Source organism: Rheinheimera sp. EpRS3 (assembly GCF_001513785.1).
Lineage (GTDB): Bacteria > Pseudomonadota > Gammaproteobacteria > Enterobacterales > Alteromonadaceae > Alishewanella.
The window spans coordinates 57,672-114,995 of sequence record NZ_LNQS01000011.1; the positions used below are offsets into that span (position 1 = coordinate 57,672).

General features: G+C 50.4%; 59 protein-coding genes (2 of these 59 running past the window's edge). 26 read left to right on the top strand and 33 right to left on the bottom strand.

The window, feature by feature from the left end; translation table 11 throughout:
* Together ompR and AR688_RS18195 are read right to left on the bottom strand one after the other, a co-directional pair.
* Positions 1-417: the 5' portion of an osmolarity response regulator transcription factor OmpR gene (gene ompR / locus AR688_RS18190; RefSeq protein ID WP_068237440.1), read on the bottom strand. 309 nt of this gene lie to the left of the window's left edge; only the first 417 of its 726 coding nucleotides appear in the window; the start codon lies at positions 415-417; its stop codon lies off the left edge, out of view.
* Between the two features lie 93 nt (positions 418-510).
* On the bottom strand, positions 511-717 hold the full coding sequence (locus tag AR688_RS18195; RefSeq protein ID WP_068237443.1) for a hypothetical protein: 207 nt from the start codon (positions 715-717) through the stop codon (positions 511-513).
* Positions 718-974: 257 nt separating this feature from the next.
* Between AR688_RS18195 and greB the strand changes: the two genes are divergently transcribed.
* Positions 975-1,445: a transcription elongation factor GreB gene (greB, locus tag AR688_RS18200; protein WP_068237767.1), complete on the top strand. Its 471-nt coding sequence runs from the start codon at positions 975-977 to the stop codon at positions 1,443-1,445.
* 123 nt (positions 1,446-1,568) lie between these two features.
* Positions 1,569-3,887, top strand: coding sequence for a Tex family protein (locus AR688_RS18205; RefSeq protein WP_068237448.1), 2,319 nt, complete (start codon positions 1,569-1,571; stop codon positions 3,885-3,887).
* A 33-nt stretch (positions 3,888-3,920) separates the two neighbouring features.
* On the opposite strand, the gene AR688_RS18210 is transcribed toward AR688_RS18205, so the two are convergent.
* The 3 genes from AR688_RS18210 to bioH all read right to left on the bottom strand — a co-directional run bounded on the left by AR688_RS18210 (position 3,921) and on the right by bioH (position 5,990).
* Positions 3,921-4,802: a putative metalloprotease CJM1_0395 family protein gene (locus tag AR688_RS18210; protein WP_068237451.1), complete on the bottom strand. Its 882-nt coding sequence runs from the start codon at positions 4,800-4,802 to the stop codon at positions 3,921-3,923.
* 5 nt (positions 4,803-4,807) lie between these two features.
* On the bottom strand, positions 4,808-5,113 hold the full coding sequence (locus tag AR688_RS18215) for an excinuclease ATPase subunit (RefSeq protein WP_068237453.1): 306 nt from the start codon (positions 5,111-5,113) through the stop codon (positions 4,808-4,810).
* Positions 5,114-5,213: 100 nt separating this feature from the next.
* Positions 5,214-5,990, bottom strand: a complete 777-nt coding sequence (gene bioH / locus AR688_RS18220; protein ID WP_231732168.1) for a pimeloyl-ACP methyl ester esterase BioH — start codon at positions 5,988-5,990, stop codon at positions 5,214-5,216.
* Positions 5,991-6,036: 46 nt separating this feature from the next.
* Here bioH and AR688_RS18225 point away from each other — a divergent pair, with 46 nt between their 5' ends.
* The gene (locus tag AR688_RS18225; RefSeq protein WP_231732170.1) at positions 6,037-6,750 is read left to right on the top strand and encodes a ComF family protein; all 714 of its coding nucleotides are present in this window, start codon (positions 6,037-6,039) and stop codon (positions 6,748-6,750) included.
* Here the strand turns inward: AR688_RS18225 and AR688_RS18230 are convergent.
* Positions 6,747-9,287, bottom strand: coding sequence for a M14 family zinc carboxypeptidase (locus tag AR688_RS18230; RefSeq protein WP_068237460.1), 2,541 nt, complete (start codon positions 9,285-9,287; stop codon positions 6,747-6,749). The two genes, AR688_RS18225 and AR688_RS18230, sit on opposite strands and share 4 nt — an antisense overlap.
* Positions 9,288-9,412: 125 nt before the next feature.
* Here AR688_RS18230 and nfuA point away from each other — a divergent pair, with 125 nt between their 5' ends.
* Together nfuA and AR688_RS18240 are read left to right on the top strand one after the other, a co-directional pair.
* On the top strand, positions 9,413-9,991 hold the full coding sequence (gene nfuA / locus AR688_RS18235; protein WP_068237464.1) for a Fe-S biogenesis protein NfuA: 579 nt from the start codon (positions 9,413-9,415) through the stop codon (positions 9,989-9,991).
* Positions 9,992-10,080: 89 nt separating this feature from the next.
* A complete protein-coding gene (locus AR688_RS18240) occupies positions 10,081-11,094 on the top strand; it encodes a polysaccharide deacetylase family protein (protein ID WP_068237465.1) in 1,014 nt (337 codons plus the stop codon).
* On the opposite strand, the gene AR688_RS18245 is transcribed toward AR688_RS18240, so the two are convergent.
* Genes AR688_RS18245 through AR688_RS18265 form a run of 5 tightly spaced genes read right to left on the bottom strand, consistent with a single transcriptional unit; the run spans position 11,087 to position 14,878 of the window.
* Entirely contained in the window at positions 11,087-11,728 is a 642-nt protein-coding gene (locus AR688_RS18245; protein WP_068237466.1) for an SCO family protein, read from the bottom strand. The two genes, AR688_RS18240 and AR688_RS18245, sit on opposite strands and share 8 nt — an antisense overlap.
* On the bottom strand, positions 11,718-12,629 hold the full coding sequence (gene cyoE, locus AR688_RS18250; RefSeq protein ID WP_068237469.1) for a heme o synthase: 912 nt from the start codon (positions 12,627-12,629) through the stop codon (positions 11,718-11,720). Before cyoE ends, AR688_RS18245 begins: the two co-directional genes overlap by 11 nt.
* Entirely contained in the window at positions 12,626-13,627 is a 1,002-nt protein-coding gene (locus tag AR688_RS18255) for a COX15/CtaA family protein (protein WP_068237480.1), read from the bottom strand. Before AR688_RS18255 ends, cyoE begins: the two co-directional genes overlap by 4 nt.
* A 14-nt stretch (positions 13,628-13,641) precedes the next feature.
* Positions 13,642-14,154 (bottom strand): hypothetical protein, encoded by a 513-nt coding sequence (locus AR688_RS18260; protein ID WP_068237483.1) that lies wholly within the window; start codon positions 14,152-14,154, stop codon positions 13,642-13,644.
* Positions 14,147-14,878: an SURF1 family protein gene (locus tag AR688_RS18265; protein WP_068237485.1), complete on the bottom strand. Its 732-nt coding sequence runs from the start codon at positions 14,876-14,878 to the stop codon at positions 14,147-14,149. The genes AR688_RS18260 and AR688_RS18265 overlap by 8 nt, the downstream gene beginning before the upstream one ends.
* 26 nt (positions 14,879-14,904) lie before the next feature.
* Between AR688_RS18265 and AR688_RS18270 the strand changes: the two genes are divergently transcribed.
* Positions 14,905-15,114: a DUF2909 domain-containing protein gene (locus AR688_RS18270; RefSeq protein ID WP_068237491.1), complete on the top strand. Its 210-nt coding sequence runs from the start codon at positions 14,905-14,907 to the stop codon at positions 15,112-15,114.
* Positions 15,115-15,116: 2 nt separating this feature from the next.
* Here AR688_RS18270 and AR688_RS18275 read toward each other — a convergent pair whose 3' ends face one another.
* The 5 genes from AR688_RS18275 to lexA all read right to left on the bottom strand — a co-directional run bounded on the left by AR688_RS18275 (position 15,117) and on the right by lexA (position 20,221).
* On the bottom strand, positions 15,117-15,995 hold the full coding sequence (locus AR688_RS18275; protein ID WP_068237493.1) for a cytochrome c oxidase subunit 3: 879 nt from the start codon (positions 15,993-15,995) through the stop codon (positions 15,117-15,119).
* A 1-nt stretch (position 15,996) separates the two neighbouring features.
* Positions 15,997-16,557: a cytochrome c oxidase assembly protein gene (locus tag AR688_RS18280; protein WP_068237494.1), complete on the bottom strand. Its 561-nt coding sequence runs from the start codon at positions 16,555-16,557 to the stop codon at positions 15,997-15,999.
* 9 nt (positions 16,558-16,566) lie between these two features.
* Entirely contained in the window at positions 16,567-18,150 is a 1,584-nt protein-coding gene (ctaD, locus tag AR688_RS18285; RefSeq protein ID WP_068237495.1) for a cytochrome c oxidase subunit I, read from the bottom strand.
* Positions 18,151-18,153: 3 nt separating this feature from the next.
* Positions 18,154-19,296 (bottom strand): cytochrome c oxidase subunit II, encoded by a 1,143-nt coding sequence (gene coxB / locus AR688_RS18290; protein ID WP_331458839.1) that lies wholly within the window; start codon positions 19,294-19,296, stop codon positions 18,154-18,156.
* 307 nt (positions 19,297-19,603) lie between these two features.
* Complete coding sequence (gene lexA / locus AR688_RS18295) at positions 19,604-20,221, bottom strand: transcriptional repressor LexA (protein WP_068237497.1); 618 nt, start codon at positions 20,219-20,221, stop codon at positions 19,604-19,606.
* Between the two features lie 135 nt (positions 20,222-20,356).
* Here lexA and plsB point away from each other — a divergent pair, with 135 nt between their 5' ends.
* Positions 20,357-22,798: a glycerol-3-phosphate 1-O-acyltransferase PlsB gene (plsB, locus tag AR688_RS18300; protein ID WP_068237501.1), complete on the top strand. Its 2,442-nt coding sequence runs from the start codon at positions 20,357-20,359 to the stop codon at positions 22,796-22,798.
* On the opposite strand, the gene tesB is transcribed toward plsB, so the two are convergent.
* Positions 22,795-23,664: an acyl-CoA thioesterase II gene (gene tesB, locus AR688_RS18305; protein WP_068237502.1), complete on the bottom strand. Its 870-nt coding sequence runs from the start codon at positions 23,662-23,664 to the stop codon at positions 22,795-22,797. The genes plsB and tesB overlap by 4 nt on opposite strands.
* Positions 23,665-23,734: 70 nt before the next feature.
* Here tesB and AR688_RS18310 point away from each other — a divergent pair, with 70 nt between their 5' ends.
* Together AR688_RS18310 and AR688_RS18315 are read left to right on the top strand one after the other, a co-directional pair.
* Positions 23,735-24,193, top strand: a complete 459-nt coding sequence (locus AR688_RS18310) for an EVE domain-containing protein (RefSeq protein ID WP_068237503.1) — start codon at positions 23,735-23,737, stop codon at positions 24,191-24,193.
* 54 nt (positions 24,194-24,247) lie between these two features.
* Positions 24,248-24,478, top strand: coding sequence for a hypothetical protein (locus AR688_RS18315; protein WP_068237514.1), 231 nt, complete (start codon positions 24,248-24,250; stop codon positions 24,476-24,478).
* An 8-nt stretch (positions 24,479-24,486) separates the two neighbouring features.
* On the opposite strand, the gene AR688_RS18320 is transcribed toward AR688_RS18315, so the two are convergent.
* Entirely contained in the window at positions 24,487-24,984 is a 498-nt protein-coding gene (locus AR688_RS18320; RefSeq protein ID WP_068237517.1) for a hypothetical protein, read from the bottom strand.
* A 53-nt stretch (positions 24,985-25,037) separates the two neighbouring features.
* Positions 25,038-26,783 carry a DUF885 domain-containing protein gene (locus tag AR688_RS18325; RefSeq protein ID WP_068237519.1) on the bottom strand — a complete coding sequence of 582 codons (1,746 nt, stop codon included), beginning with the start codon at positions 26,781-26,783 and terminating at the stop codon, positions 25,038-25,040.
* A gap of 286 nt (positions 26,784-27,069) precedes the next feature.
* On the opposite strand from AR688_RS18325, the gene AR688_RS18330 reads away from it, so the two are divergent.
* From AR688_RS18330 to hemB, 11 genes are all read left to right on the top strand, one after another.
* Entirely contained in the window at positions 27,070-28,104 is a 1,035-nt protein-coding gene (locus tag AR688_RS18330) for a GGDEF domain-containing protein (protein ID WP_068237520.1), read from the top strand.
* A gap of 83 nt (positions 28,105-28,187) precedes the next feature.
* Positions 28,188-28,943, top strand: a complete 756-nt coding sequence (gene ubiE, locus AR688_RS18335) for a bifunctional demethylmenaquinone methyltransferase/2-methoxy-6-polyprenyl-1,4-benzoquinol methylase UbiE (protein ID WP_068237521.1) — start codon at positions 28,188-28,190, stop codon at positions 28,941-28,943.
* A complete protein-coding gene (locus AR688_RS18340; RefSeq protein WP_068237524.1) occupies positions 28,943-29,551 on the top strand; it encodes a ubiquinone biosynthesis accessory factor UbiJ in 609 nt (202 codons plus the stop codon). Before ubiE ends, AR688_RS18340 begins: the two co-directional genes overlap by 1 nt.
* A complete protein-coding gene (gene ubiB, locus AR688_RS18345) occupies positions 29,551-31,179 on the top strand; it encodes a ubiquinone biosynthesis regulatory protein kinase UbiB (RefSeq protein WP_068237527.1) in 1,629 nt (542 codons plus the stop codon). The genes AR688_RS18340 and ubiB overlap by 1 nt, the downstream gene beginning before the upstream one ends.
* 72 nt (positions 31,180-31,251) lie before the next feature.
* Entirely contained in the window at positions 31,252-31,509 is a 258-nt protein-coding gene (gene tatA, locus AR688_RS18350; protein ID WP_068237530.1) for a twin-arginine translocase TatA/TatE family subunit, read from the top strand.
* Complete coding sequence (gene tatB / locus AR688_RS18355) at positions 31,510-31,830, top strand: Sec-independent protein translocase protein TatB (RefSeq protein ID WP_068237533.1); 321 nt, start codon at positions 31,510-31,512, stop codon at positions 31,828-31,830. It abuts the gene before it with no gap.
* Entirely contained in the window at positions 31,820-32,575 is a 756-nt protein-coding gene (gene tatC / locus AR688_RS18360; protein ID WP_068237536.1) for a twin-arginine translocase subunit TatC, read from the top strand. The genes tatB and tatC overlap by 11 nt, the downstream gene beginning before the upstream one ends.
* 2 nt (positions 32,576-32,577) lie before the next feature.
* The gene (locus tag AR688_RS18365; protein ID WP_068237538.1) at positions 32,578-33,075 is read left to right on the top strand and encodes a hypothetical protein; all 498 of its coding nucleotides are present in this window, start codon (positions 32,578-32,580) and stop codon (positions 33,073-33,075) included.
* Position 33,076: 1 nt separating this feature from the next.
* Complete coding sequence (locus tag AR688_RS18370; protein ID WP_068237540.1) at positions 33,077-33,883, top strand: TatD family hydrolase; 807 nt, start codon at positions 33,077-33,079, stop codon at positions 33,881-33,883.
* On the top strand, positions 33,876-34,604 hold the full coding sequence (locus tag AR688_RS18375) for a GGDEF domain-containing protein (RefSeq protein ID WP_068237543.1): 729 nt from the start codon (positions 33,876-33,878) through the stop codon (positions 34,602-34,604). The genes AR688_RS18370 and AR688_RS18375 overlap by 8 nt, the downstream gene beginning before the upstream one ends.
* Positions 34,594-35,598, top strand: a complete 1,005-nt coding sequence (gene hemB / locus AR688_RS18380) for a porphobilinogen synthase (protein ID WP_068237547.1) — start codon at positions 34,594-34,596, stop codon at positions 35,596-35,598. The genes AR688_RS18375 and hemB overlap by 11 nt, the downstream gene beginning before the upstream one ends.
* On the opposite strand, the gene AR688_RS20290 is transcribed toward hemB, so the two are convergent.
* The 6 genes from AR688_RS20290 to chaB form a co-directional block, all read right to left on the bottom strand.
* Positions 35,595-38,078, bottom strand: a complete 2,484-nt coding sequence (locus AR688_RS20290; protein ID WP_156420353.1) for an endonuclease/exonuclease/phosphatase family protein — start codon at positions 38,076-38,078, stop codon at positions 35,595-35,597. The genes hemB and AR688_RS20290 overlap by 4 nt on opposite strands.
* Before the next feature lie 45 nt (positions 38,079-38,123).
* Positions 38,124-39,407, bottom strand: coding sequence for a glycosyltransferase (locus tag AR688_RS18390; RefSeq protein ID WP_068237550.1), 1,284 nt, complete (start codon positions 39,405-39,407; stop codon positions 38,124-38,126).
* Positions 39,408-39,410: 3 nt separating this feature from the next.
* Entirely contained in the window at positions 39,411-41,660 is a 2,250-nt protein-coding gene (locus tag AR688_RS18395; RefSeq protein WP_068237553.1) for a hypothetical protein, read from the bottom strand.
* Positions 41,660-42,433, bottom strand: coding sequence for a TVP38/TMEM64 family protein (locus AR688_RS18400; protein ID WP_231732172.1), 774 nt, complete (start codon positions 42,431-42,433; stop codon positions 41,660-41,662). Before AR688_RS18400 ends, AR688_RS18395 begins: the two co-directional genes overlap by 1 nt.
* A gap of 97 nt (positions 42,434-42,530) precedes the next feature.
* Complete coding sequence (pip, locus tag AR688_RS18405; protein ID WP_068237557.1) at positions 42,531-43,445, bottom strand: prolyl aminopeptidase; 915 nt, start codon at positions 43,443-43,445, stop codon at positions 42,531-42,533.
* Between the two features lie 21 nt (positions 43,446-43,466).
* Entirely contained in the window at positions 43,467-43,694 is a 228-nt protein-coding gene (gene chaB, locus AR688_RS18410; protein WP_068237558.1) for a putative cation transport regulator ChaB, read from the bottom strand.
* 146 nt (positions 43,695-43,840) lie between these two features.
* On the opposite strand from chaB, the gene AR688_RS18415 reads away from it, so the two are divergent.
* Positions 43,841-44,437, top strand: a complete 597-nt coding sequence (locus AR688_RS18415; RefSeq protein ID WP_197412286.1) for a superoxide dismutase family protein — start codon at positions 43,841-43,843, stop codon at positions 44,435-44,437.
* A 145-nt stretch (positions 44,438-44,582) separates the two neighbouring features.
* Here the strand turns inward: AR688_RS18415 and gppA are convergent, their stop codons facing one another.
* Entirely contained in the window at positions 44,583-46,124 is a 1,542-nt protein-coding gene (gene gppA / locus AR688_RS18420) for a guanosine-5'-triphosphate,3'-diphosphate diphosphatase (protein ID WP_068237561.1), read from the bottom strand.
* Positions 46,090-47,376, bottom strand: coding sequence for an ATP-dependent RNA helicase RhlB (gene rhlB / locus AR688_RS18425; RefSeq protein ID WP_068237562.1), 1,287 nt, complete (start codon positions 47,374-47,376; stop codon positions 46,090-46,092). Before rhlB ends, gppA begins: the two co-directional genes overlap by 35 nt.
* Positions 47,377-47,478: 102 nt before the next feature.
* On the opposite strand from rhlB, the gene trxA reads away from it, so the two are divergent.
* From trxA to AR688_RS18440, 3 genes are all read left to right on the top strand, one after another.
* The gene (gene trxA, locus AR688_RS18430; protein ID WP_068237566.1) at positions 47,479-47,805 is read left to right on the top strand and encodes a thioredoxin TrxA; all 327 of its coding nucleotides are present in this window, start codon (positions 47,479-47,481) and stop codon (positions 47,803-47,805) included.
* A gap of 195 nt (positions 47,806-48,000) precedes the next feature.
* Complete coding sequence (gene rho / locus AR688_RS18435; RefSeq protein WP_068237568.1) at positions 48,001-49,266, top strand: transcription termination factor Rho; 1,266 nt, start codon at positions 48,001-48,003, stop codon at positions 49,264-49,266.
* A 93-nt stretch (positions 49,267-49,359) separates the two neighbouring features.
* On the top strand, positions 49,360-50,655 hold the full coding sequence (locus tag AR688_RS18440; protein ID WP_068237574.1) for an NAD(P)/FAD-dependent oxidoreductase: 1,296 nt from the start codon (positions 49,360-49,362) through the stop codon (positions 50,653-50,655).
* Here the strand turns inward: AR688_RS18440 and AR688_RS18445 are convergent.
* The 6 genes from AR688_RS18445 to AR688_RS18470 all read right to left on the bottom strand — a co-directional run bounded on the left by AR688_RS18445 (position 50,605) and on the right by AR688_RS18470 (position 56,481).
* Positions 50,605-51,486, bottom strand: a complete 882-nt coding sequence (locus AR688_RS18445) for a hypothetical protein (protein ID WP_068237577.1) — start codon at positions 51,484-51,486, stop codon at positions 50,605-50,607. The two genes, AR688_RS18440 and AR688_RS18445, sit on opposite strands and share 51 nt — an antisense overlap.
* Positions 51,487-51,555: 69 nt before the next feature.
* Complete coding sequence (gene deoA, locus AR688_RS18450) at positions 51,556-52,866, bottom strand: thymidine phosphorylase (protein ID WP_068237583.1); 1,311 nt, start codon at positions 52,864-52,866, stop codon at positions 51,556-51,558.
* Positions 52,867-52,869: 3 nt separating this feature from the next.
* Complete coding sequence (locus AR688_RS18455) at positions 52,870-53,295, bottom strand: cytidine deaminase (protein WP_068237587.1); 426 nt, start codon at positions 53,293-53,295, stop codon at positions 52,870-52,872.
* A gap of 55 nt (positions 53,296-53,350) precedes the next feature.
* Positions 53,351-54,514 (bottom strand): MFS transporter, encoded by a 1,164-nt coding sequence (locus AR688_RS18460; protein WP_068237590.1) that lies wholly within the window; start codon positions 54,512-54,514, stop codon positions 53,351-53,353.
* 51 nt (positions 54,515-54,565) lie between these two features.
* Positions 54,566-55,348, bottom strand: coding sequence for an amidohydrolase (locus tag AR688_RS18465; RefSeq protein WP_068237593.1), 783 nt, complete (start codon positions 55,346-55,348; stop codon positions 54,566-54,568).
* Entirely contained in the window at positions 55,336-56,481 is a 1,146-nt protein-coding gene (locus AR688_RS18470) for a methionine aminotransferase (RefSeq protein ID WP_068237596.1), read from the bottom strand. Before AR688_RS18470 ends, AR688_RS18465 begins: the two co-directional genes overlap by 13 nt.
* A 105-nt stretch (positions 56,482-56,586) precedes the next feature.
* On the opposite strand from AR688_RS18470, the gene AR688_RS18475 reads away from it, so the two are divergent.
* Together AR688_RS18475 and mtnC are read left to right on the top strand one after the other, a co-directional pair.
* Positions 56,587-57,219: a methylthioribulose 1-phosphate dehydratase gene (locus AR688_RS18475; protein ID WP_068237599.1), complete on the top strand. Its 633-nt coding sequence runs from the start codon at positions 56,587-56,589 to the stop codon at positions 57,217-57,219.
* A 3-nt stretch (positions 57,220-57,222) separates the two neighbouring features.
* Positions 57,223-57,324 carry the 5' portion of an acireductone synthase gene (gene mtnC, locus AR688_RS18480; protein ID WP_068237604.1) on the top strand. Its footprint extends 582 nt past the window's final position, so 102 of the gene's 684 nt are visible here — the first part of the coding sequence; the start codon lies at positions 57,223-57,225; its stop codon lies beyond the right edge, outside the window.

Here is a 57,324-nt window from a genome sequence, read left to right on the forward strand (position 1 = left end):
CATGCCCTCAGCCTGGCTAGGGGCACCCGGCAGCTCTTTACTTTTGCGCCGCATTACTGCTCGGATACGCGCCAACAGCTCGCGCGGGTTAAATGGCTTGGGTAAGTAGTCATCAGCGCCCATCTCCAGGCCAATGATGCGGTCTACTTCATCGCCTTTTGCCGTTAGCATAATGATCGGAATTTCATTTTCCTGCTGGCGCAGGCGGCGGCAGATAGACAAGCCATCTTCACCCGGTAGCATGAGATCCAGCACCACCAAATGAAAGTTTTCGCGTTCCATCAGGCGTTGCATCTGCTCGTAATTTGCCACGCTGCGCACTATATATCCCTGCTCAACCAGATAACGTTCAAGCAAGGCACGCAAACGCATGTCATCATCAACTACCAGAATTTTTGGGGTTTCTGAACTGGCCATAGTGAAGCCTCCACAATATTTGCTTCACTATAAACGAAAAAACCGCCATGGCGAAAAACCTTGGCGGTTCTTTATGTTACAAAGTTTGTCAGCTTATTTTTGCTCACTCACCGGTACCCGCTTCATCGGCGGGTTAACCCATACTACATGGCCTGCATGAGCATTGGTGCGGGTTAAATTGTCTGCTTGTTCTGCTAAATCCGGATCTATCACATAAGTATATTTGGCTGGCGCTGTTGAGCAACCTGCCAGGGCTATAACCATTAATGATACTGCCACGCTTAATAATTTTGTTTTCATGCGCTGTTACCTCTTTTTTGACCAGTGAAGTAACTATAGCCAAGGCCGCCCCCGCTAGCTAGCATATTTTTGTTACATCTAAATGACAGTGAAGAAATATTTTCAATTATTAATTAAGCTAATGTTTTTAAACAAAATAAAATAAAAACCCAAGCTCAGAACACTGAGAGGCTGTCAAAATTATGGCGGCAAATAGCCCACATACAATAAAAACTGCTACCATTCCCGGCCTGCTTTTACCGAACGACACCAACACAATGCGAACCGACTTAATTACCCGTGAAGGCTTTGAAGCCTTACAACATGAGCTGAACTATTTATGGCGGGAAAAACGCCCCGAGGTAACAGCCAAAGTAGCCTGGGCAGCCAGCCTGGGCGATCGCAGTGAGAACGCCGATTACCAGTACAATAAAAAGCTGCTGCGCGAAACGGATCGGCGCATTCGTTTTTTACGCAAACGGCTGGAAGTGCTGCGTGTGGTAGATTACTCGCCGCAGCAAGACGGCAAGGTATTTTTTGGCGCCTGGGTTGAGATTGAAAACGAACAGGGTGAGCAGCTGAGCTTTCGTATTGTCGGGCCGGATGAAATATACGGCCGCAAAGATTACATTTCTATCGACTCACCGATGGCGCGGGCACTGCTGAAAAAAACCGTAGACGATGAAGTATTGGTACCTACGCCTACAGGCAATAAACTGTGGTTTATTAACCAAATCCGCTACAACTGAGCGCGGCGTAACAGCGCCGGATTGGATTTTTTGCCCCACAAAGTGGACAATCGGCATATTACAGTGTCTTTAGTTTGATATTTTTCACCTTATCGGTGCTTTTTAATTAGGAATTTTTTGTTTATGTCTATGATTGTTAAACAAATTGCAGCAGAAATTGCCGCCCGCCCAGAGCAAGTTTCCGCGACTATCGCGCTATTGGAAGAAGGCGCCACCGTACCTTTTATTGCCCGTTACCGCAAAGAAGTGACCGGCGGCCTGGATGATACCCAGCTACGGCATCTGGAACAGCGTTTAACTTACTTGCGCGAGCTGGAAGAACGCCGTCAGGTGATCTTAAAAACCATAGACGAACAAGGCAAATTAACCGCTGAGTTAAAACAAGACATACTGGCAGCCGACAATAAAACCCGGCTGGAAGATTTATATCTGCCGTATAAAGCCAAACGCCGTACCAAAGGCCAGATTGCGATTGAAGCCGGCATTGCCCCGCTGGCCGACGCCTTAATGGCGAACCCCGGCCTGAACCCGGAAACGGAAGCCGCAGCCTATATTAACGCCGATGCCGGTTTTGCCGATGTAAAAGCCGTGCTTGATGGTGCCAAGTATATTCTGATGGAGCGCTTTGCTGAAGATGCGAACCTGCTGGCCCGCTTGCGCCAACACCTGGCACAACATGCGGTACTAAAAAGCACCTTGGTTGCCGGTAAAGAGCAGGAAGGGGCTAAATTCCGCGATTACTTTGCGCATACTGAAAGCTGGAAAACCACACCGTCGCACCGCGCGCTGGCCATGTTCCGCGGCCGTAACGAAGGTGTGCTGCAACTGCAGTTAGTGCCCGATGCCAATGAGGAAACTGCCCACAGCCTGTGCGAACAAATGGTGGCCAGCCACTTTAATATTAAAGACGAAGGCCGCGCAGCAGATGCGTTTTTACGCACAGCAGTACAGTGGACCTGGAAAGTAAAACTGCAGCTGCATTTAGAAAATGATCTGCTAAGCGAACTGCGCGAAAAAGCCGAAGAAGAAGCCATTAAAGTGTTTGCCCGCAACCTGAAAGACCTGCTAATGGCAGCACCGGCCGGTATGCGCAATACACTGGCGCTGGACCCGGGCCTGCGTACCGGCGTTAAAGTAACTGCCATTGATGAAACCGGCAAATTGCTCAGCCAAACCACTATATTTCCGCATGCGCCACAAAATATGTGGGATAAATCGGTGCGTACTCTGGTAGCACTGTGTCAGCAACATAAGATAGAACTGATTGCCATTGGCAACGGCACTGCATCGCGTGAAACCGACAAATTGGCCGCCGATGTATTAAAAGCTCTGCCGGCACAAAAACTGCAAAAAATCATGGTGTCAGAAGCAGGCGCGTCAATATATTCCGCCTCTGAACTGGCCGCGCTGGAGTTTCCGGATCTGGATGTATCGCTGCGTGGCGCAGTGTCTATCGGCCGCCGTTTGCAAGACCCATTGGCCGAATTGGTAAAAATTGAACCCAAAGCCATTGGTGTCGGCCAGTATCAGCACGACGTAAACCAGAGCCTGCTGACTAAATCTCTCGATGGCGTAGTAGAAGACTGCGTAAACGCGGTCGGCGTTGATTTAAACACGGCTTCAGTACCTCTGCTGGCCCGTGTGGCAGGGTTAAATAAAACCCTGGCACAAAATATTGTGTTCTACCGCGACAGCAACGGCCGCTTTAACGAGCGTAAAGAGTTGCTAAAAGTACCACGGTTGGGGCCAAAAGCTTATGAACAGGCGGCAGGCTTTTTACGGATTAATAACGGCAAAAACCCGCTGGATGCGTCATCTGTGCACCCGGAAGCCTATCCGCTGGTAGAGAAAATTATCAGTGCCCATCAAAAATCGGTTGATCAGATCATCGGTAACAGTAGCTTCTTAAAAAGCATTGATGCCAAAGCCTTTGCCGACGAGCATTTTGGTGTGCCAACCATTAGCGATATTTTAAAAGAGCTGGACAAACCCGGCCGTGATCCACGGCCGGAATTTAAAACTGCCAGCTTTAAAGACGGTGTTGAAACATTAAAAGATCTGCTGCCCGGTATGCTGCTGGAAGGCGTAGTGACTAACGTTACTAACTTTGGCGCCTTTGTTGATATTGGTGTGCACCAGGATGGCTTGGTGCATATATCGTCGCTGACCGATAAATTTGTCAGTGATCCGCATCAGGTGGTAAAAGCCGGTGACGTGGTAAAAGTAAAAGTGCTGGAAGTAGATATTGAACGCAAACGCATTGCGCTTACCATGCGGATGGACGAACAACCGGCGCCCAGAAATGCGGATAAAGCAGCCGATAAAACCGGCGCACGCCCACAACACAATAAAGCCGCCACGCCACGCCAGGCTAAACCAGCAGACAATAACGCAGTAATGGGTAATGCTTTTGCTGAAGCCTTTGCCAAGCTGAAGAAGTAATTAAACGACCGGGTATGGCGGGTGCTATACCCGCTAAACCTGTTGCAGCGATTGCTTAATTTGTGGCTCTGTCGCCATTTGATAAAACCCGGCGATAACACTGCGACGCAGTTGCATTTGAGCTGAGCTGGCCAGCGTATCGCGTTGCGGATACACCACGGCACTGCCGCCGTTGTTATCTGACACACTGTAGCTGATATCGGTTTGTGCGACCTGTTCGGCAAAGCCGTTACTGGCTGCTGTTTGTTCTGTGTCGCTATTTTGCCCTGTGGCTGAATTTTGCTTAACAAGTTCGGCCTGTGCCTGAATTTGCCGCTGGGCCGCTTCTGCGGCAATGCGTCTGTCTGCTGCCGAAGGCTCTGCCGGAGCTAATGCAGCAGCGCGTACCTGCTGCATTTTTTGTACTGTCGCTTGCGGGTCGCCGGGTATTGGCGAAATGTCTATTTGCACTTCACCGCCCACAGCATACTGCTTGCCATCAGGGCCTAGCTCGTAAGAGTAGCTTGGCGCACCAGCGTAACGGCCGCCAACTGCTGCATGCGCCTGCTCGTGGGTTTTTACTTCCTGATCCCGGGCTTTAAGCTCCTGAACTTCTTGTTGTTCCTGCTGCTCGGCTTGTTGTTTTGGCGCCTGCTCGCCTTTCTCGTCTTGCTGGTTATCCGACTTTTCGCCACGGTCATCTATGGCCTGCTGTGTTTCTGTTTCTTTACCGCTGGCATCGTACAGGTTAACTTGCGCCCCGCCATTGTTGCCAGACCGGGCTTTTTCATCAGTAGCAACCGGTTTTTCAGTACCGGGTTTTGCCGTTTCTTTTACCGGTTCAAATAAATCCCGCCGTACAGCATCACGCCGCGCCATCTCCGTTGGCGGATTGGCGGTGTTAATACTGACATTAGGATAATTCGAAACCAGCATTTTGCTCAGACCCGGATATCTATCACCGTACCCAACACCTCATCGGCGGTTTGGATACTTTTTACATTGGCCTGGGCGTTACGCTCTTCCTGCCCCAACTGCACTAAGCTGCTGGTTAATGAGCCTGGTTGTTCTGCCGTTTGCAACTGGCGCGGCTGCTCTGCAGCCTGTGTTGGTGTAACGGCTTGCTCGGTTTCATTTAGCCGGTTGGCACGGGTTTGGCGATTAATATCAATTGTCGCATCCGTGACACCAGCACTGGCTCGCTGAAAACCCTGCACACCAGAATACAACGCGGATTGAATGTCCATGGTACAACTCCTGCAACATTATCTGACAGTGGTTAATTATTAACCAAAACGGACTAAAAAGAAAGCCAACACAAAAAGGGTTTAGCTGCAAACACCCGGCTCAGTTAAACGCCGGGCTTAGCCATTGCCTGAGCCAATGCATAAATTCGTCCTGATGCGAAATAAACGGCGCATGTGATGCGTGCGCGGCTATGCTGAACCGCCCTTGTGGCTGCAACTGCTGCAGTAAATCAGTTACTTTTACCGGTACTAATGAATCGAGCCGGCCAAAAAAGCCACTGACAGGCTGGGTTAATGCAGCAAACTCAGTGCGTAAATCAGCTTTGAGCAACTGCAAGGCGCCCTCTACTGCATTAGCATCGGCCATTGGGTAAGCCATTATGGCTTGTTTCAGTACTTTAATGTCAGCGCGGGCAGTGCTGCTGCCCATCGCCTGAATGGCTAAAAAGCGCTCGATGGTCAGCGGCAGGTTTTCACTTAACGAACGGGCGAACTGCTGCATAATCGTCTCTGCCATACCGGGCCAGTTGTGTTGTGCCAGAAAACAAGGCGATGCAGCAATTAACCCCAACTGATTTACTTTGTGCGGATAACGGTGTGCCAGTGCAATCGCTAACAGGCCACCTAACGACCAACCGCAAACATAGCTTTGCGCTGGGATCTGTGCAGCCAGTATATCCACTACGGCATCAAGCTGATAAGGCTGTGGATATTCACGGCATAAGCCAAAGCCGGGCAAATCCGGGGTCAGCAACTGCACCATGTCTTCCGGTTGGTCTTCCGGTTGGCGTTCCAGTTGCTGCGCCACACTTTGCCAGACGCCCTGATTTACCCCCCAACCATGTAACAACACCAATACCGGTTTGTCTGAAGTCATTTTCTCTGCCATAGTTACAAAATTGTAAATTTAAATGGAATTTAATTTGCTAAGCCAGCTTTTATCTCAGTTTGGCCACTTGTGGCACCTGTTACTGCCCTCGCCTTGCCTGTGGTGTAGTTTACCGGTGCATAGTTCGGGCTGCCAGCTTTGCCGCTGCTGCCAGGAAGCATTGCCGCAACTGCCGTATCAGCTTTGCCATTTTAATTTGCTGTGGCTGCCGCAGGTAGCAAGAGGCCTGAAAAAACCAAGGTTTGACGCCCTGTTGAGTGTTGGTTACTACCGCCAGCCCTATCAGCACTGGCTGCAACGCTGGAAGTTTCAGCAGGATTATGGCGCCGGAGAGCTGCTGCAACAGCAGTTTGCTACTGTACTGACACAATACAAAGCACAATGCCATCAACTACCCGAAGCGATTTTTTATGTGCCTATGCACCGGGCCAGGCAACGCAAACGCGGTTTTAACCAGGCAGAGTTACTGGCACAAACAGCAGCAAAAGTGCTGGATATACCGCTGTTGCCGCTGTTACAGCGCACTGGCAGGCAGCAGGCGCAGGTTGGGTTAAGCCGCAAGCAGCGCCAGGCCAACTTACGCCATGCTTTTACCCTGCCGCCACAATCCGCTGTGCCGACACATCTGGCGCTGGTAGATGACGTTATTACCACAGGCGCCACGGCCAATGAACTATGTCGTCTGTTACGCCGCCATGGAGCTAAGCACATCAGCCTGTGGACAGTAGCGGTAACACTGGCTGATTAATCAACCACCGCACTGAAGCTGCGGCCCAGATAAAGAGCATTCACTAACAGGCGGCTTGATCCATAAAAATACCCGCGAAATACCGGGTTATCTGTCATGGCAATAACACGGCCTTTGCCAACATTGTGCGCCAATAACACCGCACTCTGGCTGATACGGGGTACATATTCTGCCGCAGTGTAACCGGCCAGTTGTGGTGTGGTGCTGTAAAGTGCGACATTAACAAATGGGAATGCTGATGGCTGCAGCAGCAAAGTACTGTTTTTAAATACCGGCACTGTAGAGCGGGTAAAGCCAAATGTTAGCGGGTGGCTTAAATCCAGCTCAGCCTGATAAATAGCGCCGGCAATACGTTGTTTACCTGCCAGTGACTCTTTGTCTTTATAGCTCAGATCATGGCTTGGGATCAGGCTGCTCATTTCCTCGCCTTGCCAGACACCCGCTTTAAGTAAGCCCGCCTTCGCCAGCCAGGCAGCACCGCGTTTGTGGCCCCACAACACACCACCATTATCCAGCCACTGCTTTAACCGGTTTACGTCTGCATCATTCCAGCCATTGTAGTTGCCATCTGGCAGCACTATATGGCTATAGCGGGTTAGATCCAGTTGCTTTAACTGCTGCGGTTCAGCCATTGAAGGCGATACTCCCGCCAGCCGCTCCAGGTTATACCAGGCTTCACCGGCCTCGGTAGAGCTAATACCCGGCCCTGCTATCAGCAGTACTTTTGGCATGCTAATCACTGCAAAATTATTGCTGCCCAAATCACTGCCTTGCGGTGTTAAACCAGAGCTGATTGCCTGCACCGGTAACGTAAAGCGCTGCTGTACACGTTGCAAACGGTCAAACCAGTCGGCTTGCTGTTGTAAACCTGCGGCTACCAACATAGTGCCCGCTGTCAGGCTTACTTCGTTATTGCCGCTTCTTGCAGTAAAGTCTGCCATGGCGGAGCGCACCACCAGATTTTCAGCCAGCAAAGCTTGCAACAATAGCGGAGCCTGTTGATCCTGCCAGCTAAACGCATAGGCATAAGCTCCAACAGGCAGCGACACTGGCGCAGCCGGGCGGGTTTGCCAGGTTTCTGTAAGGTTAGATTGTGCCGGCTCACGGTTTACACTATCAAAGCTGATGTTGTAGGCATAGGGTAAGGTCCAGGCAGATACATCATAAAAGGTGTTATCCGGAAAATTTTTCTCTGTACTGAACATCGCTTTAATCAACCGGTACTGCGGCTGCTGCAGTGGCACATAGTAGCTGCTTAATGCTGGGTATTTTTCGCTTTCATCCTGCCAGTCGCGGCTTAACTGATATACCTCTACATGATGGCGCTGCAATACGTCCAGCAGTGCTGCCAACCTTGTTTGATCAGCACTTTCTGTCAGCATATAGCCTTTTACTTTACTGTTTTTCGCTTGTTGCTGCGCCGATTTGTAAAACTCCTGCTGATAAGACAACAGCGCACTGCGGTTGTCTACCGCGCCACGGATAGTGGATAAAGAAGTCGTCAGCTGGTTTTGGATAGTGGCACTAAAACTTAGCGGGCCGTTAATACTGTCTTGTAAATGGCCGCGGCTGCTGGCTTGTTCAAATAAAATGCCGACACTGCCCTGAATATCAGGATAGGTTGAGCCTTTACCAACATAAAAGTCATCAAAACTTTCTTCGGTATAATATAACTGCTCTGCCTGATCTAAAGCTGCAGCATGATATTTTGCCAGCGCCTTGGTCAGTTCAAAGTTACGCTTAGGGGTTAGCGGATAATTACGGCTGGGAATACCAGGCTGAAAGAAGTAACTGCTGTTGGTGCCCATTTCATGATAGTCGCCCACCACGTTGGGCAACCATTGCTGGTACTGAGCAATACGGGCACGGCTTTCCGGGTGCTGCAGCAATAACCAGTCACGGTTTAAATCAAACCAATAATGATTGGGCCGGCCATTTGGCCACGGCTCGTTATGTTCCCGATGCTGCGGGTCGGCTACCGGTGCCGCCCCCTTGTGCATATTAGCCCATATGGCAAAGCGGTCATGGCCGTCCGGGTTTAGGGTAGGCTGTAGCAGGATAACAGCATTATTCAGCCAGTTGCGTACTTCTTCGTTGTCAGCAGCTGCCAGATATTGCGCCAGCAAAACCGCCGCATTAGCCCCGCTGGGCTCATTGCCATGCACACTGTAGCCCAGCCAGATAATCACCGGGGCATCGTTGTTAAGTTCTTCGCCCCGGCGCGCGGCAGCAATATGTTGCTGGCGGATTTGATCCAGCCGCTGCAGATTTTGCTCAGAAGATATGATCATTTGCAGCAACGGCCGTTGCTCGTGGGTATACCCGATGACCTCCAGCTGGGCCCGGCCTGATGCCGCCGCCAGTTTTTCAAAGTAACGCTGGATCTGGTCATGACGTGCATGCCACTCGCCAACCTGAAAGCCCAGCGCTTCTTGTGGCGTTGGCAGGGTTGAATCTGTCACCGCTGGCACATATGTAGTAGCTGCGGCACTGTAAAAACTGAGCAAAAAAGCGCTCAGAGCAATGTAATATTTCATAAATGATATCCTTTTGGCTGCGGCTAAGTTAGCCAGATCAGGCGGCAAAACTCAAGCGGGGCTGGCTTCAAAGAAACAGGAGGAGTATCATAGCCATTAACCTAGTAATTTAGTCAGGTACTATTATGATCACGATTTCAGAACAGGCACAGCTGCATTTTGCCAAGCTGCTGTCAAAGCAACCGGCCGGCACAAATATCAGAGTGTTTGTGGTTAACCCAGGCACGGCACAAGCGGAGTGCGGCGTATCTTACTGCCCGCCAGATGCAGTGGAAGACACCGACTTAACCCTGAATTTTAATGGCTTTGATGCGGTAGTGGACGCTGAAAGCCAGCCGTTTTTGGTGGATGCCGATATTGATTTTGTTACCGATCAGATGGGTTCGCAGCTGACATTAAAAGCGCCAAACGCCAAAGTACGCAAGGTGAGTGACGATGCCTCATTAATGGAGCGGGTACAGTACGTTATCGACAGCGAAATTAACCCGCAACTGGCAAACCATGGCGGCAGAGTAAGCGTAATGGAGCTGACTAAAGACGGCGTAGCCATTTTACAGTTCGGTGGCGGTTGTAATGGCTGCTCACAAGTGGACTTAACACTGAAAGAAGGTATCGAAAAAGAACTGCTAAACCGTTTTAGCGGTGAGTTAAACGGCGTGCGTGACATTACCGAGCACCAGCGTGGCGAACACTCTTACTACTGATATCAGCCGCTTACCTGACTAAAGCTGCGTTTAGCGCCCGCTTGTGCTATAAAACGGCTTCGTTTCATTGCCTTGCGGGTGTCCTGCCTATGAAAAACTTTCTTTGTGTTGTTGCATTGCTGTTTAGCCTGACATTACCGGCACAGGCGGCCGTAATGCTGATTTATCATCATGTAGCCAGCGATACTCCGCGTGTCAGCAGTGTTACCGCCGATGAATTGCACAGCCATTTGCAGCACTTTAAAGACAATAACTTTCAGGTTATTGGTCTTGATGTGCTTATGGCTCAGTTACAAAAGGGCGAACCGGTGGCACCTAACAGCGTGGTGATCACCTTTGACGACAGCTACGAAAACAACTTCACCACGGCGCACCCTATCCTGCAGGAATTTGGTTATCCGTACACTATTTTCATCAGCCCCGGCAGCATAGACAAAGGCGATGGCCCTTTGCTGAACTGGCAGCAGGTGAAACAGATGTCAGACGACGGTGTACTGGTAGCAAACCATGCGATGTGGCATGAGCATATGGCCAGGCCCGAAGCGGGCGAAAGCCAGTCGCAATGGCGCGAACGGATGAAGCAAAGCATTCTGACGGCAGAAGATAAAATTGAGCAGGTAACCGGCCAGCGCCATCAATGGCTGGCGTATCCTTATGGCGAATACAGCCGCGAACTGGAGCAGTTAGTTACTGAACTGGGTTTTATTGGTATTGGCCAGCAATCCGGCGCTATTGGTAACCATACTGTATTAAGCCGTATTCCGCGGTATCCGGCAGCGGGACAATATGCTGATTTAAAAGATTTGGCGCAAAAGCTACGCACACTGGCGTTTAACATTACCGATTATCACGGCGTTAACCCGGTTATCAGTACTAACCCGCCCCAACTGAAGCTATCACTAAAAGTAGAAGATTTTAACCGCAACCAACTGCAATGTTTTGCCGGTAGTGAAGTGCTGCAACCGCAGTGGCTGGACGATAGCACCTTTAGCGTTACCGCCAGCAAAGCGCTTAACCGCGGCCGTAGCCGCTATAACTGCACCGCGCCATCACTGAGCAATAAAGGCTATTTTTACTGGTATTCCCAGCCGTGGCTTAATTAGCGTTAAGCTTGTTAATCACTAATGGAAAATCTGCCAATAGCTGTTCGGCGTTTATAACCGGCAGCTCTCCCACCTGCATTGGCGGTTTAAACATGGCAACCAGTTGCCCCTGCGGGTTTATCAGCGCCACCGACGCACTGTGATCAACCAGATAGTCCTCCTGTGTTGTGCTGCTTAGTGCGTACATCAGCCCAAGCTGGCGTACAAAAGGGAACAGTTGATCATGGCCTGCTGTCATACCCAGCACATTCGCCTGCTCAAAATAGCTGACGTAATTATTAAGCTGCTCGGTGGTGTCCCGGTTCGGGTCCACCGAAATAAACCATACCTTAAGCGGTTGCTCTACCATTGCGGCTAACTCGGGCTGTACACCGGCCAGTTTAGCCAGGGTTAACGGGCAAATATCCGGGCAATAGGTGTAACCGACAAATGCCAGCGTCCATTGATTATATAAACGCTCGCGGTTTACTGTTTCACCATGCTGGTCAGTCAGCGTAAAGTCTGCCAGGGCTCTTGGCTGCGGATAAACCAGTGCCAGCTCTGGTTCAGCGCTGGCCTGCGAAAACTGATACAACAGTACACCGGCAACCATTGCAGCAACAGCAAGTAAAGCATAAATCAGATTACGAAACATAGATTGGCGATACCTTAAAGTAGTGGTCCACTAACAACAGCAGAAATAATACCATCAGATGGACAATAGAAAACTTAAAGGTTGCCATGGCAGTAGAGGCATCGGCATTAAACTTCAGTTTCCAGGCGTACTGCATAAAACGCAGGTTTAGCACAGCACTGCCTACCAGATAAATAGCGCCACTCATGCCTACCAGGTAAGGCATTAAACAGACAATAAACAACAGCACCGTATAAAGACAGATCACACTTTTGGTAAATTCAATGCCATGCGTTACCGGCAACATCGGCATATTCACTTTGGCATAATCATCACGCCGGTGAATCGCCAGCGCCCAGAAATGCGGTGGTGTCCAGGCAAAAATAATCATCACCAGCAACAACGCATGGCTGTGGATCTCACCGGTTATGGCTGTCCAACCCAGCAGCGGCGGCATAGCGCCGGCTAACCCACCAATAACGATGTTTTGTGGCGTAGCACGCTTTAAAAACATGGTGTACACCACGGCATAGCCAAACAAACTAGCCAGTGTTAACCAGGCCGTTAGCGCATTTACTGCCACGTACAACAGCACAAAACCTACAAGCGCCAGGCTAAAAGCAAAGCCGGTAGCTTCAGCGGCACTAACACGGCCTTTCGCCACGGGCCGGCTGTAGGTACGGGCCATTTGCGCATCAATGCGTTTGTCTACCACATGGTTTATCGCTGCAGCGGCGGCAGATAACAAACCTATACCCAGCGTGGCGGCCATTAAGGTGGTTAAATCTGGCAAGCGTGGCACTGCCAGCATCATGCCAACCCAGGCTGTCAGTACCAACAAAGCCACCACTTTGGGCTTGGTCAGCTCCAGATAATCGCGTGCCCGGTTAATGCCTGCGCGCGAACGTGTAATAGCAATCATAAGCTCTCCTTGCCGGTGGTGTTGGCAGTTCGCAGTTGCATGTATATTATTACCAGCAACATTAATAAGTTAGCAGCAACAAAGTTGTGCGCTACCGCGTTTGCCAGCGGTAAATGCAACGCCACATTAAGCACACCCAAACTAAACTGCAGCAGTAACAACCCGGCTGCGGCTACAGTAAGCCGTTTTAATATTGTGCTGCTAACCCGGCGCCATAGTTGCAGCAGAAAAGCCGACAGCACAATTAACGTTACGACAGCGCCAAAGCGGTGAAACACATGCACTGTCTGGCGGGCTTCCGCCGACATTACTCCGTACTCGTAGTCGTCATGCCCCAGATGCAAATCAAACGCTTCACTGATATTCATGCGCTGCAGCCAGCCTGCCTCGCATACCGGTAATTCTATGCAGGCCAGTGCGGCATAGTTCGCTGCAGTCCATCCGCCCAGTGCTATTTGCACTGTCAACACAGCAACGGCAATAATGGCAAAAGGTTTTAGCGATACCAGTTGTGGTTCATACACCCGGTAATCGGGGTGAAGTTTTAGCCAGTACACTGCCAGCAGGCTTAGTAGCGTAAAGCCGCCCAGCAAATGGCCCATTACCACCAGCGGCAGTAAATTCAGTGTTACTGTCCACATGCCAAGTGCGGCCTGAAACACCACCAGCGCCAGCAAAGCTGTGGGTATTAACCTGCTGCTTTGTTTGCGCAGCAAGGCGACAAAAAATATAGCCGCGATTAACAGCCCCAGGCTGCCGGCGAAATACCGGTGTACCATTTCATTCCAGGCTTTATGCGGCTCAAGTGGCCGCTCTGGAAATGCTTCCATTGCCGCAGCAATATGATGCTCCTGCTTGGGCACCTTTAAAAAGCCATAACAACCGGGCCAGTCCGGGCAGCCAAGCCCGGCATCTGTCAGCCGGGTATAAGCCCCCAACAAAATAACGCCCATGGTAAGAAAAACGGCGATGGTCGCCAGCCATTGTTGTGTTTTCATACGCTGGTTTCCTCTCATACGCTGGTCCGGTCATAGTTAAGCAGCTTAAGTAAGTCCTGCCGGATAGCTCTGGCAGTATCTGCCAACTCGGTTTTCACTAACGGCACCGGATAACTGAGTAATACCAGTCCTTGCTGGTCGATCAGCAAAATGCGCTCCTGTAACGCTGCGGGCACAGGCTGCAAAGCGCTGTGACGGCTAAAGATTGTGTAATCTTCTGGCACGCCATGCTCACTGATTAACACGGGTTCAACTTGCACCTGCTTGCGCCCTAACCCAACATAAAGTTGCTGGATGGTAAATAACGCCTGCTGACACGGCTTATCGCACTCGGCTTTGGGGGCAACAGCCAGCCGCCAATGCGCTTTGGCATTGGTTGCGGTTAACAGAAATACTTCGGTTTGCTGCCACTCGCCGTTACTGGAAACACCACGATTAAACCAGCCAAACTCCAGCACCAGCTTGGCGGCCAGCAATGGCAACGCGCAACACAAGACAAATAACAGCAGAAATTTTTTCTTATTCATGTTTTGCTTTTCCCTGATGACTGGCTGCCAATGCTACGCCTACAACGGCAACTGCCAATAAAAACCATTGCAGTGCATAACCACGATGTTTCTCTGGTGATAATACAACTGGCTGATAATGCGGTATAAAATCACTGGCCTGTTGTTGGTACAGCAACGCCGGATAAAGATCATGGCCGCTTTGCTGTGCCAGAGCGGCATAATCGATTTGCTGGATCCGCATCGGCCACTGGCCATGATCTTCAGCATTCTGTCCCAGCAACATCAGCCCATCTACCTTAGTACGCAGCAAACCATCCAGCGTAAACTCAGTGGCCATATCAAACTGTGGCAGTGTTTCACGGCTGTCAGCCCCCGCCAGCCAGCCCAGATTGACCAGCATTGGCCGGTCTATACCTGCCGCTTGCACCGGCACTATTACGTCGTAACCCACTCTGCCGTTAACAATCTGGTTGTCGAGCAACCAGACATAAGGCGCCAGCCAAATGGCCTGGCCTTTTAGCGGCACGCCATCAACGTCGGCAGCTGCCAGCAAGGTTAAATCCGCAGGTGCGATAGCCCCATCTGCCTGTAATTCGGCCAGCCGTGCAAGTTGTTCGGTTTTTTCACCGGCACGGCTTAACTGCCACCAGGACAAGTTGATTAAAATGGCAAAAGCAGTCAAAGTGAGGATGACCCACAGCGTATTAAGTGCGAAAACCTGGTTAGCCAGCTTAACGCGCATAACACCTACCCCGGAGAGTGTTACTTATGTTGCTTAAAATTATTATCATAGCGCTACTACTTTTTATTATTGCTAATCTGGTGCGTGCAGGGCTGGTGATGCTGCGACAACCTCAGACAGAGGTAAAAATGTCGCGTTATCTTGGTCGCCGTGTCATGTTTTCTGCCCTGGTGCTGATACTGATCTTTATCGCGCAGGCGCTGGGGTTTTTAGACCAAAACCCCAGGCCTTACTAGCATCAGATCACATAGACAAATACATACAGGCACAGCCATACCACATCAACAAAGTGCCAATACCAGGCTGCCGCCTGAAACGCGAAGTGTTTTTCTGGCGTGAAATGGCCTTTCAGTACCCGGAAAAATACAAACAGCAGAATAATGGCCCCAAGCGTGACATGCATACCGTGAAAGCCTGTCAGCAAAAAGAACGTATTGCCGTAAAAACCAGATGCCAGTGTTAACCCCAAATCACGGTAGGCATGAATATACTCATACACCTGTAAACCAAGGAAAGTTGCACCCAGTAATAAGGTGACTAGGAGCATTATTTTAAGCTGACCGCGTTTATTCTGCTCCAACCCGGTATGGGCGAAATGCAGCGTAACAGAGGAAATAACCAGAATAGCAGTGTTAATCAGCGGTAAGCCGGTAGCTGGCATAGCCTGAGTTTCAATACCACCCGGTGTTTTCAGTAGTGGCCACATCGCTTCAAAGCTTGGCCACAAAATTTCAAACGTCATGGCGTTATTACTGCCACCGCTCAGCCAATCCAACGCTATTACCCGGCCATAGAATAAGGCCCCAAAAAACGCCATAAAAAACATAACTTCAGAGACAATAAACCAGCTCATACCCTGGCGGAATGAGCGGTCCATCTGCGCACTGTATAAACCACTCATTGATTCATCAATAACGTTTTTAAACCAGCCAAACAGCATAAAAATCAGTACAACAAAACCGGCTGCCAGCATATAGCCACCAAAACCCGGTTGTTGCCTGGTTACTTCGTTAACATAGTTACCTGCGCCAAAGGCAATTAAAAACAGCGCCACAGCCCCGACTATTGGCCATGGGCTTTGGGCGGGAACATAATATTTTTCGTATGTTTTACTCATGTTATTCCCCAAGTTGTGACGACGCAGCAGTATCACCGGCCCAGGCACTGGTTACGTCATACAACGTATACGACAGCGTAATGGTGGAAAACTGGCTGGGTAGTGCCGGGTCGACATAAAACTGTAACGGCATCAGCATGTTTTTACCGCCCGCTAACTGCTGCTGGGTAAAGCAAAAACACTCTATTTTATGAAAGTACAGCGCGGCCTGACCAGGGGACACTGATGGTACCGCCTGACCAACAATCATGCGCCCCGTTGGGTTTTCAGCCAGATAATTCATAATATGAATTTCACCGGGGTGCACCGTCATACGGCGCACTTCTGGCTTAAACACCCAGGGCATTTCTTTGTTTGGCCGGGCAATAAACTCAATTACCACTTCACGGCTGGTATCAATCAGTGCCGCATCGGCACTGGCAGCTGTGACAGCGGTTTTGCCATTTAAGCCGGTCAGATCGCAGAACACGTCATATAACGGCACCAGCGCAAAACCAAAACCAAACATCGCCAATGCTGTTACAGCCAGCTTAAAGGTTAACGGTTTATGTTTTAGTGCCATAACGCGCTCCTACTTAATTACCGGTGGCGTTTCAAAGGTGTGGTATGGCGCGGGAGAGGGTACTTCCCATTCCAGACCTTCGGCACCTTCCCATACCTGCGCTGTCGCTTTTTCACCGCCACGGGCACATTTCACCAGCACCCAGACGAAAATCAGCTGCGAGGCGCCAAACAGAAAGCCACCAATACTGATAAAGGCATTAAAATCAGCAAACTGCAGGGCGTAATCCGGAATACGCCGCGGCATGCCTGCCAGGCCGACAAAGTGCATCGGGAAAAACAGCATGTTTACCGAGATCAAAGAGCACCAGAAATGCCATTGCCCCAGCTTCTCGTCATACATATGCCCGGTCCACTTGGGTAACCAGTAGTAAGCGGCTGCAATAATCGAGAACACCGCACCGGTTACCAGCACATAGTGGAAATGCGCTACGACAAAATAGGTATCGTGGTACTGAAAATCGGCCGGAGTAATCGCCAGCATCAAGCCGGAGAAGCCGCCAATGGTAAACAGCACGATAAACGCCAGCGCGAACATCATTGGCACTTCAAACGTCATGGCGCCGCGCCACATGGTAGCCACCCAGTTAAATACTTTTACCCCCGTCGGCACGGCTATCAGCATGGTGCAATACATAAAGAACAGCGCCCCGGCTACCGGCATACCAGTGGTAAACATATGGTGCGCCCAGACCAGAAATGACAGCAGCGCAATACTGGAGGTGGCATACACCATAGAGGCATAGCCAAACAGTGGTTTGCGGGCAAAGGTGGGCACTATGCTGGAGACGATACCGAAGGCCGGTAAAATCATGATGTACACTTCAGGATGGCCGAAAAACCAGAAAATATGCTGAAACAGCACCGGGTCGCCGCCACCTGCTGCATCAAAGAAACTGGTACCAAAGTATTTATCGGTCAGTACCATAGTCACCACACCCGCTAACACCGGCATGACCATAATCAGCAGGAAGGCGGTAATCAGCCAGGTCCAGACAAACAACGGCATTTTCATCCAGGTCATGCCCGGTGCGCGCAGGTTAAAGATGGTCACGATAACGTTAATGGCACCCATGATGGACGAGATACCCATGATATGCACTGAAAACACAAATAACGCCGTACTGTCGCCGCTATAGGTGGTAGATAACGGTGCGTAGAAAGTCCAACCGAAACTGGGTCCACCGCCCGGCATAAACAGCGACATCAGCAGGATTAAAAACGCAAACGGCAGGATCCAGAAACTCCAGTTATTCATCCGCGGTAATGCCATATCCGGCGCCCCAATCATCATTGGTATCATCCAGTTTGCCAGCCCGGTAAAGGCCGGCATTACTGCACCAAATACCATGATCAGGCCATGTACTGTAGTCATCTGGTTAAAAAAGTTAGGTTCAACAAACTGCATACCGGGCTGAAATAACTCAGCGCGGATCACCATCGCCATAGCACCGCCGATAAAAAACATAATCAGCGCAAACACCAGATACATGGTGCCGATGTCTTTATGATTGGTGGTATATAACCAGCGCTTTATGCCGGCGGGCTTATGGTCATGATGTTCGTGCTCATGATCTGTCACTACTGCACTCATTGGTTATTCCCCTTTACCTTGCATCACTGCGTGCACATCAGCGGCTTGCACCAGTTCGCCGGTATTGTTGCCCCAAGCATTACGCTCATAGGTAATTACTGCAGCAATTTCTTTTAAACTCAGCTGCTTGGCATACGCTTGCATGGCGGTACCGGCTTTGCCGTTAAGCACAATATTAATATGGCCGGGCATGTCTTCCAGCGCCATAGCGCTGCCTTTCAGCGCCGGGAAAATGCCTGGTAGGCCTTCACCATTAGGTTGGTGGCAAGCTGCACAATAAGCAGTATAAGTACGGGCACCTACGCTCATCAGCTCTTCCATACTCATGTTCATTGCCAGCAGTTCTTGTTCTTCAGCTTTTGCTTTTGCAATCCGCTCGGCTTCACCATTCACCCACTGCTCGTAGTCAGCCGGGCTCTTGGCAATCACCACTATGGGCATAAAACCATGATCTTTGCCGCATAGCTCAGCACACTGGCCGCGATAAACACCGGGCTCATCTACCCGGGTCCAGGCTTCGTTAATAAAGCCGGGGTTAGCATCTTTTTTAACAGCGAAGGCGGGTACCCACCAGGAGTGGATCACATCATCAGAGGTCATCAGAAAACGCACTTTTTTGCCGGTGGGGATCACCAGCGGCCGGTCAACTTCCAGCAGATAGTTCTCTTCTTTGGCAAACCTGTTGATAATTTGCTCTTTGGGCGTGGCCAGCAAAGAGTAAAATTCAATATCGTTATCGAGGTATTTATAGTGCCATTTCCACTGCGAGCCGGTAACTAACACAGTGACATCTGCCTCTGTGGTGTCTTCCATTGCAATAAGTGTTTTGGTGGCCGGAATGGCCATAACGATCAGAATTAATACCGGTATAGCGGTCCAGAGTATTTCTACTTTGGTGCTTTCATGGAATTGGGCTGGCTGCACACCCCGCGCTTTTCGATGGCGAACGATAGACCAGAACATGATCCCGAACACCACTGCACCGATTGCACAACAAATCCAAAAAATAGTCATATGCAAGTCATAAACCTGCTGACTGATTTCTGTTACGCCCTTGGTCATATTCAAAGGCATATCTGTTGCATCAACTGTTGCAGCTAAAAGCAGGGTTGGCAGCGACCAACGAAGACTACGCGTTTTCGTCACTGGACTTCTCCTCTGTCATTTTGCAAAGCAAACTGCAGAAACTAAGTACACAGTACTACACGGCTCTTACCCACCCACACCGAACCCATGTATGAAGTTTCATCAGTTTATTATTGTTATTATTACCCGTGGTTTCGGGGCTAGCGCTGAAACCAAAAACTGACCCTGTTGTTATTTTTTAATCAGTTTCAGCCTAAGAATTATCCAAATCGGCCTCAGTGTAAACCCCTAAATAACAAAAGCGCCGGCAAACCTAAGTGGTCATACCAGCGCTTGTTAACAAATAACTTATTGAGGTTAGTACAAATTATAACCAACTGCCGTTACGAATAACGCCTACAGCCAAGCCTTCAACAACAAAATGCTGAGCACGTAAGTCTACTTTAATCACATCAAAATTTTTATTTTCCGGTTGCAGTAATACGGTATTGCCGTCGCGCTGAAACCGTTTTACGGTAACTTCTTCATCAACACGCGCCACAATAACTTGGCCAGGCAGTGCCTGGGTGGTTTTATGCACAGCCAGCAAGTCACCGTCCAGAATACCAATATCCTGCATACTCATGCCCTGCACCCGTAGTAGAAAATCAGCATGAGGTTTAAACAGACTGGCATCTACCTGATAATAATCCTGCACATGCTCTGTTGCCAGTATTGGCTGGCCTGCTGCCACTTTACCAATCAGCGGCAAGCCCAGTTGTTCTGGCTCATCGGTGTCTACCAAACGAATGCCACGGGACGTACCTGGCATCATTTCAATTACGCCTTTTTTTGCCAGCGCCTTTAAGTGCTCTTCAGCCGCATTTGCCGACTTAAAGCCTAACTGCTGGGCAATTTCTGCCCGGGTCGGTGGCATGCCGCTGTCTTGCTGATAGGTTTTTATCAGTTGCAGAATTTCTGCCTGTCTTGGTGTCAGAGGTCTCATAGTGCTGGTTACCTGTACAGTGAATACTGTCAGTATATACAGCCAAAGTGCAAATGCAAGCGTGGGCTAACGCCTGCAATTTTCCAGCTAACGCTTCCATGTTATGCTAAGCGCCTTTTTTCCAGGGGGTCAGGTATGTTTCGGCCAGTTAAGTTGTTTGCTGCCTTGTTAAAATGGCCGATGTGGCCATTGCTTAAGTACAAAGTTGTTCCGGAGCAACCGGTTGCCGAGCTGACGCTGGATACCAGCCGCCCGCTGTTTTATATCTGCACTACTGAGTCTGCCGCAGATCTGGCGGCAATAAGGCGTATTTGTGACAAACTGGCCCTGCCGGATCCGAATGACAATGTCAGCCTGAACGGCAGCATCCATCCCCGTACCTTATTTCTTGAAAAACCGCATACTCTGCTATTTAAACGCGGCAAAACCACTGCTTTGGCTCAGGGCCAGGCATTACTACAAGCCCATCTGGCTGATCCCGCATTAAACGCCCAGTTAATACCCGTATCACTATTGTGGGGCCGGGCACCGGGTAAGGAAAACAGCATTAAAGGCCTGATAGGCGAAGCACATGCGCCTAACTGGCTGGCAAAACTGTTAATTGTGCTGGTATCCGGCCGCCATAGCCTGGTGCGTTTTAGCCGTCCGGTGTCGCTACAGCAAATGGCAGCGCAGTTTGGCAGCGAAGAGCAAACCGCACACAAGCTGCTGCGTATGTCACGCTTTCATTTTTATCGCCAGCGCCTGGCAGCGAACGGGCCAAAGCTGGTTAACCGCCCACAGTTATTTAATGCACTGCTGGCAGCACCTGCACTGAAAAAAGCCATTGATGATGAAGCCAAAGCCAAGCGCATACCGGTAAAAGCCGCCCGGCAAGAAGCGCGTAAACTGCTGCTGGAAATTGCGGCTGACTACCGGGCTTCGACGCTACGCGTAGGCGACAGAGTACTGCGCTGGCTATGGCATAAACTCTACACCGGCATTAAGGTAAATAATGCAGATATGCTGCGTGATCTGGCACAAAAAGGCCACGAAATTGTCTATATTCCCTGCCATCGCAGCCATATGGATTACCTGCTGCTTAGTTATGTAATCTACCAGCAAGGGCTGGCCCCCCCGCATATTGCTGCCGGTATTAACCTGAATTTCTGGCCTGCCGGCACCATATTCCGCCGCGGTGGCGCATTTTTTATCCGGCGTAGTTTCAGCGGCAATAAACTGTATTCAGCGGTATTTCGTGAATATCTGTGCCAGCTGTTCAGCAAAGGCTATTCCATTAAATATTACACCGAAGGCGGACGTAGCCGCACAGGCCGCTTACTGCAACCGAAAACCGGCATGCTGGCAATGACGTTGCAATCTATGTTGCGCGGTATAGAGCGGCCGGTAACGCTGGTACCGGTTTATCTGGGTTACGAGCATGTGATGGAAGTGAACACTTACCTGCGCGAATTAAAAGGCTCCGGCAAGCAGAAGGAATCGGCCTGGGGCGTGATAAAAGCCATCCGTAATCTGCGTGATTACGGCTATGGCTATGTCAACTTTGGCGAACCTGTAACATTGAATAACTATCTGAACCAGCACGTACCAGACTGGAAACAGGATATAGACGCGCTGGAAGCGCAAAAACCGCACTGGCTAAACCCGGTAGTTGCGCAATTGGCCGACAACATGATGCAGCGTATTAATCAGGCTGCAGCGCTAAACAGCATCAATCTGATAGCCCTGTGCTTACTGGCAACAGACAAACACACACTAACGCGTACTGAACTGGAACAGCAAATTGACTTCTATCTGGCACTGCAGCGGGCGGCACCTTACCATGGGCAAATGACACTGCCGCACGAGTCTGCCGGGCAGTTAATCGAGCATGCGCTTAGCCTGCAAAAGGTGCAGCAGCACAGTGACAGTTTCGGCCAGTTAATCAGCCTGACCGACAACAATGCGATATTACTCAGTTATTATCGCAACAACGTGCTGCATTTATTTATGCTACCAGCCATTATTGCCTGCAGTATTTTGCATCAGCGTGACATCAGCCGGCAGCAGTTGAATACTGTGGTGCAACAGTTGTATCCACTGCTGCAACAGGAGCTGTTTCTTGACATCAATTCAGTTGAGACTTACTGCAACGCTATATTGCAGCACCTGGTCGCTGGCGGGCTGGTTGAGCAAGACGGCGACAGCTACCGGGCACCGACACAACACAGCAATGGTTACTTTATGCTTAGCTTGCTGGCTAACACCGCCGAACACACGTTACAGCGCTATGCCATGGTGTTACAGCTAATAGAAAACCAGGGGGCGCAAAGCCGCGCTGATCTGGAAAAACACAGCCATGATCTGGCGCAGCGCCTGTTAAGCCTGCATGGTATTACTGCACCGGAGTACTACGACAAACAACTGTTCAGTACGCTGCTCAATGCACTTAAAGACAATGGCTATACTCAAACCGATGAGCAAAGCCGTGTCAGCGCCACCGCGCAGCTGCATCAGTTAAAAGACACAATCAGCCATTTACTGCGCAACGAAGTGCTACAAAGTATCCACAGCATTGTACCCACCAGAGCGCCTTAGCGGCTGGTGGGGTAAGCGCGGATAACACCCTCTTGTATGGTAGAAGCAACCAGCACGCCATCGCGGTTAAAAAACTGGCCACGAACCAGCCCACGGCCGCCTGACGCGCTGGGGCTGTCTACGGCATAAAGCAACCAGTCGTCGAAGCGGAAATCCTGATGAAACCACATGGCATGATCAATAGTGGCTACCTGCATATTGGGCGCCATAAACGATTTACCATGCGGCTGCAGTGCTGTAGGTAAAAAGTTAAAATCCGAAGCATACGCCAGCAAGTATTTATGCACGCGTAAATCATCCGGCATAGCACCATTAGCTTTAAACCAGACATAGCGCTTAGCAGGGCTGATCTGTGCTTTAAATGGGTTTTGAAAATCTACCGGCCGCATTTCAATCGGCTTTTCACAGATAAACTTACTGCGCAGGCTGTCTGGAATAAGCTCGGCATGCTGTTGATAAAACTCCAGATCGGATACCAGTTCCTCCGGGCCCGGTACTGTCGGCATCTGATCCTGGTGTTCAAAACCGCTTTCTTCTGCCTGAAATGACGCCGTTAAATAAAATATCGGCTTACCAAACTGAATGGCACTTACCCGACGGGTGCTGAAACTTTTACCATCACGAATATTTTCAACCTCATATACTATTGGCTTGCTAGCGTCACCCGGGCGCAAAAAATAAGAATGAAACGAATGTACTTTGCGCTCTTCGGCCATGGTTTCTTTTGCGGCAGATAACGCCTGCCCCATCACCTGGCCGCCGAATACCGCTTTAAAACCCAAATCCTGACTTTGCCCCCTATACAGGCCCTGCTCTATGGTTTCCAGTTTCAGTAATGCCAGCAAATTCTGTAATACCTGACTCATAGCCCCACCTTCTGTTCCGTTGCGGTAAAATATAATGATATTCTGCCGCAAACTACGGAGATCAGCAAAGATGGCCTACTGGTTATTTAAAACAGAACCTTCCGAATGCAGTATTGATGATTTTGCCAATGCCCCAGACACAGCAATAGTGTGGGAAGGCGTACGCAATTATCAGGCGCGTAATATGCTGCGTGACGGTGTTAAGCTAGGCGACAAGGTGTTTATCTACCACTCCAGTTGCAAACTGATCGGAGTAGCTGGTATTGCCAGAGTTGTGCGCCCGGCTTACCCTGATCCCAGCCAGTTTAATTCTGCAAGTGTCTATTTTGACAGTAAATCTTCAACAGACAACCCGCGCTGGATAGCGGTTGATCTGGTATTTGAACGCAAACTGCCGGCGATAATTTCGCTGGACAAACTAAAAAGCTCCGCTAAGCTGAGTGAGCTGCCTGTTGTACAAAAAGGCAGCAGGCTTTCTGTTATGCCGGTTAACGAAGCGCAATGGCAAACCATAATGCAGCTTGGCTGATTCGCATACCTGATGTAACATGAAATCTGTTGTCCCTGGTAGTTGGAGCCTGACATGACACACGAACGGCGCCAGATGGATAAGGATATACATTATTTCTGGGAAGATCTAAATCTGGCACAAAAGTTTTCTGTCGCTGAGTTACAGCGATTTGGTTATGATTTACTGTTCGTTCGCCATATGGCCGAAGGTAACCTTGCGGTGCTGACAGCTGGTGGCAAAATAGCTGCTATTGATATTGAAGGGCAGATAGACACCGAGCCCGGCGTTATTCTACGACATTAAATGCAGACTCAGGCGCTGTTAAGCTGCGCCTGAGTTTGTTCCTCTGCCAACGCCACCGCAACTGTACATAATTGCAAATACGACATCAGACTATTGTTCTGCCATAACGCCGTGAGACGGCTATGTTTGATCATCATCAACTCAAGCTGACCAAACTCCAGCGTTTTATGCTGGCGTAAATACAATTTTATAGTTTGTTGCGCCGGTATAGCCTTGCTACAGGATTCGCGGGTCACTAACGGTAATAGCTGACATAGCAATTGCACCGCTGCCAGTTCCTGCTTACTTAGCCTCGTCTCAACAGCCAGTTTAGCCAGCCGCTGCTCAAGCAGCATTTTTTGCTGCTCGGCTAGCTGAAACACCGCCTGCTGCATACGCAACAGTTCATGCTCACGTTGTTGCAGCTTAGCTTGCAGGCTTTTGTTTGTTTTACCTATCAGCTCCATCTGCCACAATATATATAGCAACACTAAAACTAACACGCCTATCAACAACATCCACACCATACTGCTTTACTTCCTGTTTATATCAGTTGTTGCGAGGCGATATGGCTAGATGGCTAGCCTTTTTGCTGCCGGGCAATATAAGCACGCACCTGTTGCTCCAGCACCGCCAGCGGTACACTGCCATTACTGAGTACTACGTCATGGAACTCGCGTACATTAAAGTGCTCGCCAAGCGCTTGCTCTGCTTCTGCGCGCAGCTGCTTAATAGTAATTTCTCCTAACTTATAAGACAGCGCCTGCGCTGGCCAACTGATATAACGGTCTATTTCGGTCGTTACGTTGTGCATGGACAACGCGGTATTTTCAGCCAGAAAATCTATCGCCTGCTGACGGCTCCAGCCCATGGTATGCATGCCGGTGTCTACCACCAACCGTGCAGCCCGCCACATCTCATAGGTCAGGCGGCCAAAATTGTTATAGGGTTCCTGATAAAAACCCATTTCCAGCCCCAGATATTCAGCATATAACCCCCAGCCCTCACCAAAAGCTGAGGTATAAAAACTGCGACGGTAATCGGGCAACTCTGCATGTTCACGGGCCAGCGCAACCTGCAAATGGTGGCCTGGCACAGCTTCGTGCAGTGTCAGTGCTTCCATCTCGTATAATGGCCGACGGTCCAGTGCGTAGGTATTAACCCAGTAAAAACCGGCCTGATCATCACGGGTTGGCCCCGAATAACGCCCTGTAGTGTATTTAGGCGCAATTTCTGCAGGCACCGGCACTACGCCATAAGGTGTGCGCGGCAGAGTTTTAAATAATTTTGGCAATTCAGCATCGGCCTTTTTTGCCAGATAAGCGGCATAACGCATCAGTTCATCGGGTGTTTTGGCATAAAACTGCGGATCGGTACGCAAGTACTGGATAAATTCAGCAAAACTGCCGGTAAAGCCTAGTTGATCAATTACCTGCTGCATTTGTGCCCGGATGCGTTTTACTTCATCCAGGCCGGTTTGATGTACCTGCTGTGGTGTCAGCTTTAACGTGGTGTAATGTTCCAGCCGGTTTTGGTAAAACGCAGCGCCATCTGGTAAAGCACTGGCGGCAATAGTATCTCTGGCGCCTGGCAGATACTCATTGACCATAAAGTCATAAAATGTCTGATAAGCCGGGTTTACTGCCTGTGTAATCTGTTCAGTCGCTTGAGCGGTAAGTTGTTGCCACTCTGTATCGCCGATAAAAGCAGGCTTACGGCTAAATGGCTGATAAAACACACTTTGGCTAGGGTCCTGCACAATGTAAGAAATAATGCTTTGCTCAAAGCCTTTAAGCACAGCCTTAGGTTGCGTTACGCCCTTGGCCAGGCCTTGCTTCATCCAGTCGGTTTGTTGTTGCATATAACGTGGCATGGCAGCGAGCTTTTGCAGATAGTGCTGATAATCTGCCAGCGTTTTAAAACTACCACGCTGTACCATAAAGCCAAGATTGGTATGAAAGCCCGATTCTGACGTTAACGGCATTAAGTGCGCGCCATAGCGGTATTCATCAATTTGATCAGCCAGACGATAGGCTAAAATGGCATGGTTAATCTGGTTTTGTTCAGACAACGCTTTAACATCAACCTGTTGCAGCCGGGCCTGCCAACGCAGCCGTTGTTGTTGGCGCTGTTCCAGGGCTTGTGGCGACATGTCTGTCAGCTCGCCCGGTGCCGTTTCGTTTAACTCTTGTTGTGCCTGCCACAGTTGCTGTGCCAGTTCGGTAAACTGTTTATCGCTGTTGTGTGTTGTTGTTGCACACGCCGACAATAAAACTGTACACATTACAGTTAAAAATAGTGATTTAATATTTACAGTGGTTTTCATTTTGGTTATTCCCACAAAAAAGACGCTTCGATTGTATCTGCTTTATTCACAGATTACAGGCAACTAAACCAGACAAAGCTGCTTTTTACCGTTTTTACTACCAAAGTACGGCTGGCGGAGTGTCGATAATCCGGCCAATCTGATGTTAAATTCGACAGCTGTATTTTTTTGTCTGACAGAGCTGTTGCCTGTCGCATAGAATCGCGTACTATGGGCTTAGCGATGTATTCGTTAACAATTCAGGTAACCCCAGCCGGTGCCTGTCAGCGGAGTTATACGTGGTCTTATGAAGTATCAGGATTCACTGGAACAAGCCAGCGAGAAAGCCGCGCAGGTAAAAGTATTTTTACAGCGTGCCGGCCTTGCAGCTCATCCGGTAAATTATGCCGTGTGCTACGACTATATCAGCGGTCATCACGCTGGGCTGTGCACTGCAATTGAGCATAAGCTGAGTGCAAAAACTCCGTTTGACGATTTTATTATGGCGGATTTATACAGCCGCTATCTGACGCCGGCGAATCCGCAGCAGGAACAATTACTGCAAGATGCTTCCGGCATTGTCAGCCGCCTTACCGGCTATACCGATCTCGCCGCTGAACAGGTTGGCGATTATCTGCAACAGCTGGACTTCAGCTTACTGCAATTGCAGCAGCAACAGCAAAATGGCGAAAATATCCTTTCGACGGTTGAACAACTGCGCCAACAAACTCAGGAGTTCCGCTCCAGCCAGTATCAGTTGCAGCAGCAGTTGGAACAAGCCAACCAGCAAAGCCATCAGCTACGGCATGAACTAGAGCAACTTAAACTACAACGGCAGCTTGATCCACTAACCGGCTTATATAACCGCTCTGCAATGCAGCACCAACTGGAGTTATGGTTTACTGAGCAACCAGGCCGTCGCATAGCCGCTATTGCCATTGATCTGGACCATTTCAGCCGCTTTAATCAGGATTATGGCAGTGCTATTGGCGACGTTATTTTGTCGAAAGTAGCGCGTAAAATCAGCAGTTATGTGCAAAGCAGTGGTTTACCTGTGCGCGCGGGCGGAGAAGAGTTCCTGATCCTGTTGCCTGATGTCGATTTGCGCAGTGCCAGTGAAATTGCAGAACAAGTCCGGCGCGGTGTGGAAAAACTGCGGTTTGTCTCCGCCCGCAGCAAAAAAGCCTTACCCAAAGTGACTATTTCACTGGGTGTATCCTTATACCAGCACAGCGAAAACTGGTATCAGTTTCTGGCGCGCACCACCGACGTATTAACGCTAGCCAAACAACGCGGCCGTAATCAGGTTGCCAGTGAAACCATGCTGGCACTGCCCGCTTAGGTTTTAAAAAGCCAACAGATAAGTTGGCTGGCGCGGCTTTATCTTTTACACTAGCCACATTTCTTTGCCAACAGGCCTGCAGCATGACCGATCACAACCCTAACACTACGCACTTTGGCTATAAAACTGTTGCCGCCGAGCAGAAGGTGTCGATGGTAGCGAATGTGTTTCACTCGGTAGCCGCCAAGTATGATGTGATGAATGACTTAATGTCGCTTGGTATTCACCGCTTATGGAAACGGTTTACCATTGACTGCAGCGGCGTGCGCCCTGGCCAGCAGGTGCTTGATCTGGCTGGTGGTACCGGTGATATCACGGCGTTGTTTTCAAAACGGGTCGGGCCGGCCGGTAAAGTAGTGCTGGCAGATATTAATGCCTCTATGCTTAATGTTGGCCGCGACAAACTGCGTGATCTGGGTTTGGTGAACAATATTGAGTATGTGCAGGCCAATGCCGAAGCCCTGCCCTTTGCCGACAACAGTTTTGACATTATCAGCATTGGTTTTGGCTTGCGTAACGTGACCGATAAAGACGCAGCGCTACGCTCTATGTTTCGGGTATTAAAGCCAGGTGGCCGCTTGCTGGTGCTGGAGTTTTCCAAACCAGAACAGCAATGGCTAAGCAAAGTGTATGATCTGTACTCGTTTAAACTACTGCCCACTATTGGCCAGTTGGTCGCAAACGATAAAGAAAGCTACAAGTATCTGGCTGAATCTATCCGTATGCACCCGGATCAGGAAACGCTGAAAAGCATGATGCAGGATGCGGGTTTTGCTGAAGTCAGCTACCACAATCTAACCGGCGGCATAGTGGCACTGCACCGGGGTTATAAATTCTGATGTTGCCTTTACTGCCCCAGCTGCTGTGTGCCGTGGCAGAAAAAACCATGGCCAGGTTAATCGCTATGGACCCGAACGCCGCAGGCAGGCTTAGCCGGCTGCACGGTAAGCAGTTGTCGTTCCGACTGCGGGAATGGCCGGTTACGTTGGTACTTAGCGCCAATACTCGGGGCATTTTATTTAATCAGCATGACGAAGCTACAGACTGTGCCATTGCAACCGATTTAGCCAGCCTGCGCCTGCTGCGCGACCCCAGCCAGCTAACCAGGCTGATAAAAGCCGATGCACTGCAGATAGATGGCGATATTCAGGTTGCGCAGCAATACAGTCATTTTTTCCAGCAACTTGATCCAGACTGGCAACAAACACTGTCTGCTTATGTCGGTGATGCCGCGGCACATAAAATTGCCGTCAGCATGCAGCAGATACACCAGTATCTAAGCAATAAAACTACTGCTTTGCAGCAGCTTGGCACTGAACTGGCACAGGATGAGCTGCAGTTAACACCCACGGCCGCCGAAATGGCGCAGTTTAGTAGCGCAGTTAGCGAATTGGCAGCCAAAGCTGATGTTATGCAGCAGCAACTGCAAGCCCTCCAGGAGTTATAGTGCGTATCAGCCGTTTTTATCAAATCCAGAAAACGTTGTTGCAGTTCGGCCTGGATGAACTGGTCCCCGCACAATGGCAACCCTGGTATGCGAGGATGTTACGCCGCAGTTTGTTCTGGTTGCGTAACCGCCATCTGGATCAGCCGGTTGGTGTAAGGTTGCGGCTGGCGCTGCAAAGCCTGGGCCCGGTCTGGGTGAAATTCGGCCAGATGCTTTCTACCCGCCGTGATCTGTTTCCACCACAACTGGCAGACGAACTGGCTAAACTGCAGGATAAAGTACCGCCTTTTGACGGAGCCCAGGCACAACTACTGATTGAACAGGCGCTGGAGCTGGACAATATTGCTCAGCTATTTGTTGATTTTAACCAAACTCCGCTTGCGTCCGCCTCAATTGCCCAGGTGCATACCGCACAATTACTGCAGGCCGATGGCACTGTGGCAGATGTTGTTATTAAAGTGATCCGCCCGGATATCAAGCGTCAGATTATGGCAGATTTAGCGCTGATGGAAACGCTGGCTGATGCTGCGGCCCGTTTCTTACCCGATGGTAAACGCTTACGACCACGCGAAGTGGTGTCAGAATACCGTAAAACCATTCTGGATGAACTGGACCTGCAGCGTGAAGCCGCCAACGCTATTCAGCTACGGCGTAATTTTGAAGGCTCGGACTCGCTATATATTCCCTTCGTCTACAGCGATTACAGCCGCGCTAATGTGATGGTGATGGAACGGATCTACGGCATACCTGTGTCTGATATCGCTGCGTTACAGGCACAAAATACCGATATGGAATTACTGGCCAAACGTGGTGTGGAAGTATTTTTTACTCAGGTATTCCGCGATAGCTTCTTTCATGCCGATATGCACCCGGGCAATATTTTTGTCTCACGGGAAACCCCGGAAAACCCGAAATACATTGGCATTGACTGCGGCATTGTTGGCACCTTAAATGCGGAAGATAAGCGCTATCTGGCAGAAAACTTTGTCGCCTTTTTTAACCGCGACTATAAGAAAGTGGCCCAGTTACATGTGGACTCCGGCTGGGTTCCGGCCCATACCAAGGTAGAAGAATTTGAGAGCGCCATTCGTACCGTATGCGAACCGATTTTTCAAAAACCGCTGGCAGAAATCTCTTTTGGCCATGTACTGCTGAACCTTTTCAGCACTGCCAGACGTTTTGATATGCAAGTTCAGCCGCAGCTGGTGTTATTACAGAAAACACTGTTGTATATTGAAGGCTTGGGGCGTCAGTTGTATCCGCAACTGGATTTATGGAAAACAGCGAAACCGTTTCTGGAAAACTGGGTTAAACAGCAGGTTGGTTTACCGGCTATATGGCGTCAGGTTAAAGAAAACCTGCCGTTTTGGGCAGAGAAGCTACCGCAGATGCCAAATCTGCTGCATCAGTATCTTGAACAAGGCCCCAGGCAGCAAAGACAACTGTTACAACAACTGCAGCAACTGGCCGGGCAACAGCAAAAGACCAGACAACAAATAGTTGCTGCTACCTTTGCAGCGGCAGCACTGATCAGTGCTAGTATAGTGTTCAGTATCGGCAGCCACACTTTGGCAGTATTACTGCTGGCAGTAAGTGCAGGCTTTGGCGTTAAAGCATTAGTGCGATAACAGATTTGTCATAACAACGACATATACTGCGCCAGACACAACCAGTGTCCGGCATTAATCAGAGGAAACACCATGTTCGGCAATATCAGTATTTGGCAGTTACTTATTGTTTTAGCCATCATTGTTTTACTGTTTGGCACCAAAAAGCTGCGCGGCATAGGCACAGATTTGGGTTCAGCAATAAAAGGGTTTCGCAGTTCAATTAAAGACTCGCCATCTGATGATGAAACTGCAGAGCAACCTGCTCAGCTAAACGAACAAAGTAAAGCAGGTAGCAGCGCAGATAAAAATGCGGCTAGCGCGCCCAGCGACACTAAAGACAAAGTGTAAATGGGCTTCTGGGAGCTGGTTGTTATTGGCATCGTAGCCTTGCTGGTGCTGGGGCCTGAGCGGTTGCCCGGTGCCATTCGCTCAGTGCAGAAAACAGTGCGCAGTATTAAGCAGTTTGGCCAGCAAATGCAGGCAGAGTTAAACGATGATCTACGCGCACATGAGCTGCATCAGAAATTAAAGGATGCAGAAGCTAAGGGTCTGCTTAACCTGACAGAGCAGGAAAAAGCTGCCCTGGCTGAGTTAAAACAAGCAGCGGCTGATGTAAACACGCCTATTTCGTCGATAACCAGCAGTAAAGATAATAAACATGAGCTTTAACGCCAGCCCCGACAGTTTGCTTGGACATTTAATAGAGCTGCGCAACCGCCTGTTGCGCTGCGTAGTGGCGGTAATAATTGTCTTCGCTGGCTTGGCGGCTTTTGCGCAAGAGATATATCACATACTGGCCCAACCGCTAATGGCGGTGTTGCCGGAAAATAGCAGCATGATTGCAACCGATGTTGCCGCCCCCTTTTTTGCACCGTTTAAATTAACCTTTATTGTTGCGATATGCGTCGCCATTCCTTATATCCTGCTGCAAGTATGGCAATTTATTGCACCGGCTTTGTATAGCCGTGAAAAGCGGCTGATGGCTCCACTGGTGATGAGTAGCACTTTGCTGTTTTATAGCGGTATAGCCTTTGCGTACTATATTGTATTTCCTATTATTTTCGGTTTTTTTACCAGCGTTGCGCCTGAAGGTGTCACAGTAGCTACCGATATCAGTAACTACCTTGATTTTGTACTGAAGCTATTTTTTGCTTTTGGCTTATCGTTTGAAATCCCGGTCGCTATTTTGCTAATGGTGTGGACCGGTGTTACTACACGTGCCGAGCTGGCAGAAAAGCGGCCATACATTATTGTTGGCGCCTTTATTTTAGGTATGCTGCTAACACCGCCTGATGTGCTGTCACAAACCTTACTGGCGGTACCTATGTGGTTACTATTTGAGCTTGGCCTTGCACTCAGCCGCTTTTATCAGCCAGCCACTACCGAAAACACAGAAGAAAAACAGGAAGATTGACAATGAAATTAATGTTAGCTGCTTTAGTTGCCGTAACCAGCCTACCGGTTGCGGCTATACCATTAGATCAAGCGCTTGAGCTTTGCCGTGCAGAACAAAACGCCTTACGTCGCTTAACCTGTTATGACGCTATTTCGGCAGTAACAGCAAGTACTACATCGCCAAGTAATACTGCTGTATCGCCAGCAACAACTGCAGCAGTGCCGGTTGCTAACACCGCTGTAAAAAAACAACCTGAAGCAGACTTTGGTATTGAGCACCGTAAAATAGACGAAGAAGCACCGGACCAAATTTATCTGAGCGTTAAAGAGGTGCGTTACAGCCCGCGTAAAGAACTGATTGTCGAGTTTGATAATGGCCAGATTTGGCATCAAAGAGGCAATGATTACTACAGAATAAACGAAGGTGAGCAACACTATATAAGACGCGGAGCTTTAGGGTCTTTTCTTCTTGGTAACGATCAAAACAATCGCGCCATTCGAGTTACACGCGAGCAATAGCATGTCTAAATGGTGTGATATCGGTGTCAATCTGTTCAGCAGCCAGTTCGATAGCGACAGGGCTGCTGTAGTTGAGCGCGCCGCACTGGCCGGCGTAGCTCAATTAGTGCTGATTGGCAGCGATATCGATGAGAGCAGACAAAATATTGCTTTTTGCCAGCAACACCGCGGCTGTTGCAGTACAGCTGGCGTGCATCCACATCAGGCAGCTAATGTCAGGCCGGATTGGCTCATACAGTTGCAGGCATTAAGCAGACAAGCTGAAGTGATCTCTATCGGTGAGTGTGGTCTCGATTTTAACCGTGATTTTTCGCCCAGAGACCAGCAACAACTCGTTTTTGCTGAACAGTTACAACTGGCCCGGCAGTGTGGCAAGCCGGTTTATCTGCATGAGCGCGATGCCTTTACTACTCAGCTTGCCATGCTAAAAGAGCACCAGATCAGCCATGGTGTAACGCATTGTTTTACCGGCGATGTGCAGCAGTTAAAGGCTTATCTGGATCTGGGGCTTTATATAGGCATTACCGGCTGGGTGTGCGATGAACGCCGCGGTGAAGCACTGCAACAGGCGCTACGCTATATTCCATCTGACAGGCTGTTACTGGAAACCGATGCACCTTATTTGCTACCCCGCACTATGCAGCCTAAACCCAAAAGCCGCCGTAACGAACCCGCCTACCTGCCGGTTATTGCCCAAATGGTAGCCCGGCTAACTAACCGTACCATGGATGAACTGGCAACGCTGACATGGCAAAACAGCCAGCTGTTGTTTGGTTTTCAACCCTCATTGAGCACGGCTTATGCCTGAACTATTACCGTACTTTTTTATCGGCATGATAACCGGCATTGGTATCACAGGCGTACTTGGAGCCATTAAGCTCATGCGCTGGCAACGCACCGCTGCAGAGCTGGAAAGCCAGTTACGCAGCCACAGTTTTGAGCTGCAAATTGCACTGGAAGAGCTGGCAGAAAAAAACCAGCTATTGCAGCAGCAAACCGAAACTGATGCCCTTTCAGGTGTATTTAACCGCGCTTACTTTAACCGGCAAATGCAGGCAGAATTAAAACGCAGCCGCCGCGAACAACGTCCACTTGCACTGGTATTGCTGGATATTGATTACTTTAAACAAGTTAATGACACTCATGGCCATCTGGCCGGTGATCAGGTGATAAAAACAGTCGCCCGCTTAATTCAGCAATTGGTAAAACGCCCGGGCGATAAGCTATGCCGCTACGGCGGTGAAGAATTTGCCCTGATACTGCCCAACACCGATCTGGATGGCGCAGCAGATTTAGCCGAGCAAATCCGCCAGCAGTTGGATAGCAGCACGCAGCAACCGGCAGTTACCCTGAGTGCAGGTTGTTACAGCGCTATTCCGGGTACACAAAGCGATTGTGACGAATATATAAATTTCGCCGACAAAGCCTTATACAGCGCTAAAGCCAACGGTAGAAATCAGGTACAAAGTTATCCGCCAGGGCAGCGTACAATAAGCCCTGAGCGCACAGGAGAGCTACATGAATACTAACCGTTTTTTCCCTGCCAGCCGGTTACGCCGTATGCGTGAACACGATTTTAGCCGCCGCTTAATGGCGGAAAACCAGCTGACAGTGAATGACTTAATTTATCCGATGTTTATTATCGAAGGTGACAATAAACGCGAGACTATTGCCTCTATGCCAGGCATTGAGCGCCTTAGCCTGGACCTGCTGCTGGCTGAAGCAAAAGAGCTGGTCGAACTGGGTATTCCTGCGATTGCACTGTTTCCGGTCACCGCAGCAGATAAAAAGTCACTGCAGGCTGAAGAAGCCTGGAACCCGGATGCGTTAGCACAACGCGCGGTGCGGCAGCTAAAGCAACATGTACCTGAGCTTGGCATTATTACTGATGTCGCACTGGACCCTTTTACCACTCATGGCCAGGACGGCATTATTGATGACAACGGCTATGTCATGAATGATATTACCACTGCTGCACTGGTGAAACAGGCATTGTCGCACGCACAAGCCGGTGCGGATGTCATAGCGCCATCGGATATGATGGACGGCCGCATTGGCGCTATTCGCGAAGCACTGGAAGACGCAGGCTTTGTTAACACCCGCATTATGGCGTATTCGGCCAAGTATGCGTCCAGCTACTATGGTCCGTTTCGTGATGCGGTAGGCTCTGCCGGTAATTTAAAAGGCGGTAATAAAAAAACCTACCAGATGGACCCGGCAAACAGCAATGAAGCCTTACACGAAGTGGCGCAGGATCTGGAAGAAGGCGCCGATATGGTAATGGTGAAACCCGGTATGCCATACCTGGATATAGTACGCCGGGTAAAAGATGAATTTGGCGTGCCAACATTTGCCTATCAGGTCAGTGGCGAATATGCCATGCATATGGCCGCCATTCAAAATGGCTGGCTGGCAGAGCAACCGGTTATTATGGAATCATTACTGGCATTTAAACGTGCCGGCGCCGATGGCATTTTGACCTATTTCGCCAAAAAAGCAGCCATTTGGCTAAAACAGGCTTAATCAGCTGCTGTACCGCGGCCGGGCAGCCGTAGCTGCGCCAGCAAGGGTAAGTGATCCGACGCTACCTTTGCCAATTGCGAGCCAGATATGGCAATGGCTGTTACCGCCACATTCTGGCTCACAAAAATATGATCAATACGTAATGCAGCAAACCGGCTGGGGAAAGTACCTGCTGGCCGGTGCTGCGCCAGCACAGTTTGCGAATCTTGCAGCTGAGCTGCAATACGCCGACACACTTGCGAGTTAGGCTGCGCATTCAAATCACCGCACAATACCACCGGTCCGCGACAGTCAGGGTGGCCCAGCCAGTCCTTGCCCAATAAACAGTCAATCTGCGCCAGCCGCTCGCGGGGCTGCAGCCCCAGATGGGTATTAATAATCTGTACTTCCTGGCCATTAAACTCTACAGCTGCCCAGATCGCACCTCGCGGCTCCAATTTCGGCTTGTCAGCAAGCCCCGGTAATGGCCCGGCCTTAATTAACCTCAGCGGCAAATGAGTTAAAATGGCATCGCCATAACGCTCTTCCTCCATATGCATGGCCGGATGAAAATGAAACTCCATTTCCAGATAACGGGCAATAAGCTGAGCCTGATCTAAACCCAGGCTGCGATCACGCCCAACATCCAACTCCTGCAGCGCAACCACATCGGGATTAGCCTGCGCAATCACTCTGGCCACCCGCTCTATATCTACCTTGCCGTCCAGGCCAATACAACTGTGCACGTTGTATGTCATTACCCGCAAGGTTTCTGTCTGTTCTTCCTGCCTTACGAAGCGGCTGGCCACCTGCGGTTGCTGCGAACGCCCAAGATAGTGCAAGGCAGCATTATACAAATCGCAAGGTCGCAAATAGCCCTTAGTAACAGGCGTTAACGGCGTATCAGCCGGTAATAAGGCAAAACCATTGGTTTCCTCTGGCGTGGCACCGGCATGGGCGCCATTTTCATCGGCAAACGACTGCGCTGTTACACCGTTGCGCCAGCCCATTACAACCAGATCACCGGCATCATTGTGCTGGCACAGCCGCAGTAAATCCTCACTGAGGCTGTCCAGAAACGGATGCTCAGCGCCGAATATACGCGCACTGTCCTGTGGCAGATAAAAATCACCTTCATCTGTTGTCACCCGCAGCCGGCCCGGCGCCTCAAGTTGCAAGATCACCGGTACCTTATGCTCTACCGCCAGCTCAGTGGCAATAAAATGGCAGTCTTGCTCTGTTAGCGGCGCGGGAAAATAAATATGCCCTACCGGCCCAAGAGCGGCAATCTGAATAGCTGGCTCCGCTGCATGATCTTCGGTGCTGGCTTCGGAACCTGCTTCAGTGCCAGCGCTGGTTGATTTTCCGGTAGCTAAGTGAGCATTGCCGCCACGCACTGCAAATAACCGTTGCACTTTTTTGCCGCCGAGCAATCTGACCCGCTGGGTTTGAATACTGTCAGCCATCTGCACCCGGGGCCTGACAGGCTGCGTATGTAACTTGTCAAAGCTTTGCTCGACTGCCTGCTCTAATGAATAGCCCCGCAACTGATGATATGGCTTCACTTTTGCCTGACCATGATCGGAGTAGATCCATACTTCATATCTGCGCCACTGCGAACGGTTGGCCGCCCGCCATAATCTGGCAATGCTGTCGTCTATGCCCTTTAGTGTCCAGTGCGCAAACAAAGAAGACGGGCCGCGCCGGTGTGATTGTTCGTCATAGCCCAGAAAGTTGATATGTACCACCGGCATGCCACGGCTGAGGTCAATTTTACCGCCAATAACACAGAGCTCACGTAACACTATAGAAATAGCCACCCGGGTGGGTACGAATTTAAGCTCACTGAGAAATTCATGCCCTTTGATTAACCCGCGGATAAAGTCGACCAATGCCAGCCCCAGTTCAAGAAAAAACAGGCCAATAATCCGCAGTACACTGTATAAGTTGGTAATGATCAGTACCGCCAGCACCAAAGGGTTTGCACTGCGCAGTGCCGGACCCCAGCCCAAAGCAGAAGCACAAAAGTGCGACTCGGCCGCACCTCCGGTATAGATATTTGAATAAGCGCTGCCATCTTTGAGCAATGCCGCGTCGCTTTTTTGCGTGAGCTGCTCTTCCACCTGAGCAGCGGTGTCAGGTTGTAACATTTTTACGATATGGCCAGAACGGTGATCACAAAATGAGAACGCCGGTACAGCAGTTTTAACACCATAGAACAGCTCGGCCTGCACCGCTGGTGTGGTAGCCGGTAAGCCGGAATAATGCGCATGTAAGGTGTAATGCTCTTTTTTTAGCAAACGGCGTAAAAATGGCATTTCGCCGCGAGCTAAAGCGCGTTGCAGTTCTGGCTGCGACAATCCGTCTATTTGCAACATAACAAGCCCAGGCCGTACCCCTGAGCCGGTTGAAACAGGCAACTGCAGCAACCTTGCCAGCCAATGGCTGCGGCTCAGGCTGCGCCGCGCCCAACGGAACCAAACTTCGATACGACTAAGCATAAACCTCCAGTTTTATCAGCTGGTTATCATGTTTACAGCAGTGCTTTACTCTTTGCTGTCAGCAAACAGGGTGCTGCCAACGGCAGTAGTGCCTGCCACTGCAACGCTACGCAAAATGTCCCACTCTGCTTTAACCCATTCCAGAGCATCTTCCCAGTCGCGCTCCGTTCTGACCGCAGTGGGCTGATTGTCCAGCAAAGCACTAAAACACTGCAGCGCTTTATCTGCCGAACATGCCATGGAAAAAGCGTCAGCTGTATCTCGGGCGCCTTGCTGCAGCTCTGCCAGCTGCTGTACCGGCGCTTCAACTAACCGGCGCAGCGCCGCACTGAATGCAGCGGTAGTTTTATCATACAACAGCAAACCATTTTCACCGTCTTTTACCACTTCGCGCACACCGGGTGCATCTAATGCCACCACTGGCAAGCCAGCGGCCATAGCCTCGGCCAGCACTATGCCCTGCGTTTCACTGCCTGAAGCAAAAGCAAATATGTTCATGGCGTGCAATGCATCAGTTAACTGTTGTTGCTGTAAAATACCTGTCATATGCAGCTTGTCGCTAATGCCGGCCTGCGCAAACACCTGCCGGATTGCCGCTTCAGACGGGCCGGCGCCCACCACCAGAAAATGCACTGGCGCGCATTCAACGGCAACATTTGCTACCGCATGTGCCAGAAACTCAAGGTTTTTCTCTGGTGCTAACCGTCCCAGATGGCCGATAACAACAGCGTCGGTGGGGATCTCCAGTTGCTGTCGCACTGCATCGCCGTTACCTTGAGCAAACCGCCCGGTACAAACACCGGTAGGGATCACAGTAACAGGTGTAGTCACGCCGCGCTGCTGCAACATCTCAGCAATGCTCTGGCTGGGTGCAATAATCTGATCGCATAAATTGGCATAGCGGGTTGCCAGCTCAACGGCAAAGCGTTGCATGGTGGCAGAATCCCCGGGTATATAGTGAGTATACTGCTCATACAAAGTGTGGTGGGTAAACACCAGCGGCAACTTGCGGTAACGGGCAGTGCGCAGCGCTGTCATGCCCAGCAGAAACGGATGCTGCGAATGAATAATATCTGGCGCAAACGCATCCAGTATTTCACTGAGCTGATCATGGATTGGCAGGGCGACAGAAAAATCGCTGGCATTGAAATTCTGGATTGCGGCAATACGCACTACATCTGTTTCATCTTCGGGCATATCAGCAAATTCCGGCGCAACGACCAACACCTTGTGCCCCAACTGGCGATACTCTGCCACAAAGGCTTCAACTGAGCGCGCCACCCCACCAACATGCGGGGTAAAAGTATTGGTGAATATCGCAATATTCATTTGTTACGACTCCTGTTTACTTAGCGTCACAGAGCCGGCCACAGCCTGCGCTGTTTCTGTCTGATACCCGGGCAAGGCTATTTCCATTGCAGGTACACTGCCGTTATACCAATCAGCTTGCCATTTCACTACAACACCCTCTTCAGCGCAGACAGTGATCTCTATACTAATACTGCCAAAACTGGTGGGGGCCGGGCCAAAGTAGACGGGCGTCCCCGGAGCCAGCCAGCGCTGGGGTACACCACTGCATAACATCAGATGCTGGCCTTCTTCACGGACAAAACAGTTACGTATCATCAGTAACCACTCGGCAGCCGCCCATACATGGTGGCCATCCCCCATACAACCGCCTCCGGTAGCCGGGTGAATAGCCTCAGGCCACTGCCCGGTAGGTGACGCCAGTGCAGCTACCGCATCCATTAACGTCAGATAACGCGGGTCTTTCGCCCGCAACAAAACCTGCGCGACATGCAGGGTTAAGTAGGCATTTAGCCCCGAGTGAATCATGTCCTGATAAAAGGCATCTTTAACAAAGCAGCGCTGCAACAAAAATTCGACCGTATCCAGCAGACGGGGATCGTCAGGCGCCAATAACTGTGCCGGATAGCCCGCAGCCAATGAACCAATGGCTCCGGCATCCAGCCGCCGGTAAGGCGATGCCGGCATGCCGGGACGCTTTAAGCGTGTTGCGCAATGGGCCAGGCTTTTATCTATCGCTTTACTAAAGCTGGCGGCGGCCTGAGCAAACTCGTGTTGTTGCTTCAGATCTGTATCGCCAAACAAGGCTGAAGCCGCCTGTAAACCAGCTACACCCCAAAAATCATCCCAGTAGTAATAATCGTTTGGTCCAAGGTGTTCGGCACTAAAACCCGGCGGTAGTAAGCCGGCATGAGGTGCATCAAGGTTATCCGACAAGCGTTTACGGATTATCCAGCGCGCGCCGCTTTGCACCGGACCATGCCAGTCGGCGGGCATTTTGCGGCCGGTCATATCAAAATAGCGCTTGAGGATCCACAACACTTCACCGTTGGCATCCCATTCGCCTTCCTGCGAGCGGAAATAGCCCAGTAATGTCTGGCGCGGTGGGAACTGATTCAGCGCCCGCTCGGCACGTTCAGTCAGGCCGGCGCATAGTAAGGCGTGAATAATAAAAGCCGCATCACGAAACCAGAACCGTTTGTAGGTATAAGGACCAGGATAAACATCTTCCGGCGAGTGCAAAATTAGCGATGTGACAGCCGCGTCATATAAAAACTGATAGTGTGCATCCGGGCAGGTCAGCTTGCAGGTTTTCTGCTGCTCCTGCCGCCAGGCGTCTGTTTGCAGCTGCTCGTTACGTTCTGTTGTTAACGGCACAGACACTTCCAGTTCCTGCCATTCGTCAGCTGGCAACGCAAACAACGCTGCAGCAGTGACCATACCGACGTCACAGACGCCATCGGTCTGCTCCTGCGCATCGTTCAGATGAATGTAAACATCACCCTGGCGATAGGTGGAAACATGATGCCGCTCAGCCTTGCGGCTGAACTCTACCCGCTTATTATCATCAACCTGCCAGGCCGTTCGGTCTGAGTTTAACCTTACACGGTGAATAAAGCTGATGCCTTCCGGGTTTTGCGGCCGCAGCGCCAGCACCAGATAGCCCTGCTGGGCCGACTTTGCCCGCAACCGCAGTTTACATACCGCTATGCCATCCTCAAGCTCGACAGATGCCTGAGTGACCAGCGCCATATCATGCAGCACAGTTTCTGTACTGATACTGACATCGCCAGCCATTCGCAATTCTTGCTGACACTGCACCGCTCTGGACGGCAACAAATACTCACCCTGCTGCGGCATAATCCAGGCATCCAGAGACCAGCCATCCAGAAACGGCGTCAGCAGCCCTCTGGGGTCAACAATAGGTAACTCAGGGCAGTCCGGCAAACCTATTGCCGTCCAGTTACGATGGGTCAGGTTAATATGGGTAATGGAAAAAGCCCGCGGGATAAACGACGCATCGTAAGGGTCAAATTGCCGTTCAATCCAGTATGGCCATACCCAATCCAGATTATGCTGGATCACCCGGCTGTTAATCAGACCACGGGCATGAAACACCACTCCTGCACGTAGCAGCTCAATCGGTTCGCCCACTTCTGATGGCTGGGCAAAGTTATGCAGCCGCGCCAGTAAGGCAATAGGATCAATAAAACCATGTTTATGTGCAACATAGCGCACCACATAACGCCACGGTAGCCATTTTAACCAGGTCATCAGTCAGGCTCCTTTTGTGTGTCTTGTTCGGTATATTGCGCCAGCGCCCGGCTGGCCAGACGGTTAAGATAAATAATCACTGCAATAGCCGCCAACAGGCCGCCGGCATACAAGCCCCACTCCCACATTGAACGCTCGCGTGAGGTAAAATCAAAGCTGGAAATGTCAGCAATTAACGACCCCAGATACACGTTGTGCACAGTAAACGGAATAAAACCCAGCAACGAGCCACCGATATATCCCCGTAGCGAGAACTGAGTTAAACCAAAAAAGTAATTAGAAATTTTACCGGGGAAAAACGGGATCAGCCGGGTTAGCAGCACTATCTTCCAGCCATTTGGCGTCAGCTCGTCGTTTACCAACTTTAGCTTTGCCCGCGCCATAACAAATTCTCTGGCACGCTGGCCAAAACAGTAGCGTGCAATCAAAAACGCTAACACGGCGCCAAAGGTGGTACCCAGTAATACATAAACCGAGCCCGCCACCACGCCGAAAACAAAGCCGGCCCCCACGGTAAATAATGCCCCCGGCAGCAGCAACACCACTACCGCTGCCATAATTAACATAAACAGCACCGGCGCCCAGGCGCCTTGTTGCTTAAACCACTCCAGCAGATGCAGCACCTCTTTATGCACACCAAAATGCACCAGCAATATCAGCACGACAGCGACAAATAATAAGCTGCCAATAACACCCAATATCGCCGACATTTTGCTGTGTGGTTTTGATGGGCTCTTTGCCGTTTTACCGTTTTTTACAGTACCTGATGTCACTATGGTTTATTTCCTAAGGTTATTTTGCTGCATCTTTGCTTACTATTTATTAACAGGTATAGCTTGCTAAGCTGTACGCCTGATGAACCTAATGCAGTCAGTCGGCTATCGCAGACTCCAGATCCAACAACAGCGCGCGTAGGCTGCAGAAATTTTCTGGCTCGGTAGCATCATGTGCCGCAAGTGGTAAAATATGCAGTTGAGCCCGCGCCAGCTGGTTTGACAACTGCCAGGCAGTACCACAAGGACAAATGGTATCGTAACGGCCCTGCACAATATCAACAGGTATAGCCTGCAAACGGGCGCTGTTACGTAAAATATAGTCCGGTGGCAAAAATGCCTGCTGCTTAAAATAATAGCTCTCAAGTAAAGCCATCTGCAGGCAACTGTCTGGGGCGCTAAACAGCGCTATTTTGGCCTCGTCTGGTGCCAGAAAAGAATTTACTGCTTCCCACCTGGCCCAACTGATAGCGGCTGCATTACGCTGTGGTTGGTTGGCTGTTGATAACTTTTCAAAATAGGCGGTAACCGGGTCGGCTGCATAATCGACCTGCTGAATAAAGCGCTGATACTCTTCCGGATATATCTGATTGGCGCCGTATAAATAGAACCAATCCAGTTCTTGTTGCCGGCATAAAAAAATACCCCACAGCACCATGCTTGCCACATGCTGTGGATAACGAATGCCATACAGTAAGCTTAAAGTACTACCCCAACTGCCCCCCGCCAGTATTAACTGTTCAACTTCCAGAGTACGACGTAGCAGTTCTATGTCAGCAATTAAATGCTCAGTCGTATTAGCGGTTAACCGGTTTTCAAACGTGCTGTTACCGCAACCTCGCTGATCATAATAGATTACCGGGCGCTGCAGCTTGGCAAACAGCTGTTTGTTATCGGCCCTGACACCGGCACCGGGCCCGCCGTGGACAAACAATAACGGGATGTCTGCTGCAGGGTTTCCCTGCAACTCAAAATACAACTGGTGGCCATCACCAACATTAAGATAAGGCATCGGGGCTCCGTTAAATGCTAGTTACTTTTTCACCCATTTCCCCGCCTCATTCTTCTCGTAGCTATGTTTCACCGCAGCCCAGGCTACTTTATGCGCAACCTCTTCCCGGCTGTCATCGCCGCGGCGTTTATCCGGATCGGCATATTCATCCCAGGCACTGTTAAACGCCTCCTGGTAAATGTCCTGGGCATGGGCAGGTAAAGTGTCTCTTACGGTCTCTGGCAATTCGCGGTGATTGTTATAAGGCATAAAATATCTCCTGCTGTCTGCATAGTTTGCTGTTTTAGTCTGAACGCAAAGCTCATGCCATTTTTCTTAACACTTAGGTTGGCGCCGAACTTGCAAACTCAATCAGTGCGACTCTTATTGCTTACTCAATCTTGAAGGAGGTTATTATGAAACTGCGGATATTGCCCTTGCCGTTACTCGCTGCAGGCCTGTTATTAGGCTGCAACCCTGATCCTAACCCACCGTCTGCACCAGGTAGTGTTACCACACCGGCACCTATGCCCGGGAAAGCTGACGAGCAAGCTGCCGGCAACAGCATTAAAGTGCGGATGAATAAAGTCACTGCAGAGGGTGTGGGTGACAGTACAGGCACCATCATCATTACTGAAACAGCAGACGGCTTGGTATTTAAACCCGAGTTGCAGGGCCTTCAGGCGGGAGAGCATGGTTTTCACGTACATCAGAACCCCAACTGCGAACCGGCAATGAAAGATGGCGAACGCCAGGCTGCGGCCAGTGCTGGCAGCCATCTGGATCCGGCGGATACCAATCAGCATGCGGGCTCGGACGGACAAGGTCACCTTGGTGACTTGCCGATGATCCGTGTTGATAGCAATGGTAACCAACAGGAAGTAACAGCCGGGCGGATGAAGTTGGATGACTTGAAAAACCGGTCATTGGTTGTGCATCAGCAAGCTGACGATTACACCTCCGCGCCTTCAGGCAGCAGTGGTAGCCCGATCGCTTGCGGCATAATACAGTAGTAACCTCTGCAGGTTGGTAAAAGGGGTATATACAGATATGCCGGTACTTGCTAACAGCCCGCTGCCATTGCTAATTGGTAGCTGGCTGTTGGGCAAAAATTACACACTTTGCGGTAATATTTACCCGATTAACAGCTAGCAGTTTTTACTTGATAATCAGTTCCCAGCCGGTTTGTTGCTGATACTGCACTTCCTGCTCCAGCTCTGCGCGCATTAGCGGATGCTGATCCAGCCAACCTTCCGGCATGTTCAACGTTAATTGCTCGCCTTTACTGCTGATATTTACCTGCGGCAATACCTCATGCCGGCGACGCATAGATAAAATCACCGCCAAACGCAAAATACGTGTTAAACGTACCGTTAACAGCACTGATGTCATGGTTTGGCGGGCGATAATTTCGCGGCTGATATCAGCCCGATGATTATGCACCAGCGCCATCACCAATTGCTGCTGGGCCCGGGTGAAACCGGGCAAATCGGAATGGTTAATAATATAAGCACCATGATGATGGTGATTTTTATATTCAATCAGCAAACCCAGCTCATGCAGCAAAGCGCCACTTCTGAGCATGCTGTGGCCTTCAAACTTCTGCAAATCCCAGCGGCTTTGTAACTGATTGGCAAGCTCACAGGCCATTTCGGCAACCCGTTCGGCATGACGCTGGTCAATAAAATAGCGCACCATCAAACTGGCCACGGTGCGATTACGCACGTCAGTATGTTGCAGTTGCGGCAACATGCTGTACAACACGCCCTCACGCAGCGCGCCGCCGGACAATGTCATACCATTGATGTGAAGCTTGCGAAACAATGCTATTAAAATAGCCAGACCAGACGGGAATACCTGCTTACGCTCTTGCGCCAGGCCAACAATGGTCAGTTGCTCCATACGGCCACACGCCAGTGCCTGCTGCATAATATCTTCCAACCGGCTTAGTGTGATCACTTCATCTTTGCCCTGAGCAACCAGTATTTCCTGCATCGCCTGCACAGTACCAGACGCACCTACTGCCAACTGCCAGCCGGTTTGCCGGTATTGCTCGGCAATAGATACCGCCTCTTGTTCTGCCGCAGCGATAGCCTGGCTAAAATTATCTTCACTAAGCTCATCGTCGCTAAAATAGCGTTCCAGATAAGTGACGCAACCCATATTCAGGCTGGACAACAGCTGCGGAGTAAAACCGGCACCAATCACTACTTCGGTGCTGGCGCCGCCAATGTCGATCACCAGCCGGTTGCTGTCACTGTTTGAGGTATGGGCTACGCCCAGATAAATAATGCGGGCTTCATCTTCACCGCTGATAACCGTCACTTTCTGGCCTAAAATGGCCTCAGCTTCTTTAAGAAAGGTTTTAACATTTTTTGCCAACCGCAGCGTAGCGGTGCCGACAATACGGATATTTTGTGGCGGTATATCCTGCAACCGTTCAGCAAATAAAGCTAAACATTCCCAGCCGCGTTTCATCGCTTTGCGGCTAAGTACCAGATTTTCATTTAAACCGGCGGCCAGGCGTACTTTGCGTTTTACCCGGCCTATAACCTGCACTGAGCCACCAACAACCTTGACCATCAGCATATGGAAACTGTTTGAGCCAAGATCAATCACCGCATAGATATCCTGATGCGGTGATTGGTCGGCAGACAGCGCCGGATTAACGAGGACGGTTGCGAGGAGCTCTTGCGCCATTACTGCTACGTCCGCCCGGGCCACTGCGGCTGCCGGTTCTGGCCTGACCGGCGCGGCGGCGAACCCGCGGCTTCGGCGTTTTAATATCATCCAGCAGGGCGCTGGCATCGTATTGGCTTACCGGAACCACATGACGAATATAGTCTTCAATGGCTGTCAGGTTAAGCGCATAACGCTCGCAGGCAAAGCTAATGGCTTTACCGCTTTCACCGGCCCGGCCGGTACGGCCAATCCGGTGCACGTAGTCTTCGCAGTCATCCGGTAAGTCATAATTAAATACATGGCTTACTTTAGGAATATGCAGGCCTCGCGCCGCAACGTCGGTGGCAACCAGAATATCCAGCTTACCGCTGGTGAAGTCCTCTAAAATGCGCAGGCGTTTTTTCTGGATCACATCACCGGTGAGCAACCCAACGCGATGGCCATCAGCCTCCAGCCAGGCGTGTACTTCTTCACACCAGTGTTTGGTGTTAGCAAATACAATGGCTTTATCCGGCCACTCTTCTTCCATCAGTGTTAACAGCAATGGCAGTTTATGTTCGTCTGACGGATAAAACAGCTCTTCGCTGATACGGCTACCGGTCATTTCTTCCGGCGCAACATGGATATGCACCGGCTGATTCATTTTCTCAAACGCCAGTTCCTGTACCTTATAAGACAAGGTAGCTGAGAACAACAAGCTCAAACGCTCTGTCGCCGGCGGCATACGGTTAAACATAAAGCGGATGTCTTTAATAAAGCCCAAATCGAACATGCGATCAGCTTCGTCCAGCACCACTACCTGAATTTGTGATAAGTCGTACAAGCCTTGCTTTAAGTAATCTATTAAGCGGCCTGTGGTACCAATTAAAATATCTACGCCATTTTCCAACAGCTGGCGTTGAGTATCGTACCCCTCGCCCCCATAAATTAAGCCAAGACGTAAACCGGCTTTATCAGCCAGTATTTTTGCGTCCTGATGGATCTGTACCGCCAGCTCACGCGTAGGAGCCATAATAATGGCGCGCGGCTGACCAGAACCTTTGGGCTCATGGGTAAGTAAATGGTGGAAAGTAGCGGTTAAGAACGCCAATGTTTTACCCGTGCCCGTTTGGGCCTGGCCGGCAATATCTTTACCAGCAAGAGCCAGTGGTAAACATTGGGCCTGAATGGGCGTACAATAGCCGTAACCTTGCGCGGTTAACGCGTCAAGAACCTGTGGCGCCAATGCGAAATCGGCGAATTTATGCGAAGTTAAGTGTGTTTTATTCATACGGCGCTAAGCATAACCGTTACGCTTGCAATAAGGAACAGCCACGTTTAAATTGATAACACTTTTTTGCAGCCGGGCTGCATCGTACTAGCGGAGACATAAATGAGCGAAAATATTTTACAGGTTTCTGACGATAGTTTTGAAACCGACGTGCTAAAAGCTGATGCACCGGTTTTAGTCGACTTTTGGGCGGAATGGTGTGGTCCATGTAAAATGATCGCTCCTATTCTGGAAGACGTGGCAAAAGAATATGCCGGTAAAGTAACAGTGGCCAAAGTGAATATTGACCACAACCCCAACACGCCGCCAAAATTCGGTATTCGTGGTATCCCTACCCTGCTGTTATTTAAAAATGGTCAGGTTGCTGCAACTAAGGTGGGTGCACTGTCGAAAACTCAGTTGAAAGAGTTTCTTGACGGTAACATCTGAATAAATTGAAAAAAGGCGTATTTTTATACGCCTTTTTCTGTTTCAACGCTGGACGCACCAGTAGCCAACTGCTATTGTGTAGCCAATTAAACGTTCTAAACCACGCTTGTCTGTCGAAAAAACCACTTCCAAACCTTATTTTATCGAACCGATAAGCATTACCCTGTTTATATATCAACAAGAAACCCAATCAATATGCATTTAACAGAACTGAAACTGAAGCCAATTAGCGAGCTGGTTGAATTGGCTGAGTCTATGGGCCAGGAAAATATGGCCCGCCTGCGCAAACAGGACATTATTTTCGCCATTTTAAAATCCCACGCCAAGAACGGCGAAGAAATTTTCGGTGATGGTTGTCTGGAAATCCTGCAGGACGGTTTCGGTTTTCTGCGCTCCAGCGACAGCTCTTACTTAGCCGGCCCAGACGATATTTACGTTTCGCCCAGCCAAATCCGCCGCTTTAACCTGCGCACCGGCGACAGTATTTCCGGTTTAATCCGCCCGCCCAAAGAAGGCGAGCGTTACTTTGCACTGTTAAAGGTAAACGAAGTTAACTTCGGCCGCCCGGAGCAGGCACGTAACAAAATTCTGTTTGAAAACTTAACCCCGCTGCATGCTAACTCACGTTTGCGCATGGAACGTGGTAACGGCAGCCGTGAAGATATCACCGCCCGGGTACTGGATTTAGCTTCGCCTATCGGTAAAGGCCAGCGCGGCTTAATCGTGGCACCACCCAAAGCCGGTAAAACCATTTTGCTGCAGAACATCGCCCAGTCTATTGCCGCTAACCATCCGGATTGCGTGTTAATGGTACTGCTGATTGACGAGCGGCCGGAAGAAGTAACCGAAATGCAGCGTTTGGTAAAAGGCGAAGTGATTGCCTCTACCTTCGATGAACCGGCCAGCCGCCACGTACAGGTGGCTGAAATGGTGATCGAAAAAGCCAAACGCCTGGTTGAGCACAAAAAAGACGTTATTATTCTGCTCGATTCTATTACCCGTTTAGCCCGTGCTTATAACACCGTGATCCCAAGCTCCGGCAAGGTATTAACCGGTGGTGTTGACGCCAACGCCCTGCATAAACCAAAGCGTTTCTTTGGTGCAGCACGTAATGTTGAAGAAGGCGGCAGCTTAACTATTATCGCTACCGCGCTGGTAGATACCGGTTCGAAGATGGACGAAGTGATTTACGAAGAGTTTAAAGGTACAGGTAATATGGAACTGCACCTGTCGCGTAAAATTGCTGAGCGTCGGGTATTCCCGGCCATTGAATTTAACCGCTCCGGCACCCGCCGCGAAGAACTGCTGGCTTCATCTGAAGAGCTGCAGAAAATGTGGATCCTGCGCAAAATTCTGCACCCGATGGATGAAACCGAGTGTATGGAGTTTTTGATAGACCGTCTGTTGATGACCAAAACCAACGACGAGTTCTTCGATGCCATGAAACGGCAAAAAAGTTAACTGACAAAACCGGCCTTCGTGCCGGTTTTTTCTTGCCTGTGGTTTAACGGCAAGACGTTGTACTGCTTTATTTTTCACAGAAGGAAGTAGCATATGACACGCCCGCGCATAGTGGTTATTGGCGGAGGGGCTGGCGGCCTTGAGCTGGTAACCCGCTTAGGCAATAAACTTGGCCGTAAAGGCAAAGCGCATATCACCCTGATTGACCACAACCAAACTCATATCTGGAAACCGCTGCTGCATGAAGTCGCCACCGGCACACTGGACGTGGAAATTGATCAGCTTAGTTACCGGGCCCATGCCGCAACCCACGGTTTTGATTTTCAGCTGGGTAGCTTTTACGGCCTGAACCGGCAGCAAAAAACCATTACTTTAGCGCCGGTATATGCCGATGATGGCGAAGAGGTACTGGCGGCGCGTGAGCTGGCCTATGACTATATGGTACTGGCCATTGGTAGTGTGTCTAACCACTTTAATACGCCAGGTGTGGCTGAGCATTGTATTTTTTTAGACAGCCCTTCCCAGGCGCAGCGTTTTCAGCGCCATTTGCTGGGTGCCTATTTAAAGCTGAATTCACCCGGCCATCCGAAAGATAAATTAAATATCGCTATAGTGGGCGCCGGTGCTACCGGGGTAGAGCTAGCTGCCGAGCTGTATCATGCCGCCGCGGAGCTTAACCTGTACGGTTTTGCCGATTTACGTAAAGACCGGTTAAATATCAGTGTAATAGAGGCCGGGCCGCGTATTTTGCCCGCGCTGCCGGAACGAATTGCTAATGCAGCGTTAAAAGAGCTGCAAAAGCTGGGTGTGCATGTGCGCACCAGCACTAAAGTTACCGCTGCCGATGCCCATGGTTTGCAGCTGGGCGACGAACATCTGGATGCTGAGCTGATGGTGTGGGCCGCCGGTATTAAAGCGCCGGACTTTTTACATCAGCTCGACGGCCTGGAAAATAACCGCATTAATCAGTTACTGGTAAACAGCAAGCTGCAAACCACACTGGATAGCCACATTTACGCCATTGGCGATTGTGCCGGTTACCCACTACCCGACAATAAATGGGTACCGCCAAGGGCGCAATCGGCACACCAGATGGCCAGCCTGGTTGCGACGAATATTCTGGCGGAATTAAATGGCAAAGCGCTGCGCGATTTTAATTATAAAGACCACGGCTCGTTAATTTCACTGAGCCGTTTTGGTACTGTCGGCAGTCTAATGGGCAATTTAGTCGGTGGCGCCATGATGATAGAAGGCCGTATTGCCCGGCTGGCGTATATCTCTTTGTATCGTATGCATCAGGTTGCGCTGCACGGCTGGCTGAAAATGCTGGTGATCAGTTTAGTGGCCCGTATCAACCGCATCGTCCGGCCCCGGCTTAAGCTGCATTAACGTCTGCTGCTGTAGTTGCTGCAGATCAGTGCTCAACCGGCGTTGGGCACTGCTATCCAGCCAGCGCTGCATCGCTTGCAGATACTCAGTACTTTGCCACAACACTGGCAATACCTGATCTATCGCCTCGATTGCTGCCTGCCCTATACTATCCTGGCTACAGGTAACATAAGACACACTGGCAACATTAGCCCCCACTATCGCCCGGTGTTCCAACGCTGCGGCTTCAGGCAACAACTGATTGTAATACTGCATCCGCTCAGGGTACTCCACCACATAGTCCACCCGGTTACCTGCCAGCAGGCCTGCAGCATTGATCTCACTGGTAAAGGCGTGGCTGCTCAGATTACTGTCCGGGTGATGCAGCAGCGGCGCAATGACATCGGGATATAGCCGGTTCGGTTGAAACGCCCCTCTGATAGTTTTATCCAGCGCCAGCACGCGGATATCAGCTCCCTCTGGCTGCATGGCAGGATGAGTAGTCAGTTTGCCGGCAATATAGCCCACCGCTACCGCCGGCCCTACTGCCATAGGTGTAGAGAACAACCGGCTTTGAGCACGCTCTTCTGAATATAAAGTTCCCAGCGCGCAGCTAGCCGCGTCCGGTTGTTGAAAAATCTGCTCTAATCGTGCCAGGCTGACCAAACGGGTGTCATGGCTAAACTGCGGCAGCGCAGCCATAATCTGTTGTTGTAGTAAATCAAAGGTGCCCTGGCCCTGAAACGGGCCATTAACAATCTGATGCGGCGGCCAGTCGGTTTGCAGCCAGGTAAGTTGTGGCTTAGCGTATGCACTGCTGGCCAGCAGCAAAAGCAAACAACGTAATAGCATGGATGCGCCCCGAAATTGACTGCTTTAACTGTAGCCAATAATGGGGCACAACGTCAATCAGCCACTCACTCAACCAATAGTATGGTGCACCAGTGGATACGGCTCTGCTGCCGTTGCCAGATCCAATGCTGCAAGGTACTCATTTGCTGCTACTGCGGCGGCATCTTCGCTGGCGGCATGCACTTTGGCAATCACATCGCCCTGCTGTACCTTGCTACCTGTTGGCAGAATATGGCTAAAACCCACTGCAGGGTCAATTTGCTGGCTGGGGTGCGACCGGCCTCCACCTAAACGCACTACCGCCATACCTAAGCCCACAGTATTGTTGTAACTCAGGTAACCACTTTGTGGCGCAATAATCTCCTGTACTACAGGCGCACTGGCCAGATACTGTTGTGGTTTTTCAATCAGATCCGCGGGCCCGCCTAACGCTGCCACCATTTTAGCGAAAATCTCTGCTGCTTTGCCTGAGCTTAAGCTGTGCTCCAGCGCCGCTACCGCCCTGGCCTTGTCCTTGTAAAGCCCACCCAGCATTAGCATATTAGCGCCCAGTTCCAGCGTAACCTGATGCAAGCGTGGCTCACGGTATTTGCCGGTTAAATAATCCAGCGTTTCCATCACTTCCAGCGCATTGCCGGCTGTACTGCCTAAAATCTGGTTCATATCTGTCAGCAGTGCCCGTGTTGGCACCCCGGCACCATTAGCCACATTAACAATACTGCTGGCCAGCGCCGAGGCATCATCGACGGTGCGCATAATGGCACCGTTGCCGATTTTGACGTCCATTACCAGCGCATCTAAACCTTCAGATAGCTTCTTCGACAAAATAGACGCCGTGATCAGCGGGATCGATTCCACAGTGGCAGTAACATCACGAATAGCATATAAACGCCGGTCGGCCGGCGCCAGCTGGCTGCTCTGGCCGACAATAACGCAACCCAGTTGCGGCAATAACTGCTGAATTTTTTCCAGCGGTTGGGTACAACTGTAACCGGGAATGGTTTCCAGTTTATCTACCGTGCCGCCGGTATGGCCCAGGCCGCGGCCGGCAATACTGGGCATATAAGCGCCGCAAGCGGCCACCATCGGCGCCAGCATTAAGGTGACTTTGTCACCAACACCGCCGGTGCTGTGCTTATCTACCACCGGGCCGTTTAACTTACCTTGCCAGTTCAGTACCGTACCGCTGTCGCGCATGGCCAGCGTTAGCGCAACAATCTCATCGGTTTGCATACCGTTTAAATAAATCGCCATTGCCAGTGCGGCTACCTGGCCTTCGCTGAAACTGTCGTCGGTTAAACCACGGACAAACTGCTTAATCTCGGCCTGACTTAAATTGCCACCGTTACGTTTTGTTTTAATAATTTCCTGTGGGATCATCTATTAAGCTCCAACTTTAGTGCTGTTGGCCAGATAGGTGGGTGTAAAAGCCGCTGGCAGTAATTCGCCTAAGCTCCAGTTTTGCTGCTGGTGCAAATGGTTGCAACTGGCGATAGGGGCATTGGGGCTAAAGAATTCCGCAATAACCTGGCGGCAGATACCGCACGGTGGCGTTAGCATGTCTTGCGGTGTGTACACCATCAGCGCGGTAAATTTGCGCTCACCTGCCACTACTGCTGCGCCTATGGCGTTACGCTCGGCACATACAGTGCCACCATATGAAGCATTTTCAACGTTGCAGCCGGTATAAATTTTACCGCTGTCGGCCAGTATCGCCACGCCAACGGGGAATTTGCTGTAAGGCGCATAAGCCTGCGCGGCGGCTTGTTGTGCTGCCTGTTGCAGGGCAGCCCAGTTAATTTCGCTCACTGGTTAAACTCATGTTAGTTATGGCCGTATAGTGTTACTGCGAATACGGCTGTGGTCAAGCCCTGCCTAAGCGGCGCTGAAACAGCCACAAACAGCCAAATAGCCAGATACTGGCCAGTGGTATCAGCCAGAATGCCTGTGCAATACCGGCCTGCTGCGCCCACACTCCGGTTAACAAACCGGCAAACTGGAAGCCAATTGAGCTGCCAATACTGGCGATGCCAGACAATACCGGACCATTGTCGCTGTCCAGATCCATAGCAGTAGATAACATTAGCGGAAACAAACCACCCACACCCAGCCCCAACAGCAAGTTACCCAGCGCCAGCAATTCGCTACCATTACTTAACTTCACCACAAAGGCGCCTGCCACCGTAAAAGCCCCCAGCAGCAACATAAGTTGAGCACTGCTTAACCAACGCAATAGCAGCGCAAAACCAAGCCGGCTAAGCACCATACCACCGGTAAACCAGGCCAGCAGCAAACGGGCATCTTCAGCCTGATAGCCCAAACCATCTACCGCGTAACTGACAAACCAGTTACCCTGGCCCCATTCTGCTGCGCCGTACCCTACCATCACCAGTAACAGCAATAAAAAAATAGGCTGGCGCAGCACGGTAATATAAGACAGGCTTTTACTACCACTGTGGCTGCGCCCGGCCAGTACAGGCTGCATTCTGGCAACCTGCCAGCTGTATAAGCCGACAAATAGCAGGCATAGCGCAATAATACGGATTGGCCAACGCCAGTCATCCAGCACCCAGTACAGCATCACCACCCAAAGCGGTGCTGTTAAGGTGCCCAGGCTAAACATAAAGTCCATCAGGCCCATCATAGCTGCACGTTTATTGGCAAACAGCCGGGCAATAAGAGTATGGCCGATGGTGAACATCACGGAGTAGGTTAATCCCACCAGCACAATCAGCGGCAGCAATAGCTGCCAGTTGCTGACCGCTGACAACAGGCTTAACAAAATCGATTCAGTAATGGCTAAAAATGCAAATAAGCGCAGAAAATGGAAACGCTGCACATATTTGCCGCCTATGATGGCGCCGACAATAGTGCCCACCGACATTAAGCTGAAAAACACGCCACTGATCGCCGGCGCCATATTTAACGCTTTTGCCATGTCGGGCAGTAACATACCCCAGAGAATAATAAGGTTACCCAATAAGAAGAAACCGCTGAAGATCACCGCGGTGGGGTGTAAGCGCGACATAGCCGCTCCTTGTAATACCGGTAAATGAAAATACTGCAGGACTGTAGAAGCTTAGCTCAGCACAAAAGCATCAGCATCCAGATGGGCCGGAAATTGTTGCCGGTACTGTTTAAGCTGTGCATAGTCTAACGTAGCACACAGCACTGCAGGTTGTGCCACGGCCTGATCTGCGACAACCTGCCCCAGATAATCGACAATCAGGCTGTCACCGCTGTATTGTACGCCATTGCCGTCGGTGCCAACCCGGTTGCAGCCCAGCACAAAGGTCTGGTTCTCGATTGCCCGTGCCAGTAGCAACGTACGCCAGGCATGGCGCCGGGCCGCCGGCCAGTTAGCAACATACAGCGCGACATCGTAATCAAGGCAATTACGGCTAAACACCGGAAAGCGCAGGTCATAGCATACCTGCAATAAAAAGCGCCAGCCGCGCCAGTTCACCACTACACGCTGATCACCAGCTATATATGCCTGATGCTCACCTGCCATGCGAAACAGATGCTTTTTGTCATAGGCAGTTACCTGGCCTTCTGGTGTCACAAAATAACAGCGGTTAACACACCCCTTATCTGTACGGGTAGCCACCGAGCCCACCAGTGCAGCGCCAATCTGCTGCGCCTGTTGTTGCAGCCAACCCAGGGTGTCGCCTTCGGGTTCAGCAATATGCTCGCTTTGCATCGAAAAGCCCGTAGTAAACATTTCCGGCAACACAATGATATCCGCTGCCTGAATACGGCTTATCTGCTCTGCCAGCTGTTGCCGGTTTGCCATCGGGTTTTGCCACTGTAGTGCAGTTTGCACCAGCGCAACATTAAGCGGCATTGTTATATCCGACATAACACCTCCGCAGCAGCTTTTAGCGTGCTGCTTTGTTTAGCAAAGCAAAAACGGATGATCCGGCGCTGTGGTGGCTGGTTATAAAACACCGATAACGGGATGGCCGCCACTTTGTGCTCAGTTGTCAGCCAGCGGCAAAACGCCACATCATCCAACTCACTAATGGCGCTATAATCCGCCAGTTGAAAATAGGTACCCTGACAAGGCAATAGATGCAGCCTGCTGCCTTGTAACAGGCTGACAAACTGATCACGCTTCTGCTGATAAAACCCCGCCAGGCCACTAACCTGCTGCGGTTGCTGCTGTAACATGGCCGCAATAGCATATTGTGCCGGAGTAAAACTGGAGAAGGTGACATACTGATGTATTTTGCGAAATTCTGCCGTCAACGCCGCCGGCGCGATGCAATACCCCAGTTTCCAGCCGGTAACATGGAAGGTTTTACCAAAGGATGAAACGATAAAGCTGCGCGCGGCCAGTTCAGCAAAGTTATTAGCGCTTAGCTGCACCGCGCCATCAAACACCATATGCTCATACACTTCGTCGCTGATGCAGTACAAATTACGCTGCAGCACCAACTGCTGCAACTGCTGCCAGTCATCAAGGTTAAACACCATGCCGGTTGGGTTATGCGGACTATTAACAATAATCAGTTTGGTCCGGGCTGTGATGGCATCAGCCACTTGTTGCCAGTTAATCCGGTAATCCGGTGCATTAAGCGCAATATGCACGGCTGTGCCGCCGTTTAACTCAATTGCCGGTACATAGCTGTCGTAGGCCGGATCAAAAACAATCACTTCATCCCCCGGCGCGACTACGGCACTAATAGCAACAAACAGCGCTTCTGTCGCACCGCTGGTTACCGTTACCTGCTGCTCGGCACACACTGCCCGGCCATAACAGCGTTGCACCAAAGCGGCAATTTGCTCACGTAACGGTACAATACCCGGCATAGGCGCATATTGGTTAAGCCCCTGCTGGCTGTAATCGGTAAGATACTGCAGCAATAAGCTATCAGGTGCAAAATCGGGGAAACCCTGAGATAAATTAATGGCTTGGTGCTGGGCAGCCAGTTGCGACATCTGGCTGAAAATAGTAGTACCAACGGCTGGCAGTTTGCTTTTGAGTGTCATGCGGGCAAGAAAAAGTTGCGAAAACCGGCTTGAATGCTATCATTTAGCCCGTTTTATGTATAGACATCTAAACGTTCAAACGTATAACAACCAGGCCTGATAATAATGAATGACTCTGCCCAGCTGCATCAGATTAACCCCAATGCCATTGCGTTGTGCGCATTAGGGCGCTGGATCGCCAGCCGCCATTGGGTGCCCGCTACCGGCGGCAATTTTTCTATTCGCAGCACCGAACACAGCGCCTTGATTACAGCTTCTGGCAAAGACAAAGGCGAATTAAGCCCGCAAGATTTACTCCCCGTCAGCTGGCTGAATAATCAGCTAACCTGCCCTGGCACACCGTCTGCCGAAACAGCACTGCATGCGCAACTTTATCAGTTGGATAGCCGGATTAAAGCCGTACTGCACACCCACTCAGTGCACGCTACGGTGTTTTCGCGGCTGATAAACCAGGACAGCTATAACTTTCAGGGCTACGAAATGCAAAAAGCCATTAGCGGTAACAGCAGCCATGAAGCGCCCTGCCCGCTGGCGATATTTGACAATACCCAGGACATCCCGGCACTGGCACAACAAGTAGCTCAGCGCTGGCAGCAGCAACCACTGAATTTTGCGTTACTGGTGCGCGGCCATGGCCTTTATGTTTGGGGTTACAGCCTGGAACAGGCAAAAAGGCATTTAGAAGGTTGGGAGTTTCTTATAAACTGCGAGCTGGAACGATTAAAGCTAACAAGGTAAACCGTGAAGTATTCCGCCATTATTACTGATATTGAAGGCACCACCAGCCGGATAAGTTTTGTTACCGATATACTCTTCCCCTATGCCGCCCGTGAATTGCCTGCC

Bases quoted from the DNA above. Each gene is read 5' to 3' on its own strand.
- AR688_RS18460 (WP_068237590.1), bottom strand. From the start codon at position 54,514: ATGTCGCGCTTACACCCCACCGCGGTGATCTTCAGCGGTTTCTTCTTA.
- AR688_RS18215 (WP_068237453.1), bottom strand. From the start codon at position 5,113: ATGGACATTCAATCCGCGTTGTATTCTGGTGTGCAGGGTTTTCAGCGA.
- AR688_RS18205 (WP_068237448.1), top strand. From the start codon at position 1,569: ATGTCTATGATTGTTAAACAAATTGCAGCAGAAATTGCCGCCCGCCCA.
- AR688_RS18445 (WP_068237577.1), bottom strand. From the start codon at position 51,486: ATGCTATTACGTTGTTTGCTTTTGCTGCTGGCCAGCAGTGCATACGCT.
- plsB (WP_068237501.1), top strand. From the start codon at position 20,357: ATGTTTCGGCCAGTTAAGTTGTTTGCTGCCTTGTTAAAATGGCCGATG.
- rho (WP_068237568.1), top strand. From the start codon at position 48,001: ATGCATTTAACAGAACTGAAACTGAAGCCAATTAGCGAGCTGGTTGAA.
- AR688_RS18330 (WP_068237520.1), top strand. From the start codon at position 27,070: ATGAAGTATCAGGATTCACTGGAACAAGCCAGCGAGAAAGCCGCGCAG.
- AR688_RS18260 (WP_068237483.1), bottom strand. From the start codon at position 14,154: ATGAATAAGAAAAAATTTCTGCTGTTATTTGTCTTGTGTTGCGCGTTG.
- tesB (WP_068237502.1), bottom strand. From the start codon at position 23,664: ATGAGTCAGGTATTACAGAATTTGCTGGCATTACTGAAACTGGAAACC.
- greB (WP_068237767.1), top strand. From the start codon at position 975: ATGCGAACCGACTTAATTACCCGTGAAGGCTTTGAAGCCTTACAACAT.
- deoA (WP_068237583.1), bottom strand. From the start codon at position 52,866: ATGATCCCACAGGAAATTATTAAAACAAAACGTAACGGTGGCAATTTA.
- AR688_RS18325 (WP_068237519.1), bottom strand. From the start codon at position 26,783: ATGAAAACCACTGTAAATATTAAATCACTATTTTTAACTGTAATGTGT.
- trxA (WP_068237566.1), top strand. From the start codon at position 47,479: ATGAGCGAAAATATTTTACAGGTTTCTGACGATAGTTTTGAAACCGAC.
- AR688_RS18255 (WP_068237480.1), bottom strand. From the start codon at position 13,627: ATGAAAACACAACAATGGCTGGCGACCATCGCCGTTTTTCTTACCATG.
- tatB (WP_068237533.1), top strand. From the start codon at position 31,510: ATGGGCTTCTGGGAGCTGGTTGTTATTGGCATCGTAGCCTTGCTGGTG.
- AR688_RS18370 (WP_068237540.1), top strand. From the start codon at position 33,077: ATGTCTAAATGGTGTGATATCGGTGTCAATCTGTTCAGCAGCCAGTTC.
- AR688_RS18395 (WP_068237553.1), bottom strand. From the start codon at position 41,660: ATGACCTGGTTAAAATGGCTACCGTGGCGTTATGTGGTGCGCTATGTT.
- AR688_RS18195 (WP_068237443.1), bottom strand. From the start codon at position 717: ATGAAAACAAAATTATTAAGCGTGGCAGTATCATTAATGGTTATAGCC.
- chaB (WP_068237558.1), bottom strand. From the start codon at position 43,694: ATGCCTTATAACAATCACCGCGAATTGCCAGAGACCGTAAGAGACACT.
- AR688_RS18315 (WP_068237514.1), top strand. From the start codon at position 24,248: ATGACACACGAACGGCGCCAGATGGATAAGGATATACATTATTTCTGG.
- AR688_RS20290 (WP_156420353.1), bottom strand. From the start codon at position 38,078: ATGCTTAGTCGTATCGAAGTTTGGTTCCGTTGGGCGCGGCGCAGCCTG.
- AR688_RS18390 (WP_068237550.1), bottom strand. From the start codon at position 39,407: ATGAATATTGCGATATTCACCAATACTTTTACCCCGCATGTTGGTGGG.
- AR688_RS18365 (WP_068237538.1), top strand. From the start codon at position 32,578: ATGAAATTAATGTTAGCTGCTTTAGTTGCCGTAACCAGCCTACCGGTT.
- AR688_RS18230 (WP_068237460.1), bottom strand. From the start codon at position 9,287: ATGAAATATTACATTGCTCTGAGCGCTTTTTTGCTCAGTTTTTACAGT.
- AR688_RS18470 (WP_068237596.1), bottom strand. From the start codon at position 56,481: ATGACACTCAAAAGCAAACTGCCAGCCGTTGGTACTACTATTTTCAGC.
- bioH (WP_231732168.1), bottom strand. From the start codon at position 5,990: ATGACTTCAGACAAACCGGTATTGGTGTTGTTACATGGTTGGGGGGTA.
- nfuA (WP_068237464.1), top strand. From the start codon at position 9,413: ATGATCACGATTTCAGAACAGGCACAGCTGCATTTTGCCAAGCTGCTG.
- gppA (WP_068237561.1), bottom strand. From the start codon at position 46,124: ATGGCGCAAGAGCTCCTCGCAACCGTCCTCGTTAATCCGGCGCTGTCT.
- ctaD (WP_068237495.1), bottom strand. From the start codon at position 18,150: ATGAGTGCAGTAGTGACAGATCATGAGCACGAACATCATGACCATAAG.
- AR688_RS18440 (WP_068237574.1), top strand. From the start codon at position 49,360: ATGACACGCCCGCGCATAGTGGTTATTGGCGGAGGGGCTGGCGGCCTT.
- tatA (WP_068237530.1), top strand. From the start codon at position 31,252: ATGTTCGGCAATATCAGTATTTGGCAGTTACTTATTGTTTTAGCCATC.
- pip (WP_068237557.1), bottom strand. From the start codon at position 43,445: ATGCCTTATCTTAATGTTGGTGATGGCCACCAGTTGTATTTTGAGTTG.
- AR688_RS18475 (WP_068237599.1), top strand. From the start codon at position 56,587: ATGAATGACTCTGCCCAGCTGCATCAGATTAACCCCAATGCCATTGCG.
- AR688_RS18210 (WP_068237451.1), bottom strand. From the start codon at position 4,802: ATGCTGGTTTCGAATTATCCTAATGTCAGTATTAACACCGCCAATCCG.
- lexA (WP_068237497.1), bottom strand. From the start codon at position 20,221: ATGAGACCTCTGACACCAAGACAGGCAGAAATTCTGCAACTGATAAAA.
- cyoE (WP_068237469.1), bottom strand. From the start codon at position 12,629: ATGATTGCTATTACACGTTCGCGCGCAGGCATTAACCGGGCACGCGAT.
- AR688_RS18340 (WP_068237524.1), top strand. From the start codon at position 28,943: ATGTTGCCTTTACTGCCCCAGCTGCTGTGTGCCGTGGCAGAAAAAACC.
- AR688_RS18310 (WP_068237503.1), top strand. From the start codon at position 23,735: ATGGCCTACTGGTTATTTAAAACAGAACCTTCCGAATGCAGTATTGAT.
- AR688_RS18245 (WP_068237466.1), bottom strand. From the start codon at position 11,728: ATGTTTCGTAATCTGATTTATGCTTTACTTGCTGTTGCTGCAATGGTT.
- AR688_RS18320 (WP_068237517.1), bottom strand. From the start codon at position 24,984: ATGGTGTGGATGTTGTTGATAGGCGTGTTAGTTTTAGTGTTGCTATAT.
- AR688_RS18375 (WP_068237543.1), top strand. From the start codon at position 33,876: ATGCCTGAACTATTACCGTACTTTTTTATCGGCATGATAACCGGCATT.
- AR688_RS18415 (WP_197412286.1), top strand. From the start codon at position 43,841: ATGAAACTGCGGATATTGCCCTTGCCGTTACTCGCTGCAGGCCTGTTA.
- AR688_RS18240 (WP_068237465.1), top strand. From the start codon at position 10,081: ATGAAAAACTTTCTTTGTGTTGTTGCATTGCTGTTTAGCCTGACATTA.
- AR688_RS18465 (WP_068237593.1), bottom strand. From the start codon at position 55,348: ATGTCGGATATAACAATGCCGCTTAATGTTGCGCTGGTGCAAACTGCA.
- AR688_RS18275 (WP_068237493.1), bottom strand. From the start codon at position 15,995: ATGAGTAAAACATACGAAAAATATTATGTTCCCGCCCAAAGCCCATGG.
- tatC (WP_068237536.1), top strand. From the start codon at position 31,820: ATGAGCTTTAACGCCAGCCCCGACAGTTTGCTTGGACATTTAATAGAG.
- rhlB (WP_068237562.1), bottom strand. From the start codon at position 47,376: ATGAATAAAACACACTTAACTTCGCATAAATTCGCCGATTTCGCATTG.
- AR688_RS18265 (WP_068237485.1), bottom strand. From the start codon at position 14,878: ATGCGCGTTAAGCTGGCTAACCAGGTTTTCGCACTTAATACGCTGTGG.
- ubiE (WP_068237521.1), top strand. From the start codon at position 28,188: ATGACCGATCACAACCCTAACACTACGCACTTTGGCTATAAAACTGTT.
- hemB (WP_068237547.1), top strand. From the start codon at position 34,594: ATGAATACTAACCGTTTTTTCCCTGCCAGCCGGTTACGCCGTATGCGT.
- AR688_RS18270 (WP_068237491.1), top strand. From the start codon at position 14,905: ATGTTGCTTAAAATTATTATCATAGCGCTACTACTTTTTATTATTGCT.
- AR688_RS18280 (WP_068237494.1), bottom strand. From the start codon at position 16,557: ATGGCACTAAAACATAAACCGTTAACCTTTAAGCTGGCTGTAACAGCA.